Origin of the sequence: Leuconostoc sp. S50 (assembly GCF_016624925.1) — a bacterium.
GTDB lineage: Bacteria > Bacillota > Bacilli > Lactobacillales > Lactobacillaceae > Leuconostoc > Leuconostoc pseudomesenteroides.
Genome location: NZ_JACVUE010000002.1, coordinates 173,015 through 230,554, shown reverse-complemented (window position 1 = coordinate 230,554; position 57,540 = coordinate 173,015). Strand labels below are relative to the sequence as shown.

64 protein-coding genes, 2 tRNA genes and 1 other annotated feature (2 of these 67 only partly in view) are annotated in these 57,540 nt (G+C 39.5%); of the genes, 56 read left to right on the top strand and 10 right to left on the bottom strand.

What is annotated here, in order from left to right; translation table 11 throughout:
* The 3 genes from IAE53_RS03685 to IAE53_RS03675 all read left to right on the top strand — a co-directional run.
* On the top strand, positions 1-891 hold the 3' portion of the coding sequence (locus IAE53_RS03685) for a pyridoxal phosphate-dependent aminotransferase (RefSeq protein ID WP_200135988.1). Its footprint begins 300 nt before the window's first position; the window shows 891 of its 1,191 coding nt (coding positions 301-1,191); its start codon lies off the left edge, out of view; its stop codon occupies positions 889-891.
* Positions 892-898: 7 nt separating this feature from the next.
* Complete coding sequence (gene asnS / locus IAE53_RS03680; RefSeq protein WP_188352936.1) at positions 899-2,206, top strand: asparagine--tRNA ligase; 1,308 nt, start codon at positions 899-901, stop codon at positions 2,204-2,206.
* Between the two features lie 91 nt (positions 2,207-2,297).
* Positions 2,298-2,933 carry a DnaD domain protein gene (locus tag IAE53_RS03675; protein WP_139968182.1) on the top strand — a complete coding sequence of 212 codons (636 nt, stop codon included), beginning with the start codon at positions 2,298-2,300 and terminating at the stop codon, positions 2,931-2,933.
* Here the strand turns inward: IAE53_RS03675 and IAE53_RS03670 are convergent, their stop codons facing one another.
* A complete protein-coding gene (locus tag IAE53_RS03670) occupies positions 2,934-3,212 on the bottom strand; it encodes a hypothetical protein (RefSeq protein ID WP_233610655.1) in 279 nt (92 codons plus the stop codon).
* A gap of 22 nt (positions 3,213-3,234) precedes the next feature.
* On the opposite strand from IAE53_RS03670, the gene IAE53_RS03665 reads away from it, so the two are divergent.
* From IAE53_RS03665 to IAE53_RS03650, 4 genes are all read left to right on the top strand, one after another.
* Positions 3,235-4,368, top strand: coding sequence for a class I SAM-dependent RNA methyltransferase (locus IAE53_RS03665; protein WP_188352935.1), 1,134 nt, complete (start codon positions 3,235-3,237; stop codon positions 4,366-4,368).
* 116 nt (positions 4,369-4,484) lie between these two features.
* Positions 4,485-5,687, top strand: coding sequence for an aminotransferase class I/II-fold pyridoxal phosphate-dependent enzyme (locus IAE53_RS03660; RefSeq protein ID WP_200135987.1), 1,203 nt, complete (start codon positions 4,485-4,487; stop codon positions 5,685-5,687).
* A gap of 56 nt (positions 5,688-5,743) precedes the next feature.
* Positions 5,744-6,274, top strand: coding sequence for a GNAT family N-acetyltransferase (locus IAE53_RS03655; protein ID WP_200135986.1), 531 nt, complete (start codon positions 5,744-5,746; stop codon positions 6,272-6,274).
* Positions 6,275-6,407: 133 nt separating this feature from the next.
* Positions 6,408-7,013: a nitroreductase family protein gene (locus IAE53_RS03650; RefSeq protein ID WP_200135985.1), complete on the top strand. Its 606-nt coding sequence runs from the start codon at positions 6,408-6,410 to the stop codon at positions 7,011-7,013.
* 12 nt (positions 7,014-7,025) lie between these two features.
* Here IAE53_RS03650 and IAE53_RS03645 read toward each other — a convergent pair whose 3' ends face one another.
* Positions 7,026-7,409: a ribonuclease HI family protein gene (locus tag IAE53_RS03645; protein ID WP_200135984.1), complete on the bottom strand. Its 384-nt coding sequence runs from the start codon at positions 7,407-7,409 to the stop codon at positions 7,026-7,028.
* A gap of 165 nt (positions 7,410-7,574) precedes the next feature.
* Between IAE53_RS03645 and IAE53_RS03640 the strand changes: the two genes are divergently transcribed.
* From IAE53_RS03640 to IAE53_RS03615, 6 genes are read left to right on the top strand one after another with little or no spacing between them, the layout of a single operon-like run.
* Positions 7,575-7,964: an EbsA family protein gene (locus tag IAE53_RS03640; protein ID WP_010296184.1), complete on the top strand. Its 390-nt coding sequence runs from the start codon at positions 7,575-7,577 to the stop codon at positions 7,962-7,964.
* A complete protein-coding gene (locus IAE53_RS03635) occupies positions 7,954-8,892 on the top strand; it encodes an RluA family pseudouridine synthase (protein WP_200135983.1) in 939 nt (312 codons plus the stop codon). The genes IAE53_RS03640 and IAE53_RS03635 overlap by 11 nt, the downstream gene beginning before the upstream one ends.
* Complete coding sequence (gene pyrR / locus IAE53_RS03630; protein WP_004910867.1) at positions 8,882-9,409, top strand: bifunctional pyr operon transcriptional regulator/uracil phosphoribosyltransferase PyrR; 528 nt, start codon at positions 8,882-8,884, stop codon at positions 9,407-9,409. Before IAE53_RS03635 ends, pyrR begins: the two co-directional genes overlap by 11 nt.
* A 58-nt stretch (positions 9,410-9,467) precedes the next feature.
* Positions 9,468-10,547: a carbamoyl phosphate synthase small subunit gene (locus tag IAE53_RS03625; RefSeq protein WP_010296175.1), complete on the top strand. Its 1,080-nt coding sequence runs from the start codon at positions 9,468-9,470 to the stop codon at positions 10,545-10,547.
* The gene (locus IAE53_RS03620) at positions 10,528-13,029 is read left to right on the top strand and encodes an ATP-grasp domain-containing protein (RefSeq protein ID WP_200135982.1); all 2,502 of its coding nucleotides are present in this window, start codon (positions 10,528-10,530) and stop codon (positions 13,027-13,029) included. The genes IAE53_RS03625 and IAE53_RS03620 overlap by 20 nt, the downstream gene beginning before the upstream one ends.
* Positions 13,022-13,318 (top strand): hypothetical protein, encoded by a 297-nt coding sequence (locus tag IAE53_RS03615; RefSeq protein WP_139967922.1) that lies wholly within the window; start codon positions 13,022-13,024, stop codon positions 13,316-13,318. Before IAE53_RS03620 ends, IAE53_RS03615 begins: the two co-directional genes overlap by 8 nt.
* A gap of 16 nt (positions 13,319-13,334) precedes the next feature.
* On the opposite strand, the gene IAE53_RS03610 is transcribed toward IAE53_RS03615, so the two are convergent.
* Entirely contained in the window at positions 13,335-14,564 is a 1,230-nt protein-coding gene (locus IAE53_RS03610; protein WP_010296165.1) for an MFS transporter, read from the bottom strand.
* Between the two features lie 342 nt (positions 14,565-14,906).
* On the opposite strand from IAE53_RS03610, the gene IAE53_RS03605 reads away from it, so the two are divergent.
* The 3 genes from IAE53_RS03605 to dtd all read left to right on the top strand — a co-directional run bounded on the left by IAE53_RS03605 (position 14,907) and on the right by dtd (position 18,268).
* Positions 14,907-17,144, top strand: a complete 2,238-nt coding sequence (locus IAE53_RS03605) for a bifunctional (p)ppGpp synthetase/guanosine-3',5'-bis(diphosphate) 3'-pyrophosphohydrolase (RefSeq protein ID WP_010296163.1) — start codon at positions 14,907-14,909, stop codon at positions 17,142-17,144.
* 103 nt (positions 17,145-17,247) lie between these two features.
* Complete coding sequence (locus tag IAE53_RS03600; RefSeq protein ID WP_148423827.1) at positions 17,248-17,868, top strand: hypothetical protein; 621 nt, start codon at positions 17,248-17,250, stop codon at positions 17,866-17,868.
* The gene (gene dtd / locus IAE53_RS03595; protein WP_148423828.1) at positions 17,822-18,268 is read left to right on the top strand and encodes a D-aminoacyl-tRNA deacylase; all 447 of its coding nucleotides are present in this window, start codon (positions 17,822-17,824) and stop codon (positions 18,266-18,268) included. Before IAE53_RS03600 ends, dtd begins: the two co-directional genes overlap by 47 nt.
* A gap of 6 nt (positions 18,269-18,274) precedes the next feature.
* Here dtd and plsY read toward each other — a convergent pair whose 3' ends face one another.
* Positions 18,275-18,892 carry a glycerol-3-phosphate 1-O-acyltransferase PlsY gene (gene plsY, locus IAE53_RS03590; RefSeq protein ID WP_148423829.1) on the bottom strand — a complete coding sequence of 206 codons (618 nt, stop codon included), beginning with the start codon at positions 18,890-18,892 and terminating at the stop codon, positions 18,275-18,277.
* Positions 18,893-19,069: 177 nt separating this feature from the next.
* On the opposite strand from plsY, the gene parE reads away from it, so the two are divergent.
* The 22 genes from parE to IAE53_RS03480 all read left to right on the top strand — a co-directional run bounded on the left by parE (position 19,070) and on the right by IAE53_RS03480 (position 41,458).
* Positions 19,070-21,142, top strand: a complete 2,073-nt coding sequence (gene parE / locus IAE53_RS03585) for a DNA topoisomerase IV subunit B (RefSeq protein WP_200135981.1) — start codon at positions 19,070-19,072, stop codon at positions 21,140-21,142.
* A 51-nt stretch (positions 21,143-21,193) separates the two neighbouring features.
* Positions 21,194-23,632 (top strand): DNA topoisomerase IV subunit A, encoded by a 2,439-nt coding sequence (parC, locus tag IAE53_RS03580; RefSeq protein WP_200135980.1) that lies wholly within the window; start codon positions 21,194-21,196, stop codon positions 23,630-23,632.
* Positions 23,633-23,681: 49 nt separating this feature from the next.
* Positions 23,682-24,590, top strand: coding sequence for a manganese-dependent inorganic pyrophosphatase (locus IAE53_RS03575; RefSeq protein WP_200135979.1), 909 nt, complete (start codon positions 23,682-23,684; stop codon positions 24,588-24,590).
* A 161-nt stretch (positions 24,591-24,751) separates the two neighbouring features.
* Positions 24,752-24,901: a 50S ribosomal protein L33 gene (gene rpmG, locus IAE53_RS03570; protein ID WP_002815032.1), complete on the top strand. Its 150-nt coding sequence runs from the start codon at positions 24,752-24,754 to the stop codon at positions 24,899-24,901.
* Complete coding sequence (gene rpsN / locus IAE53_RS03565; protein ID WP_004910882.1) at positions 24,901-25,170, top strand: 30S ribosomal protein S14; 270 nt, start codon at positions 24,901-24,903, stop codon at positions 25,168-25,170. Before rpmG ends, rpsN begins: the two co-directional genes overlap by 1 nt.
* A gap of 258 nt (positions 25,171-25,428) precedes the next feature.
* Positions 25,429-25,905: a ribosome maturation factor RimP gene (gene rimP / locus IAE53_RS03560; RefSeq protein WP_148423833.1), complete on the top strand. Its 477-nt coding sequence runs from the start codon at positions 25,429-25,431 to the stop codon at positions 25,903-25,905.
* Positions 25,906-25,928: 23 nt separating this feature from the next.
* Complete coding sequence (gene nusA, locus IAE53_RS03555; protein ID WP_148423834.1) at positions 25,929-27,029, top strand: transcription termination factor NusA; 1,101 nt, start codon at positions 25,929-25,931, stop codon at positions 27,027-27,029.
* A 57-nt stretch (positions 27,030-27,086) separates the two neighbouring features.
* The gene (gene rnpM / locus IAE53_RS03550; protein ID WP_139967914.1) at positions 27,087-27,383 is read left to right on the top strand and encodes an RNase P modulator RnpM; all 297 of its coding nucleotides are present in this window, start codon (positions 27,087-27,089) and stop codon (positions 27,381-27,383) included.
* Positions 27,373-27,693, top strand: a complete 321-nt coding sequence (locus IAE53_RS03545) for a ribosomal L7Ae/L30e/S12e/Gadd45 family protein (protein ID WP_010295223.1) — start codon at positions 27,373-27,375, stop codon at positions 27,691-27,693. Before rnpM ends, IAE53_RS03545 begins: the two co-directional genes overlap by 11 nt.
* Entirely contained in the window at positions 27,694-30,204 is a 2,511-nt protein-coding gene (gene infB / locus IAE53_RS03540; protein ID WP_200135978.1) for a translation initiation factor IF-2, read from the top strand.
* Positions 30,205-30,248: 44 nt separating this feature from the next.
* Positions 30,249-30,602, top strand: coding sequence for a 30S ribosome-binding factor RbfA (gene rbfA / locus IAE53_RS03535; RefSeq protein WP_004910896.1), 354 nt, complete (start codon positions 30,249-30,251; stop codon positions 30,600-30,602).
* Between the two features lie 94 nt (positions 30,603-30,696).
* A complete protein-coding gene (locus tag IAE53_RS03530; protein WP_200135977.1) occupies positions 30,697-31,884 on the top strand; it encodes an aminotransferase class I/II-fold pyridoxal phosphate-dependent enzyme in 1,188 nt (395 codons plus the stop codon).
* Entirely contained in the window at positions 31,881-32,420 is a 540-nt protein-coding gene (locus tag IAE53_RS03525) for a PTS sugar transporter subunit IIA (protein WP_010295214.1), read from the top strand. Before IAE53_RS03530 ends, IAE53_RS03525 begins: the two co-directional genes overlap by 4 nt.
* Positions 32,398-33,306 (top strand): tRNA pseudouridine(55) synthase TruB, encoded by a 909-nt coding sequence (truB, locus tag IAE53_RS03520; RefSeq protein ID WP_200135976.1) that lies wholly within the window; start codon positions 32,398-32,400, stop codon positions 33,304-33,306. The genes IAE53_RS03525 and truB overlap by 23 nt, the downstream gene beginning before the upstream one ends.
* A gap of 2 nt (positions 33,307-33,308) precedes the next feature.
* Entirely contained in the window at positions 33,309-34,256 is a 948-nt protein-coding gene (gene ribF, locus IAE53_RS03515; RefSeq protein WP_148423838.1) for a riboflavin biosynthesis protein RibF, read from the top strand.
* Positions 34,257-34,377: 121 nt separating this feature from the next.
* Positions 34,378-35,403 (top strand): heat-inducible transcriptional repressor HrcA, encoded by a 1,026-nt coding sequence (hrcA, locus tag IAE53_RS03510; RefSeq protein ID WP_200136058.1) that lies wholly within the window; start codon positions 34,378-34,380, stop codon positions 35,401-35,403.
* Positions 35,404-35,420: 17 nt separating this feature from the next.
* Positions 35,421-35,981 carry a nucleotide exchange factor GrpE gene (gene grpE / locus IAE53_RS03505; protein WP_200135975.1) on the top strand — a complete coding sequence of 187 codons (561 nt, stop codon included), beginning with the start codon at positions 35,421-35,423 and terminating at the stop codon, positions 35,979-35,981.
* Positions 35,982-36,060: 79 nt separating this feature from the next.
* On the top strand, positions 36,061-37,908 hold the full coding sequence (gene dnaK, locus IAE53_RS03500; protein ID WP_200135974.1) for a molecular chaperone DnaK: 1,848 nt from the start codon (positions 36,061-36,063) through the stop codon (positions 37,906-37,908).
* Between the two features lie 66 nt (positions 37,909-37,974).
* A complete protein-coding gene (locus IAE53_RS03495; protein ID WP_010276303.1) occupies positions 37,975-38,880 on the top strand; it encodes a DnaJ C-terminal domain-containing protein in 906 nt (301 codons plus the stop codon).
* 111 nt (positions 38,881-38,991) lie between these two features.
* Positions 38,992-39,729, top strand: a complete 738-nt coding sequence (locus IAE53_RS03490; protein ID WP_200135973.1) for an ABC transporter ATP-binding protein — start codon at positions 38,992-38,994, stop codon at positions 39,727-39,729.
* Positions 39,707-40,807: an ABC transporter permease gene (locus tag IAE53_RS03485; RefSeq protein ID WP_200135972.1), complete on the top strand. Its 1,101-nt coding sequence runs from the start codon at positions 39,707-39,709 to the stop codon at positions 40,805-40,807. Before IAE53_RS03490 ends, IAE53_RS03485 begins: the two co-directional genes overlap by 23 nt.
* Positions 40,808-40,816: 9 nt before the next feature.
* Positions 40,817-41,458 carry a TetR/AcrR family transcriptional regulator gene (locus IAE53_RS03480; protein WP_148423843.1) on the top strand — a complete coding sequence of 214 codons (642 nt, stop codon included), beginning with the start codon at positions 40,817-40,819 and terminating at the stop codon, positions 41,456-41,458.
* Between the two features lie 63 nt (positions 41,459-41,521).
* Here the strand turns inward: IAE53_RS03480 and def are convergent, their stop codons facing one another.
* Positions 41,522-42,100, bottom strand: a complete 579-nt coding sequence (gene def, locus IAE53_RS03475; protein WP_200135971.1) for a peptide deformylase — start codon at positions 42,098-42,100, stop codon at positions 41,522-41,524.
* Between the two features lie 55 nt (positions 42,101-42,155).
* On the opposite strand from def, the gene IAE53_RS03470 reads away from it, so the two are divergent.
* From IAE53_RS03470 to IAE53_RS03450, 5 genes are all read left to right on the top strand, one after another.
* Positions 42,156-42,428: a UPF0223 family protein gene (locus IAE53_RS03470; RefSeq protein ID WP_148423844.1), complete on the top strand. Its 273-nt coding sequence runs from the start codon at positions 42,156-42,158 to the stop codon at positions 42,426-42,428.
* Entirely contained in the window at positions 42,425-43,210 is a 786-nt protein-coding gene (locus IAE53_RS03465) for an inositol monophosphatase family protein (protein WP_200135970.1), read from the top strand. The genes IAE53_RS03470 and IAE53_RS03465 overlap by 4 nt, the downstream gene beginning before the upstream one ends.
* 62 nt (positions 43,211-43,272) lie before the next feature.
* On the top strand, positions 43,273-45,111 hold the full coding sequence (gene typA / locus IAE53_RS03460) for a translational GTPase TypA (protein WP_010276285.1): 1,839 nt from the start codon (positions 43,273-43,275) through the stop codon (positions 45,109-45,111).
* Positions 45,112-45,161: 50 nt separating this feature from the next.
* Positions 45,162-45,250: transfer RNA gene (locus IAE53_RS03455), tRNA-Ser, on the top strand.
* Between the two features lie 263 nt (positions 45,251-45,513).
* A complete protein-coding gene (locus IAE53_RS03450) occupies positions 45,514-45,789 on the top strand; it encodes a hypothetical protein (protein WP_200135969.1) in 276 nt (91 codons plus the stop codon).
* 75 nt (positions 45,790-45,864) lie between these two features.
* On the opposite strand, the gene IAE53_RS03445 is transcribed toward IAE53_RS03450, so the two are convergent.
* Positions 45,865-46,119 (bottom strand): hypothetical protein, encoded by a 255-nt coding sequence (locus IAE53_RS03445; protein ID WP_200135968.1) that lies wholly within the window; start codon positions 46,117-46,119, stop codon positions 45,865-45,867.
* Positions 46,120-46,165: 46 nt separating this feature from the next.
* Positions 46,166-46,819 (bottom strand): DUF4767 domain-containing protein, encoded by a 654-nt coding sequence (locus IAE53_RS03440; RefSeq protein WP_200135967.1) that lies wholly within the window; start codon positions 46,817-46,819, stop codon positions 46,166-46,168.
* Between the two features lie 595 nt (positions 46,820-47,414).
* On the opposite strand from IAE53_RS03440, the gene IAE53_RS03435 reads away from it, so the two are divergent.
* From IAE53_RS03435 to IAE53_RS03420, 4 genes are read left to right on the top strand one after another with little or no spacing between them, the layout of a single operon-like run.
* Positions 47,415-47,798 (top strand): hypothetical protein, encoded by a 384-nt coding sequence (locus IAE53_RS03435; RefSeq protein ID WP_200135966.1) that lies wholly within the window; start codon positions 47,415-47,417, stop codon positions 47,796-47,798.
* Positions 47,795-48,997 (top strand): hypothetical protein, encoded by a 1,203-nt coding sequence (locus IAE53_RS03430; protein WP_200135965.1) that lies wholly within the window; start codon positions 47,795-47,797, stop codon positions 48,995-48,997. The genes IAE53_RS03435 and IAE53_RS03430 overlap by 4 nt, the downstream gene beginning before the upstream one ends.
* A 2-nt stretch (positions 48,998-48,999) precedes the next feature.
* Positions 49,000-49,362 (top strand): hypothetical protein, encoded by a 363-nt coding sequence (locus IAE53_RS03425; RefSeq protein WP_200135964.1) that lies wholly within the window; start codon positions 49,000-49,002, stop codon positions 49,360-49,362.
* A 53-nt stretch (positions 49,363-49,415) separates the two neighbouring features.
* The gene (locus IAE53_RS03420; RefSeq protein ID WP_200135963.1) at positions 49,416-49,658 is read left to right on the top strand and encodes a hypothetical protein; all 243 of its coding nucleotides are present in this window, start codon (positions 49,416-49,418) and stop codon (positions 49,656-49,658) included.
* 355 nt (positions 49,659-50,013) lie between these two features.
* Here IAE53_RS03420 and IAE53_RS03415 read toward each other — a convergent pair.
* A tRNA-Arg gene (locus IAE53_RS03415) sits at positions 50,014-50,087 on the bottom strand.
* 98 nt (positions 50,088-50,185) lie between these two features.
* Here IAE53_RS03415 and IAE53_RS03410 point away from each other — a divergent pair.
* The 9 genes from IAE53_RS03410 (at position 50,186) to IAE53_RS03370 (ending at position 56,825) form a co-directional block, all read left to right on the top strand.
* Entirely contained in the window at positions 50,186-50,704 is a 519-nt protein-coding gene (locus tag IAE53_RS03410; protein WP_200135962.1) for a molecular chaperone, read from the top strand.
* A gap of 601 nt (positions 50,705-51,305) precedes the next feature.
* Complete coding sequence (locus IAE53_RS03405) at positions 51,306-51,884, top strand: TetR/AcrR family transcriptional regulator (protein ID WP_010293306.1); 579 nt, start codon at positions 51,306-51,308, stop codon at positions 51,882-51,884.
* 52 nt (positions 51,885-51,936) lie between these two features.
* Positions 51,937-52,020 (top strand) — a sequence feature (ribosomal protein L21 leader region).
* Positions 52,021-52,031: 11 nt separating this feature from the next.
* Positions 52,032-52,331, top strand: a complete 300-nt coding sequence (rplU, locus tag IAE53_RS03400; protein ID WP_004911533.1) for a 50S ribosomal protein L21 — start codon at positions 52,032-52,034, stop codon at positions 52,329-52,331.
* 31 nt (positions 52,332-52,362) lie between these two features.
* Positions 52,363-52,680 (top strand): 50S ribosomal protein L27, encoded by a 318-nt coding sequence (gene rpmA, locus IAE53_RS03395; protein WP_002814840.1) that lies wholly within the window; start codon positions 52,363-52,365, stop codon positions 52,678-52,680.
* A gap of 73 nt (positions 52,681-52,753) precedes the next feature.
* The gene (locus tag IAE53_RS03390; RefSeq protein WP_200135961.1) at positions 52,754-53,848 is read left to right on the top strand and encodes a M24 family metallopeptidase; all 1,095 of its coding nucleotides are present in this window, start codon (positions 52,754-52,756) and stop codon (positions 53,846-53,848) included.
* Between the two features lies 1 nt (position 53,849).
* Complete coding sequence (locus tag IAE53_RS03385; RefSeq protein WP_148423853.1) at positions 53,850-54,296, top strand: hypothetical protein; 447 nt, start codon at positions 53,850-53,852, stop codon at positions 54,294-54,296.
* Between the two features lie 24 nt (positions 54,297-54,320).
* Entirely contained in the window at positions 54,321-54,938 is a 618-nt protein-coding gene (locus IAE53_RS03380; protein WP_148423854.1) for a metallophosphoesterase family protein, read from the top strand.
* A 10-nt stretch (positions 54,939-54,948) separates the two neighbouring features.
* Positions 54,949-56,295 (top strand): bifunctional UDP-sugar hydrolase/5'-nucleotidase, encoded by a 1,347-nt coding sequence (locus tag IAE53_RS03375; protein ID WP_200135960.1) that lies wholly within the window; start codon positions 54,949-54,951, stop codon positions 56,293-56,295.
* Positions 56,295-56,825, top strand: coding sequence for a YutD family protein (locus tag IAE53_RS03370; RefSeq protein ID WP_148423856.1), 531 nt, complete (start codon positions 56,295-56,297; stop codon positions 56,823-56,825). Before IAE53_RS03375 ends, IAE53_RS03370 begins: the two co-directional genes overlap by 1 nt.
* A gap of 28 nt (positions 56,826-56,853) precedes the next feature.
* On the opposite strand, the gene IAE53_RS03365 is transcribed toward IAE53_RS03370, so the two are convergent.
* Complete coding sequence (locus tag IAE53_RS03365) at positions 56,854-57,291, bottom strand: pyridoxamine 5'-phosphate oxidase family protein (protein WP_010294228.1); 438 nt, start codon at positions 57,289-57,291, stop codon at positions 56,854-56,856.
* A gap of 105 nt (positions 57,292-57,396) precedes the next feature.
* A protein-coding gene (locus tag IAE53_RS03360; protein WP_200135959.1) for a branched-chain amino acid aminotransferase crosses the window boundary here: on the bottom strand, positions 57,397-57,540 show its 3' portion. 900 nt of this gene lie beyond the right edge of the window; 144 of the gene's 1,044 nt are visible here — the last part of the coding sequence; its start codon lies off the right edge, out of view; it ends in the stop codon at positions 57,397-57,399.

Below are 57,540 nucleotides of genomic sequence, written 5' to 3'. Positions count from 1 at the left end.
AAGTTATCACTGTACGTATTGATGCAAACTTTGCTTAATCCTGGGGATGTTGTGGTAACAGCAGCACCAGAATGGGTGAGTTATGTTGAACAAGTCAAATTAGCTGGTGGCAAATTATTAGAAGTACATTCTAAAAATGATGCATTAAAGTTAACGGTATCAGATTTGATGAATGTTTCTGAACCAATCAAGGCAGTCATTATCAACTCACCAACTAATCCAACTGGACAAGTTTATTCTCGCGAAGAAATTCAACATATTCTTGATTGGGGTTCAAAAAATGATGTATTCATTATTCTAGATGAGATATATGGTCAATTAGTATATAACGGTGTAACATTTACCTCCGGGCTTCAATTAGCCGATATTAACAAAACCAATATGATTATTGTTGATGGTGTTTCAAAAGCATATGCAATGACGGGGTGGCGAATTGGTTGGACAATTGCGCAACCTAAAATTATTCAAGCGATGAATAAATTGCTTGGGCATTTGACATCAAACCCCACGGTGGCTGCACAATATGCTGCTATTGAAGCACTCAATGGCGATCAAACAACAGTTGAAACAATGCGACAGGCATTTGAAGGCAGATTAAATAAAACATTTGACGAGCTGAATCGTGTGCCAGGTCTGCATGTTGATGTGAAACCCCAAGGCGCGTTTTATCTGTTTCCAAAGGTTGACGCACAAGCCTTATTGGCTGTTGGTGTTGCTAATACGACCGAATTATCTACCAAAATTTTGCAAGAGGCACACGTTGCGGTGCCCGCTGGAGAAGGATTTGGTATGCCTGGATATTTCCGTTTAAGTTATGCTAAAGACCAAGCCACTTTGGATGAAGCAATAAAGAGATTAAGCGATTTCTTTAAAAAATATATGAAAGCATAAGAGACAGATGACTGAAAAAATTCCAACAATTCAAATTATTGATGCCAAAAACTATGTTGGCAAGACCGTTAAAATCGGGGCTTGGTTGCGCCAAAAAAGAGGTAGCGGCAAAATTGCATTTTTGCAACTGCGTGATGGAACCGCTTTTTTCCAAGGTGTTGTTGCAAAAGCAGATGTATCAGAAATTGTTTTTGAAACAGCAAAGAGCTTAAAGCAAGAAACAAGCCTGTACGTGATTGGAGAAATTCATGAAGATTCACGGTCGTCATTTGGCTATGAAATGGCTGTTTCTGATCTTGAAGTGATCGGTGAAAGTCATGATTATCCGATTACGCCAAAAGAGCATGGTACGGATTTTCTGTTTGATGAACGGCACCTGTACTTGCGTCATTTAAAGCCATTCGCAACGTTAAAAATACGCAATACTTTGATTGCGGCTTCTTATGAATTCATGAATCAAGAAGGGTTTACAAAATTAGATGCGCCATTTTTGACAGGTTCTGCTGCCGAAGGGACAACTGAATTATTTGAGACAGATTACTTTGGTGAATCAGCCTTTTTGGCACAAACTGGTCAATTGTATGCGGAAGCTGGCGCAATGGCATTTGGTAAGGTCTTTACTTTTGGTCCAGCTTTTCGAGCAGAAAAGTCAAAAACACGTCGTCATTTGACTGAGTTTTGGATGATTGAGCCAGAAATGGCGTTTATGCACCAAGAAGAAAGTTTGGTATTCCAAGAACGGTATATTGCTTTCTTGATTTCAAAAGTACTTGAGAGAAATGAGCAAGAATTGGATATTCTTGAACGTGATAAGGACGTTTTGCGTTCCTATACGCAACTACCTTATCCTCGTGTAAGTTACGATGACGCAATTAAGCTTTTGCAAGATAATGGCTTTGATGTTGAGTGGGGTGTTGATTTTGGTTCACCTGAAGAAACATTTTTGGCCAATCATTTTGCTAAACCAGTGTTCATCATTAATTATCCAAAAGCAATTAAAGCGTTTTATATGAAAAAGCACCCAACGCGTGATGATGTGGTGATTTCTGCTGATTTGTTAGCACCTGAAGGATATGGTGAAATTATTGGTGGCTCTGAACGTGAAGATGACTACGACACATTAAAAGCTCGCATTGAAGAACAAGGACTAGATATGTCTGAATATGAATGGTATTTGGATTTGCGTCGCTATGGTTCGGTTCCACATTCTGGTTTTGGACTTGGGCTGGAACGTATGGTCACATTTGTTACCGGTGAGGAACATATTCGTGAAGCAATTCCTTTCCCACGTATGACAAATCGTCTGAGACCATAAAAGATGATTTCGATAGTGTATAATTATGGTACACTATTGTTGAAAAAGAAACGTCCAAGAATATCTTGGACGTTTTTAAAACAGAGGGAATATGACGTTAGAGCAAAGACTACAACAGTATATTCAAGCTGGTAACAGCAGCATTAGCAATGAGTTATTGCTACATTATCAAGACATTGGGCTGGATAATGACGATCTCGTGCTGTACTTTCAAGTTCAGAGAATTCAAGATCGTGGCGATCAGGCAACACCCGCTGCTGTGGCGCAGATCATGCACACCACTGAAAAAGTAGTGATTCAACGTTTACAAAGTTTGATTAAGCGCGAATTGATGCAAGTAAAAGGTGGCGCTATTAAAACTGAAGTCTACGATTTTACGCCGCTATTTGATAAGTTATTGGGCGGCACAATTGTTGAACACAGTGAATTGCTATCAGATGGTAAAAGCACCCGCCGACAAATCATGCAGACACTGGAGTCGGAGTTTGGTAGGCCACTATCACCAATGGAAATGCAGACGATTAGTCATTGGTTTGACCAAGATCATTTCGAGCCAGTGATGATGATGCTTGCTATTCAAGAAGCCGTCGCAAACAATGCGCGGAGTTTGCGTTATATTGAGACCATATTGACTAATTGGCAACGTGACAATATCACGACGCCTCAGGCGGCTGAAGTCGCAAAACAAAGGCGTCGTGGTGTCACATACACTAATTTTATTGATTAGTTATTTAAAAATGATTTGATACTGGTCATCCAAGTGAAAACCAAATATCGGTTGTTTATTTGGTGCTAATAAAGTAGTACGAAATGACGAATCTTTTAAACGTGAAAATAGTTGTCCTAAAGTCATGGACTTACTACCCAAAATAAATAACACCTCATGATGCGTATCATCGGCGTAAGCTAATGTTGTGATGGGATAACGATTAGCATCGCTTTCCCATAATAAGCGCGTTTTTGGTGACATATAGCGTGTTAAATCTTCTAAGTCTGATAATTTCATAAATTCATTATAAAGGAAAATCATGGAAAAAACATATCATTTAATGGCGACTGCAGCCGCTGGTCTAGAATCACTGGTTGGTAAAGAATTAGAACGTTTGGGGTATGATCACCAAGTGGAGAATTATCGTGTCAGGTTTGATGGCACGCAGCGTGATATTTTAAATACCAATATCTGGTTACGTACCGCGGATCGGATTAAAATTATCGTGGGTGAATTTGATGCCAAGACATTTGACGATTTATTTGAAAATGTTAAAGCATTGCCTTGGGAAGACTATCTCAATTATGATTCTGAGTTTCCTGTGGCAGGTCGTTCAAAAAAATCAGAGTTATTTAGTGTACCAGATGTGCAGGCTATCACTAAAAAGGCGATTGTGAATCGTTTGCAGGATGCTTACCACATCAGAACACGTTTACCTGAAAATGGCTATTTTGCACAATTAGAAGTGATGATTGACAAAGATCATGTGATTGTGACGTTGGATACGACTGGTGAATCATTATTCAAGCGAGGATATCGTGTGAATAAGGGTGGCGCCCCACTAAAAGAAAACTTTGCTGCTGCATTAGTTTTGTTGACTAATTGGCACCCAGATCGACCATTTGTTGATCCAACTACTGGGTCAGGTACAATTGCAATTGAAGCTGCATTGATTGGACGCAATATTGCTCCGGGATTAATTCGTGATTTTGACGTCGAGCAAATGGATTGGTTTGATAAGTCTCTGTCAGATAGTGTACGTGATGATGCCGAAGCACAGGCAGATTACGACAGAACGCTAGATATTGAAGGTTTTGACATTGATGAAAACATGGTGGCAATTGCCACTGAAAACGCGAAGCATGCTGGACTTGGGCATGACATTACGTTCAAACAATTAGCCGCTAAGGATTGGACAACTGACAAAATTAATGGCGTTTTAGTTGCCAATCCGCCTTATGGCGAACGTTTGGGAGAATTAGATGCTGCTCGAGAACTATATCAACAAATGGGTGATGTTTATCGCCAATTACCAAGTTGGAGCAAGTATATTTTGACTAGTGATCTTGAATTTGAACAAAGTTACGGCGAGAAGGCAACCAAGCGTCGCAAGTTATATAATGGTGCTTTACGCGTTGACTATTTCCAATACTGGGGTAAACGTGTGAAGTAAAAAAGCCACGATTGTGCACAATGTATAATCGTTGTTTTTATTTTTGTTCATAGTTGTCATGACGTGCTATCATCTCATTGTTAAAATAAATTAATAATGAAATGAGGATAATGTTAATGATTGAAAAAAATATTGAAGCTAACAACCTATTTGCCAGCGTGCTTTCAGATGTCAAGCCAAGTCCAATTCATGCGTTTGATGAAAAAGTGAGCGATTTACCAAATATTCTGAAGCTGACGATTGGTGAACCAGATTTTTCAGTGCCAGAGCACATCAAGCAAGCCGCGGTGGCAGCTATTTTGGCAGATGATTCTCATTATTCTGTATCTGCTGGGACAAAACAGCTGCGTCAGGCGGCTAGTCATTTTTTAGCTGATCGATATGATCTTCATTATGACGCTGACATTGAAATTTTAACAACAATTGGTGCTACAGAAGGACTGTATGCCATTTTGTCTGCTATTTTAGATGAAAATGATGAAGTTATTATTCCGACGCCAGCTTATCCCGTCTATGCTGCTATGACAAGGCTCAACAAAGGTAATCCGCTTCTAGTTGATATATCGCAGGATAATTTTATATTAACACCTGATCATCTACGCGCTATTTTGGCGAATCATACGCATGTAAAGGCGCTTATTTTAACTAATCCTTCAAATCCCACAGGCGTGACTTATTCTGCAGAAGCATTGTCGGATCTTGCTGATGTTTTGCGTGGTACAGACGTATTGGTCATCTCAGATGAAATTTATAGTGAACTGCGCTATGATGATCAGCATGTTTCAATGGCAACATTTTTACCTGATCAAACGTTATTGATTAATGGCGTGTCAAAATCTCACGCAATGACGGGCTATCGGATTGGCATTATTGCTGGACCGGCTGCACTAATCACTCCAGTCAATATGGTCCATAGTTTTATTATCATGACACCATCCAATCCAGCTATGGCAGCTGCAACGGAAGCATTTGATAGTAATTTGAGTGCAAGTGATACCGAAAAAATGAAAAATGCTTACCGTGAACGGCGTGATTTGTTGGTCTCTAAAATGACGGCACTTGGTTTTGAAATGGCGACACCAAGCGGTGCTTTCTACATTTTCGCTAAAATTCCTGAAAATTTGAATCAAGACGATGTTGCTTTTGCCTATGATTTAGTCGATCAAGAAAAATTAGCAGTAGTACCTGGATCGGGTTTTGGTCCTGGTGGTGAAGGCTATATTCGCTTGAGTTATGCAGCCTCAATGGCAATGCTCACCGATGCCATGGCGCGGTTATCGTCATATTGTGCAAATAATAGTGCCACCAGAATAGGTTAGTTTTATCTGTGGAAGTTATGATAAAATGGAATAATTATAACTAAAAGGATATGACTATGACAACAGTTTACATGCGTCCGGCCATCAAAACGGATTTAAAAGAGATTACAACTATTATTGACGGTGCACGTCATTTTCTCAAAGCACAAGGTTTGCCACAATGGCAATCTGGCTATCCCAATGAAGAAACCGTTGCAACAGATATCGCATTAAATCGCGGCTATGTATTGGTTGTGGGTAGTAAAGTAGCTGGGTACACAGCATTAATTGCAGGGGCAGATCCAGTATATGAAGCAATCACAGAAGGTCAGTGGGTATCTGACACTGATGAGTATATCAGCGTTCATCGCTTTGCTATCTCAGATGGTTTTCGTGGGCAAAAGTTAGCGCAACGTTTTATGACAGCTATTTTGACGTTATGCTATGACAAAAAACAATTCGATGTGAGAATTGATACGCATCCAGAAAATCATCCGATGCAGTCAGTTATTACTGGCAATGGCTTTGAAAAAAGAGGTACTATTTTCATTAATGAGGGAAAAGAAATTAATGGCGAACGATGGGCTTATCAACTCATTTTGGCATGATGATTAACCATAAAAGTGCTACACGTTTTGATACGTGTAGCACTTTTAAAATTTAAAAAAACTGTTTTGCTATTTACTTACTTAAAATAAGCGGATATAATAAGAGTATACTAATTTGATAAGGGGTCAACACATGACATCATTTACAGAATTACAACAGCAACGCCGAACAATTTACGCACTGGGTCAAAATGTTCAGCAAACACCAGAAGCATTATTTGAACTGGTAAAATCAGCAGTTCGTTATGCACCGACTGCCTTCAATAACCAAACAGTACGTAGTATTGTGTTGACGGGTGATGCTCATGAAAAGCTATGGGATATTGTTGCTAAGCGTTTAAAACAAGAAGTACCCGATGAAACGGCCTATCAAGCAACTTTAGCCAAAATTAATGAAAGCTTTAAGGCTGGATTCGGAACCGTATTATTTTTCACAGATACTGCAATCGTTAAGTCTTTTGAAGAAAATGTACCATTATACGCAGAAAACTTTCAGGATTGGTCTGAACAAGGGCATGGTATTGCGGAATACGCTACTTGGTTAGCATTAACAGAAGCTGGTTTAGGTGCTTCTTTACAGCATTATAATCCGTTGATTGACGAAGAAGTTGCCGAAGCTTTTGACGTTCCAAGTACATGGCGTTTACGTGCACAATTAGTGTTGGGATCTATTGAAGCACCAGCCGCTAACAAAGATTTCGTTGGTGACGATGAACGATTTAAACATTATAGTAAGTAAAAAACGAACCGATTAGCGGTTCGTTTTTTTTAACGCCTGCATTGCGAGCTGATGTGCACCATGATTTTGTTTTTCGGGTATCCAACTAATTAAGACCAAAGGGAATTCAGATAATAGGCTTATAATTCGATCGACATAAGATTGGTAGTGTTTGGCATATTTTTTTTGAATAGCGTCAGCGACAATTTTTGAATCGGTATAAATCTGTAAATTATCAACCATTGGTAACTGTTTGATGCCCCAGATAAGTCCCATGAACTCGGCTTCATGGTTATCAGCACTTTGAGGTAAGTCGTTTTTGAGTTGTTGCTGGTGCTTGTTGACGATTAAAACCGCTCCAACTGCTGATTGCCCATTGTGGACGTTTCGCGCTGCGTCAACATAAAGTGTCATCATGTCTAAGATCCCCTGAAATGGTTTATAGCAATCATTATAACAGAAATCAGGTTTCTGAAATATCATACCTTGATATTGGAAAGCAACTTTTATTTGTCATCATTCTTTTAATATCAAAAATCTGGTAAAATAGGTTACGAATACGTTTATAGAAAAGAGTTTCACATGGTACCAAAACGCGGTTATTTTCAGCCAATTGATTCTGTTGGCCTCATGAGTTGGTTATGGTGGGGTGTATTTTTGATGTTGAGTTTCATTATTTGGAATGAAATTGGCTTCAAACTGGATGTTCTACCCATTGTTAGCATTTTAGTTGTCCTCGTAGTGGGACTGCTAATGATTATTCGAAGGCGCGTTTATTTGGCCGGCTCGCAAATTTTCTTGGGGCGTATCTTAATGGCTGAATACGAAAAAGTTAAGTTAGAAGACATTGATAATTGGCAAATAAAGGGACGTATTTTGTCTTTTGAACGTGCAGACCGTAAAAGAAAATACCTATTAAGTCGCAATGTCGCGGAGCAAATTAAAGGATATAAAGATACGAATGGCAGATAACATAACGATTAACATTGTTGATCAGGTTGGACGTATTGATGCCGTTTTGGCAAAAGAGACGTTACCGTATTCTAGAACAACATTGTCAGATTGGCTTTTAGAAGGCAATGTTTTAGTCAACGGCACACAGGTGAAGAGATCTTACAAAGTATCTTCAGGTGATGTTGTCACGATTACGCCGCCAGAAATTAAAGACACTGAAATTTTGGCTGAAAATATACCGCTTGATATTGTATATGAAGATGATGATTTGTTAGTCGTTAATAAACCACAGGGCATGGTCGTGCATCCGGCTGCTGGTCATACAAGCGGTACCTTGGTGAATGCTCTAATGTATCATTCGCCACTGTCTACTATTAATGGTGAATTTCGACCAGGTATTGTACATCGTATTGATCGTGACACTAGTGGATTATTGATGGCTGCTAAAAATGATAGCGCCCATCAAGCATTGTCCGCACAATTAAAGGCGCATAAAAATCAACGGATCTATATTGCCTTAGTTCGCGGCGAATTTCAGGAAGATACTGGCACCATTTCGGCACCGCTGGCACGTCATAAAGTTAATCGTAAAAAGCAGGCTGTTACTGAAGGCGGCAGGGAAGCAATTACACATTTCCAAGTTTTAAAACGGTTTGTCGGCTATACATTGCTAAAAGTTCGTTTAGAAACCGGACGTACACATCAAATTCGTGTTCACATGACTTATATTGGGCACCCTATTGTCGGTGATCCGGTCTATGGGAACGCACAAAAGTTACCAAATGTTTCACTGAATGGTCAGTTATTACATGCAAAGACTTTGTCATTAACGCAGCCAACGACAGGTGAACAGTTAACGTTTGATAGTGTACTCCCAGATTATTTTGATCAAGCGTTAGTAACACTAACACCTATTATTCGAAAGGATGAAAACAATGGCAAATAAAGAAGTTTTAGATAATGCCTCTTTGCAAAGAGCGCTAACTCGTATTACGTATGAAATTATTGAGCGTAACAAAGGTGGAGAAGACCTCGTTTTGGTTGGTATTAAAACGCGTGGTGAGTTTTTGGCACATCGTATCGCTGATCGACTAGAACAACTCGAAGGTGTGCGTATTCCGGTGATGGCGATTGATATTACTAATTTTCGTGATGATATTCCAGATCATCATGATGACTTGGGACTAAATCAAGCTGAACGATTAAACATTTCTGAAAAAAATATTGTGTTGATTGATGATGTACTGTTTACTGGTCGAACAATTCGTGCAGCATTGGACGCTTTAATTCATATTGGTCGTCCGAAAACAATTGCTTTAGCTGTTTTAGTGGATCGTGGTCACCGAGAATTGCCAATTCGAGCCGATTTTGTTGGGAAAAATATTCCAACAGCTCAGAACGAAAAAATCAAGGTATTTGTACAGGAAATTGATGGCAAAGACGCCGTGGAAATTGTTCACTAAATCAAAATTTGTTGGTTATCTTGATGTGTAGCCATGATAACTTTGGAGTGTGGTATTTATGAAAAGACATTTAATCTTAGAAGACGGGACTGTTTTTGAAGGTCTTGGTTTTGGTGCGCCTGCTACTACGTTTGGTGAAATCATCTTTCATACTGCCATGACCGGTTATCAAGAAATTATTACAGATCCAATATATGATGGGCAAATGATTGTATTTGCTATGCCTGTTATTGGTGCGGCAGGGATTCATGCTGAAGCTTATGAGTCTGTCAAGCCCGCCATCAGGGGAATGATTGTGCACGATTTGGCAGAAGTTTCAGTTAATCGACAACGGCGTATGAATTTAGACCGTTTTTTGAAGCAACATAACGTGCCCGGATTGTATCAAGTAGATACCCGCAAATTGATTCGTCATTTGCGAGAAACTGGCCCACAAAAGGCTACAATCGTTGATTTTGCGGACGATCATGCTGTTGATCAATTAGTTGCCACGGTCTTGACGAACAAGCAGGTGCAAAATACGGCAACACTAAAGCCTTATGCTAATCCGGGGCGCGGACGGCATATTGTTGTCATTGATTTTGGATTAAAACATGGTATATTGCGAATGTTAGGCGATTATGATGCCAATGTTTCCGTATTACCTTACACAACAAGTGTAGATGAGGTACTCACGTTGGATCCTGACGGGATCATTCTGTCGACAGGACCTGGTGACCCACGTTCATTACCAGATAGTGTCTTAACATTAATTCGTGTTTTGCAAACGAAGGCGCCATTATTAGGTATTGGATTAGGGCATGAGTTATTTGCACTAGCCAATGACGCTACTTTAGCACCGCTATCGTCGGAACATCATGGTATGAATCATCCAATACAAGAAATTATTTCGAGACAGATTTTCTTTGCCATGCAAGGGCAAGGTTATGCTGTTGACAATGACTCAATTGATCGCAAAAAGTTATTTGTCACTTATCGGGATTTGGTAGATGGTGCTGTGCAAGGCCTGCGGCATCGTGAATATCCGGCTTTTAGTGTACAGTTTTTCCCTGATGCTGCGCCAGGACCACTAGAAGCTACAGCAGTTTTTGCAGATTTTTTTGAAACGGTAGAGGACTATGTCGAACATCACAGCTAACAATGTATTATTTATCGGCGCAGGTGCTAACGATTTTGGTCGTGAAGCAGAATACGATGCAGCCATTTATCAAGTGATGCCTGAACTTCGTGGTCATGGTGTTAATGTCTACTTGATTGACGAGAACCCTTACTCATTATCGTTGGAAAGTTTAGCAGCAACGGCTATTTGGCAACCACTAACGGTTGAAAATATTAAGGCTGTTATTAAACAGTATCAAATCGATACTGTTTTACCACTATTTGGTGGTGAACGTGCGTTACGTTTGTGGTCGCAAACGGTTCAGGCATGGTCACACGGCGATGGTCCGGTACCGCAAACGCTAGGATTAACCATTGACATGCTATTGCGTGTTAACAACGTGGCTGTTTTGACAAGTATGATGGCTGATGCTGGATTACCGGTTATTACGAACCATGTTGCTAAGGCGCAAGAAGATGCTAATGAACTATTACGTGAAATTAAGTTACCTTTAATGGTGCGGGCTTTGCACCCAAATCAGGCAAATACGCGTCAAATTGTTGAACGATTAGACGAATTTGAAACAGCTGTAAATAGTGCTAAAAGTCAGTCGATGACACAAGAAATCGTGATTTCCAGAGCTATTAACGGTATGAAAGAAGTCAGTCTTGAAGTATTGCGAGATTTTCGAGGCAATAAAATGCAAATCGGTGCTAGCGAGGACATGGATCCAATAGGAATCCATACTGCTGACTCCTTGAGTGTATCGCCGACACTAACACTTTCAGATCAAATTTTAGAAAAAATGAGATTTTATGCCTTTCAGGTTGCTGATTTATTAGACCTAAGAGGTGTATTGCATGTTCAATTTGCAGTTGATGATTTGACGAATACCATCTATATTATCAAGATATCACCATATATTGATCAAATGGCTAGTCGTATGGCGCTGGTTACAGGTTATCCTGTCATGTTGGTTGCAATCAATTTGGCGATGGGTGTTGCCCTTGAAGAAATTGTTTTATCCCATGATTTTGGCAAAAAAATGGCAATGATGGAACCGATGATGGATCACGTCACTGTCAAATTACCAATTTTTCCCTTCGGTGAATTAGAGCAAGCAGGCGTTTCAGTTAATCGTCAACTCAATAGTATTCAAAAATCTGTTGGATCGACAATTGGTTTTGGGCGTACATTTATCGAAGCACTTGAAAAAGCCATTCGTTCAGCCCACTTTAATAACGCGAGTTTTTCACCAACCAATATGAGCCATAGTTCGGATGATGCGTTGATTCAACAATTAATTCATCCAGAAGACAATCGCGTGTTGCTCCTAGTTGAAGCGATTAAGCGTGGTTATGAAATTGATGAATTAGCTGAATTAACTAATATTGACGAATTCTTTTTCTACCAACTGGGTCATTTATTAAAGTTAGAATTAGAGGTGGAACAACAAGCTGACAGTGTTGAAGCGTTGCGCCGTGCAAAAAAATATGGTTTGTCAGACGGCTTGTTAGCTCGATTCTGGCAGACTAATTTCAAAAATATCGCAACATTGGCACACGAAAATCATATTGAACCAACTTTTAAAGCATTAGAACCATCTGCTGGTGAATTTCCAGAAAACGCTAGACAATATTATGCAACTTACGAAGAGGAAAATGAATCATTGCCGGTGAGTGACGATACTGTCTTAGTTATTGGTAGTGGTGCATTCCGAATGGGTGATGCAGCCGCTGGTGGCTATGCAACCACGATTGTTTTGTCGGAATTAAGACGTTTACAATATCACACCGTAATTATGAATAATAACGCAAGTGATGCTACCTTGCTACAAAATTTGGCTGACAAGCAGTATCTGGAACCCTTAGAGATATCAGATGTCATGAAAGTAGTGTCGCTTGAAAAACCAATTGCTATCATTGTACCTGGTAATCGACGTAAACTGATTGATGCTTTAACTGATTTAAAGCAAAATGTCTTAATTTTGCCAAAAGAAAAACATGTGCCGAATGGTCCAGATGATACTGAAACGGAATTTGCTCTCAATGTCTTTTCTGATGGGCACAACATTTATCCAATCAATATTACACAACACATGACTGGTGAGCTCCGTATTGTACCAGAAATTGCACAACTGCCAATTCAGCTAGCACAAACACACTTAGAAAATCCTGGTGTTTATCAAGTGATTTGGTATCAAGATACGTCAGAATGGGTCAAGCATGTTGATGTGCCCGATATATCACATGATACGTGGTTGCGACCAATGCCATTTGGCCAAGTTGCGTTTATGAGTAAAGTGATGCAGGTGCAGTGGTTGCGTATGACAGTGAGAGCTTTGTTGTCAAGAATGACGTTACAGGACAATGAACTATTAGTAAATGTGAATAAATTAATTTTGCAGGCAGATGTTGCTATGATTGCTTCAGATATTAATTATGCTTTACACTTACAGCCGACACAAACAATTGATGGTACGCGATTTGAAATTGGGGTAGGCATTAAATACGATGAGTAAATCAAAATATGAAACATATCTGTACACAGGTATTATAGTTGAACAAAATGCTTCTGGACGATACGTGCCAAAAAAGGACGCCAAGCCAAATATTTGGCGAACAGGGAAACATACAAAAGGTAAGTACGTTAGTTTTGGACAAGTTTTTTTGACTGAAAATAACCAAACTATCGCTGTGATAAACGTGGAAAACTTGCCTTTTAATCAACGCCATGCCTACACACCAATGCAACGATGGACATCCGAAACTGTTGATAATGATTTGTTATTACCCTATAAAAAAGCCTAAACATGAGATGACATGTTTAGGCTTTTGTTGCACTTTCATCTTTTTTGAGCGATTTGACGTTAAAGTTAAATAAAATGGCATTGAGAACAATTAGTAGCGCACTGAAGATAAAAATGCCTCGGTAATCAAACATACTAGCAATCAAGGCGCCAAACATAGGTCCCATCACACTACCAACAGCTTGAAAACTTTGATTATAACTAAAAATTCGGCTAGTCATGGCCATTGGCGAATTTTTAGTTAACATGGTTTGCACGGCAGGTAACATGGTTGCATCGCTTATACCGACAATAAATCTAAAGACCATTAGCATGAAAATACTAGTGACGAATGCCGTTGGTACAAACGCAACAACGGCAATCATGAACCCGATTTTAATCATGCGGTCAGTACCAACACGATCTCCAATTTTTCCAAATTGTGGGGCGGCTATAACCGTTGCAATACCAGGCATGGCAGCGACTACACCAGCGATGAACGTCGTATTAGAAGCGTTATGCGTTAATTCACGGACAAACAAACTCACGATGGGATTAATTGACGTATTCACAGTTTGTACTAACATGGTCGTGATGAACAAGCCTAGAATAAGTTGTTTATTTGGAACAGCTTGCCAGAGTTGTGCTGTGGAAGCACGAGCGGTTCGAGGTGATATTTTAACAGGTTCTTCCTTAACTAAAAATAGCGTCAACAGGAAAACCAGAAATAAAATCACACCCGTGATGTGAAATGACATTCGATAGGAGACAAGTGAAGCTAGTGTACCACCGAACAATGGCCCGAGTAGATTGCCGGCTGTCATACCAGTGACCAAAATACCTAAAGCGTGACCAGCATGCTCTTTGGGCGTTTGGGTGGCAATTAAAGCATTTGAGTTAGATACAAAACCGCCCATGGCCCCTTGTAATGCTCTTAAAGCGAATAGTTCCCAAACATTGCTGACATATCCCATCAGGAATAGTACAATTGCCATTCCTAACGCAGCTCGTAGCATCATTAGTTTTCGACCTTTACGATCTGCTAATTTTCCCCAAAACGGTGACACGATTGCAGTGACCAAAAACGTTATAGCAAAGACAGCACCTGAATAAAACGTGAGTTCATTTTTGCTAAAATCACCTAAAGTGTCAATATATAATGCTAAAAACGGCATTACTTCACTTAATGCGATTCCGGTCATGAAGACGCCAAACCAGAGAACAAAAACATTACGCTTCCAAAGATTACTTTCAGAATTTTCAGACATAAATATTACGCGAACTAATAGTAAATTTAAGCGATTAATACTATTAAAAACGATGTGTTGTTAAGGGTGAACCTTAGACGTAACATCATCGATACGCGACCTCCTTAACTTAGTGTGTTATAAAATGATATAAACTATTATTCCATTCTATCCCTAAATGTTAAAATGTGCACATTTTAAACCTTGACTTGTGAATAGATTAAATTTTGATTATAATTGATGTACGTTTAAAAAGCGTTATTAAGGTATTTTGCGGTTTTAAAAATAGTGAAGTATCTTCCTGATTATATGAAGGGAAGTGAGCGCCAAAAGTGATATTATGTGCGCTTACAGAGTAATGATATGGCAAGAACAAAAGATTATACTGGACAAGAAGTGCTTGATATGGTGAATGAATACATGTCAAGCGAGGATGCTGAAAAAGTGAAAGCAGCCTATGAGTGGGCAACAGATTTGCATAAGACACAAAAGCGCAAATCAGGGCAACCGTACATCATTCATCCAATTCAAGTTGCGGGTATCCTAGCTGAATTAAAAATGGATACCGCCACAGTTATTTCAGGTTATTTACATGATGTTGTAGAGGACACGCCTGCCACGTTGGCGGATGTCCAAGCACGCTTTGGTGACACAATTGCTCAAATTATTGATGGCGTAACCAAAATTAGTAAAATTCAATATCAAAGTTCACAAGAACAACTGGCTGAAAATCATCGTAAATTACTTTTGGCAATGTCAAAAGATATTCGAGTGATTATTGTTAAGTTAGCTGACCGTCTGCATAACATGCGGACACTTGGTGCGCTGCGTGATGACAAGCAAAAGAGAATTGCCAATGAAACGCTTGATATCTATGCGCCATTGGCTGATCGTTTAGGAATTAGTGCCATCAAGTGGGAATTAGAAGATTTATCATTAAGCTTTATCAATCCTGAACAATATCATCGCATTGCTTCCTTGATGAATATGAAACGTGATGAGCGGATTAGCTATGTCAACGAAGCTGTTCAAGAAATCGAGAATGCGATTCAAGAGTTGGAATTACAAGATGTCGAGGTCTATGGTAGACCAAAACATATTTATTCAATCTATCGTAAAATGACTGACAAACACAAGGCGTTTGAAGAAATTTACGATTTGTCAGCTGTCCGAATTTTAACCGATTCTATTCCAGATACCTATGCTGTGTTAGGTGCTATTCATTCTAAATGGACCCCAATTCCTGGTCGATTCAAGGACTATATCGCGCTACCGAAAGCTAACGGCTATCAAAGTTTACATACTACTGTTATTGGACCTGGTGGGCGCCCCTTAGAGGTCCAAATTAGAACCCACCATATGCATGAAGTTGCCGAGTTTGGTGTGGCAGCGCATTGGGCCTATAAACAAAATAAGGGTTCTAATAAAGAGGCAAATGTCAAAGATAAAAGTGAACAGACGCTGAATGTGATACAAGGTATCCTAGAGCTTCAAGAGAATGCTAAAAATGCTGAAGACTTTATGGACAGCGTGCAAGGCGATCTATTTTCGGATCGTGTTTATGCTTTCACACCGCGAGGAGACGTGTTTGAACTCGCAAAAGGTGCTGGCCCATTAGATATGGCTTTTTCAATTCATACAAATGTGGGCATTAAAACCACAGGTGCAAAAGTTAATGGTCGTATTGTGCCGCTGGATTATAAAATTAAAACCGGTGACATTATTGAAATCACTACCTCAGCTAACGCCAAACCAAGTCGTGATTGGCTTGAACTTGTGTCAACGCGTCGTGCTCGTAATAAAATTAAGCAGTATTTTAAGCAACTTGATCGTGATGATAATATTGAAGCAGCTCGAGAATTATTGAGTAACAGCATTAAAGATGGTGGCTATAATGTCAATGATATATTAACGGCAGACAATATTCAGGAAGTCTCCGAAAAAATGCACTATCATTCATCTGATGATATGCTAGCTGCGATTGGTTTTGGCGATGTTGCCTTACCTGGTGTTGTCAATAAACTCACTGAAAAGATACGAGAAGCACAACAAGAAGCAGCGGCACAAGAGTTGCAACGTGAAATGCTTGAAGAAGGTCATGGCATTAAACGTGATGAAACGGCATTTACTAAACGTCAAAAAGCCTCTGCTGATGATATTGTGATTGCAGGCGTTGATAATTTGTTGGTCAGATTAGGACGTTGTTGTACACCTGTGCCAGGAGATGCTGTAAAAGGTTATATCACAAAGGGACGTGGTATATCTGTCCACCGCCTTGGCTGTCCCAACATTCGTGCTGCTGAAGCACAAGGACAACGGCTAGTTGATGTCGCATGGGAAGATGATTCTGGCTTGAAACCTAATTATGATGCTGATCTAACTGTTCGTGGAGAAAATCGCAATGGTTTGTTGAACGATGTTTTGCGGAGCGTCAATGGGCGTACCAAATATGTCAACTCAGTTAATGGTCATGTGACAAAAAATGGCATGGCACAAGTGGCATTATCAATTGGCGTGCGTAATGTTGAGCAGTTAACCGTTATTATGGATGCGCTCAATAATTTGCCTTCAGTATATGATGTTGAACGCGCATTTCATTAATGAGTTCCTTTTGTAGTAAGATTAAAAGATTTATCAGGCGATAAGTCTTTTTTTTGTGCTATATTGTTTTTTGAAAATATAGCGCATACTAGGAGAGCATACTATGCATTTAATTACAATGGCGTCAATCAGACAAGAGGGAAAAGTGGGGACGCTATTAGTTGATAAGCGGCATCACGAGGTTTATTTCACACCTCAAGTTTTGCCAGAAGCTAAGGCAGATAAATGGTTACTTTGGTTACTGATTGTGAGTGGTATTTTAGTGACACCCTATTGGCTGTTTGATCGCTTTATCACTTTGCCTCATTTTGTGATACATCAGCCAATTTTATGGTGGCTGTGCTTATTTTTAACTGCTGGATTGCCATTTTTAGCTTGGTACTTTGGTCGGCAAAAAGGGAATTATAACTTAACGCAATTAAAACCCTTGACAGTTAAAAAAGATGAACTACTTGTTGATTTGAAACATTGGTGGTTTGAACGATTATGGATTGCTTTTGTTCTTTTTTTGTTGCCGCCAACTTCTATTATGTTCTTTGTTTTTTATGTGATTAAAAGTGACCCTCTGGATGCTTTGCTGATAACGGTTCATGCGGCGTTGTTTTTACGGCGCTTGAAACCAAATGCTATTTCACGTATCATGATAACAACAAAAGATATACTTAAATGGAGACAATATGAGAGTAGTAGTGCAACGCGTCAAACAAGCAGTTGTAGCAATTGAGGGTCAACCAACCGGTCAAGTAGGACAAGGTTTTGTGCTCTTGGTAGGTATTAGCGATCATGATACAGAGGATGAAATTGATTACCTTGTTCGTAAAATTACCAATTTACGCGTTTTCAGTGATGAAAACGACCAGATGAATTTGAGTCTTAAAGATATCAATGGTGGCATATTGTCAATTTCACAATTTACGTTGTATGCTAATACCAAAAAGGGTAATCGACCAAGTTTTACTGACGCCGGTGCACCCGATTTTGCAGAAAAGATGTATGACTTATTTAATGATCGCTTATTGACAACCGGTGTACCAGTTGAAACTGGTACATTTGGCGCTGATATGCAAGTAACATTGACAAATGATGGTCCGGTAACAATTATTTTTGACACTGATCACAAATAAAAACGCTCATTTCTGAGCGTTTTTTTTGTGGTGATAGTACCAACCAATCGAGACAAGACTTTCAGTGCCGTTTTTAATACGTGATAAATTACTACGATGACGATAAAAAACAAAAATAGTTAATGCAATAGCAACTAGCGTTAATATCCAATCATGAAAGTAAAAGGAAACCACCGTTGCAAATCCAAATCCAATCATAGAACTCAGAGAAACCATCGAACTAATCAATAAAGTGATGATGAATACTGCAGAGACCATTAAAAAGAAAGGCGGATTATAAGCTAGCAACACACCGGCTGAAGTGGCAACTGCTTTGCCACCTTTGAAACCAATCCAAAATGAATAGGTGTGCCCTAGAATTGCCCCTAATCCAATTATCATTGGATTAATGTTACTGTGAAACAATAAGGGAAGTAGTCCAGCCGCCGTTCCCTTCAGTAGATCGAGAACCAAAACGGTGATACCAGCTCGAACGCCTAAAACACGGAATGAATTTGTTGTGCCAATATTTCCGGACCCTTCGTCACGAATGTCTTTATGATAAAAAATTTTGCCGACCCAATAGCCTGGCACTAAAGAACCTAATAAATAGGCCAAAATAAACATGGTAATGGTGGTTAACATAACTTAACTCCTTTAACTAAAAACCATTTATTAGTTTACCATAAAAGCACTTAGTATATGGCATGACTAATCAATTTTAAAATATTACCACTTGTCAGAATACATTTTTTAATCTATTATAAAATAGATTGACATTAACGCACGAACACTGGTTCGTGTTTTTAAGGATAAATAAACATGCCAGAAAAAAATCATTATGATTCAGATTCAATAAAAATTTTAGAAGGGTTAGAAGCCGTTCGAAAAAGGCCGGGGATGTATATTGGCTCAACTGACGGTCGCGGGTTGCATCATTTAGTGTACGAAATTGTCGACAATGCTGTTGATGAAGCTCTAGGTGGCTTTGGCAATGATATTCGTGTGACCATTCACCCTAATAACGCCATAACTGTGCAAGATTTTGGGCGTGGTATGCCGGTAGGTATGCATGAATCAGGTAAACCAACCCCTGAGGTTATTTTGACCGTCCTACATGCCGGTGGTAAATTTGGGCAAGGTGGCTATGCGACATCAGGTGGTTTACATGGTGTTGGATCATCAGTTGTGAACGCCTTATCGGAAAGTTTACAAGTAACGATTGTTCGTGATGGACACAAATGGGAAGAAGACTTTGTGAATGGTGGAAATCCCGTTGGTACACTGCGTGATTTAGGTAAAACAAAAGCGCATTCTGGTACGACGGTAACGTTTAAGCCTGATCCATCGATATTTAGTGCAACAGTTTATAAATACGAAACGTTGTCAGAGCGGTTACGTGAATCAGCTTTCTTAATGAGTGGTGTTAAATTTACGTTGACGGATGAACGCGTTGATCCAGTTCGCGTTGAAGAATATCATTATGAAAAAGGCTTGGAAGCGTTCGTTGGCTTTTTAAATGAGGACAAAGAAACGATCGGACCAGTCATGACTTTTGAGGGCGATCAAGAAGGCATTGTGGTTGACGTTGCTGCCCAATATAACGACGGCTATTCGGAAACATTGTTATCATTTGTCAACAATGTGCGAACTCAAGATGGTGGTACACATGAGGTTGGCTTTCGAACTGCATGGACCAAAGCATTTAACGAATATGCCCGAAAAGTCAATTTGTTGAAAGATAAAGATAAGAATTTGGAAGGGACAGATGTACGTGAAGGTCTAGCCGCCGTTATTTCATTGCGTGTGCCAGAACAATTCTTACAGTTTGAAGGTCAAACTAAAGACAAGCTAGGTACACCAGAGGCCCGTGGAATCGTTGATGCGGTTGTCAACGAAACTTTAGGTCGTTTCTTGATGGAGAATGGTGACTTTGGGCAGAGCTTGATTCGCAAAGCAATCAGAGCCCGTGAAGCCCGTGAAGCAGCACGTAAGGCACGCGACGAAAGTCGTACTGGCAAATCAAAGGGTGCTAAAGATCGTTTGTTGTCAGGTAAACTGGCACCAGCACAATCAAAAAATGCCGACAAGAACGAGTTATTTTTAGTCGAGGGTGATTCGGCCGGTGGTTCAGCTAAACAAGGTCGCGACCGTAAGTTCCAAGCGATTCTACCCTTACGTGGTAAAGTCTTGAACACTGAGAAGGCCAAATTAGCTGATATTTTGAAGAATGAAGAAATATCAACGTTAATTTATGCAATTGGTGGTGGCGTTGGAGCTGATTTCAAAGTAGATGATGCCGCATTCAGTAAAATTATTATCATGACTGATGCCGATGATGATGGGGCTCATATTCAAACTTTGTTACTCACTTTCTTCTACAAATATATGCGCCCGTTGATTGAAGCAGGTCGCGTATATATTGCATTGCCACCACTTTATCGCGTTAAATATTCATCTAAAAAAATTCCTGATCAATTTGCTTGGACCAACGATGAATTAGAGCAAATTACCAGCAAACGTGAGGCACGTTATGAACTGACACGTTTTAAGGGATTAGGTGAAATGAACGCATCATTGCTCTGGGAAACAACAATGGATCCTGAGTCAAGAACTCTAATTCGTGTCAAAATTGATGACGCTGTACTTGCTGAAAAGCGGGTAACAACTTTGATGGGTGATAAAGTTGAGCCAAGACGCGACTGGATTGAAGCTAATGTCCAATTTACAATGGATGAAGCTGGTTCCATTCTGGATACGGTTGAAGGCGATACTAAGTCAAGTGATGTCTTTGAAAAAGCTCGTCATCACGAGTCGTCAAGTTCAAGTAGTGACTCAACTGATGCGCCCACTGAACAAGGGCCAGTGATTACATCATGGCAAAATGACAATTAATTCAGGCAGTCACTATTTTGACAGTTATAAATCAAGGAGAACCAAAGTTAAATGGCAGATCGTATAACTGATCTCTCGCTGGAAACAGTGATGGGAGAACGCTTTGGGCGTTACTCCAAATATATTATTCAAGAACGTGCATTACCAGATATTCGTGATGGTTTAAAGCCAGTTCAACGACGCATTTTATTTGCGATGGATCAAGATGGTAACACATATGATCATCCATATCGTAAATCCGCTAAATCAGTCGGCAATGTGATGGGTAACTTTCATCCTCACGGTGATTCATCAATCTATGAGGCAATGGTTCGCTTATCCCAAAGTTGGAAAGTGCGTGAACCATTAATTGATATGAACGGTAACAATGGTTCAGTTGATAATGATCCAGCTGCTGCCATGCGTTACACGGAAGCACGTTTATCCAAAATTGCCGGTGAGATGATGGCTGATTTGGGACAAGAGACAGTTGACATGGTGTTGAATTTCGATGATACCACTTATGAGCCAACAGTTTTGCCATCACGTATTCCAAGTCTATTTATCAACGGTGCGACCGGTATTTCTGCTGGTTATGCGACTGAGATTCCGCCACATAATCTGAAAGAAATCAATGCTGCGTTGACTTACTTGCTGGATCATCCAGAAGCAGCGTTATCACAATTAATGCGTTACGTTAAAGGTCCTGATTTTCCAACAGGTGGTATTATTCAAGGCTTGGATGGTATCAAAAAAGCCTATAAGACCGGTCGTGGTAAAATTGTCGTTCGCGCTAAAACAGCTATTTCTACGCTGAAGGGTGGCAAACAAAAAATCGAAATTACTGAATTGCCATACGAAGTTGTCAAATCAACATTAGTTTCTAAAATAGATGCTATTCGACTCAATAAAGAAGTTGCTGGTATTGCTGAAGTGCGCGATGAGTCCGATCGTGAAGGAATGTCCATCGTCATTGAACTTTCAAAAGATGCAAATGCTGAAGGTATTTTGACATATTTGTTCAAAAAGACTGATTTACAAATATCGTATAACTTTAACATGGTCGCTATCCACGATCAGCGACCTGTTCACGTTGGCCTAAAGGACGGTTTATCTGCTTTCTTGGATTTCCGAAAAGAAGTTGTTCTAAAACGGTCTGCATACGAGTTAGCAAAAGCTCAGGCACGACAACATATTGTTGAAGGTCTAATTCGCATGCTATCAATTCTGGACGAGGTTGTGGCAACCATTCGTGCCTCAAAAAATCGTAAAGATGCGACGCAAAACCTGATCGACAAGTTTCAATTTACGCAACCACAGGCGGAAGCAATTGTTACTTTACAGTTATATCGCTTGACAAACACTGATGTCACGCAACTAGAGGAAGAATTTGCGCAATTAAATGAAAAAATTGCACGACTGAACTTGATTTTAACAGATGAGAGCGCACTAAAAGATGTGATTCGTGCTGAAATAGCGGCAATCACGAAAGGGTATGCTTCTCCACGTCGCAGTGAAATCGAGGCAGAAGTTGAAACACTAGTGATTGATACAGCGGTTACGATTGCTGAAGAAGATGTCCGTGTATTGGTTTCAAGAAATGGCTATTACAAGCGTTCATCGATTCGTTCATATAAAGCTTCAGATAACGAAAATGGCTTGGCGGATGATGATTTGACAATATTTGAGGGAACCCTCAATACCACGGCGCATTTGCTGATGTTCACTAATAAAGGGAATGTCATTTATCGACCAGTTCATGAGTTGCCTGATACCAAATGGAAAGATACTGGTGAGCATTTTTCTCAGCAGCTTTCTAATTGGGTGAATGACGAGTATGTCATCAAAGCAATAGCACTCACGGATATTGACCAAGGTGGCGATTTCTTATTAGTAGCCAATGATGGTTATATTAAGCAAACGTCAGTTTCAGATATTGTGCCAAAATCATATAAGAAAAAGTCAGCCATGGCGATTAAGCTAAAACAGGAAACAAGTTATTTAGTGAACGTTGTTCATGTTGATAAGGTTGCTAAACAGGACGTGCTGTTACTATCTCATAATGGCGTCGGATTACGTTTCGCATTGGCTGACGTACCAGAAATTGGTGCGCGTACGGCAGGTGTCAAGGCAATGGATTTGCGTGATGGGGACACCATCAAAGCAGCACTATTAATTACTGATAGCCAGCAAAAAGTTGCAATAGCTGCAACAAATGGGGCATTTAAGTATATGCCTGTTTCTGAAATTAGTCGTTCAAAGCGTGCTAACAAGGGACTGTTGATTTTTACTCAAAAGAAGACAGTTGCTTATCATGTGGCAACAGCAACAATTTTTGACGAGACAGTCACTGCACTGTCAATTTTGACAACACGCTATCAGGTTCAAGAAATTCAATTAAGTGATTATCGACCATCTCAACGGATAGGAAATGGTCAGTATGTTGTAGATGTTGATAAAAATGGGACACCATGGATAATGACACCGCTAACATTGCTAACGACAAATTGATAATTTTTTGTTAAAATTAAACTATATTAATCTAGGAGATATAAAATTCATGGCTAAAACTTTAGTTTTTGGGCACAAAAACCCTGATACAGACACAATTGCTTCGGCAATTGCCACATCTCATTTGTTGCGTCACCTATACAACTGGGATACAGAAGCAGTTGCACTAGGGACACCAAATGAGGAAACAAAGTTCGCTTTGAGTTATTTTAAGGTAGAAGCACCCCGCGTTATTGCAAGTGCCGATACCGATGATGTTGTCTTAGTCGATCACAACGAGGCAGCACAATCAATTGATAATTTAGCTGATGTGACAGTAGCAGCCATTTATGATCATCATAAATTCAATTTTTCCAATAGCACACCACTTTATATTGTGGCTAAGCCTTGGGGTTCAGTAGCTACTATTTTATACTTTGAATTTAAAAATAATGACGTTACAATTCCAGCTAACATAGCTGGTTTGATGGCATCGGCTGTCATTTCAGATACTTTGTTGCTTAAAAGCCCAACGACCACTGAAGCTGATAAAGTGGCTTTGTCAGAATTGTCAGAAATAGCTGGTCTCGAAGACTATGAAAAGTATGGTTTAGATTTGTTAAAGGCAGGGACTAACCTTTCTTCACGTACTGATAAAGAGTTGATTGATGGCGATGCAAAGTCATTTGACATGGCTGGTCACCAATTCCGTATTGGACAAGTGAACACTGTTGATATTGATGACGTTTTGGCACGTCAAGCGGGAATTGAAGATGCCATCAAGTCTGAAGGCTACGAAGACTTCTTGTTTGTCATTACAGATATTTTGAATTCTAATTCAAAAGCAATTTATCTAGGGGATGCAAACGATGCCATTGAAAGTGCCTTCAATGCGAAACTAGCAGGCAATGTCATTGATTTACCCGGTGTAGTATCTCGTAAAAAGCAAGTTGTGCCACCACTTGAACAACAATTTTAAGATTTTTTAAAACTCTTAACCTGAGATATAAACTTTTACGAACAAAATTTCGTCAAGTTAGAAAAAAGGGCTTTACAGTGCCCAATAGTTCATGTATAATAGTTATTTGTATTGACAAGCAAATAAAAATTTTTAAGAAAACACACTAAGGAGCAAGGATTATGCGTATCCACGTCGTTTTAGGAAATGATGAAACTGGTGAGCGTATTTACTTGACGTCTAAAAACCGTCGTAATACGCCTGACCGCCTCGAGTTAAAGAAGTACTCACCAAAACTTCGTAAAGTAGTGACATTTAAGGAGATTAAGTAATGGCAAAAAAGTCAAAAATTGCTAAGGCACAAAAGCGTGAAGCTTTAGTTGCAAAGTATGCTGAAAAGCGTGCTGCATTGAAAGCATCTGGTGATTTCATCGGTTTGGCTGCTTTGCCAAAAGATTCATCTCCAGTACGTGTTCACAATCGTGATTTGATTGATGGTCGCCCTCATGCTTACATGCGCGAATTTGGTATGTCACGTTTGAACTTCCGTCAATTGGCACACAAGGGTCAAATTCCTGGTGTGCGTAAGGCTTCTTGGTAAGCACTTATATATTAATAAAAAAAGCCGGCTTGCGGCTTTTTTTATTTATGAAAACAAGTAGTCAATTTGCATTTTTTTCATAAATAAGCTATAATGAAAATAGTTAATTTACATAGCAATTGTAAATGAGCGGGTCACTTTGTAGAAAGAGGCCGGCTCATTTTTTATGAGATTAGCGCTTGCTGTCAATACACACGAACAGGTATTCAAACGGGTACCTTAAATAGTAGTCTGAATTTAGTCGAAAGGAGAAAGCAAATGACCAGTAAAACGGAGCAAGTTGTTATAGACTTGATCACACCAACTTTGAAGGCTCATGACGATTTGCTGTGGGATTTGACGATCACTAAAGAAGGTGGTCAGAAGATTTTACGCATACTGATTGATAAACCTAAACATGAATTTATCACAATGGATGAATTAACAACTTTTACACAAGATGTTAATGAATTACTAGACACGGTTGACCCTGATCCAATACCTGAAGCATACATGTTAGACATTTCTTCACCCGGAGCTGACCGTCCATTGAAAGAAAATTGGCATTTTGAATGGGCAAAAGAAGCAAACGAGAGCATATTAGTATCACTATTTACCAATAAAAATGGTCAAAAGAGGTGGCAAGGTAAAATTCAGTCGCTTGATCAGGATGGTTTAGTCTTAAAAACTGAAAATGGTGATTTGCCTTTGACTTTCGATGAGATAGCAAAAGCGATATTAGATGTTCAGTTTTAATCGGTAAAAAATGGAGAAATCGAATGAGTAAAGAATTAGTAGATGCACTTGATGCTCTTGAGGCAGAACGTGGTATTGATCGTTCGGTTGTTGTGGATGCTTTAGAAGACGCACTAAAAGCAGCTTACAAGAAGCAATACAACACCGCCGATAATGTTGAAGCAACGTTTGACGATAAAAAGGGTAACATTAGTATTAAGCAGGTGAAAAACGTTGTCTTAGATGATGACCTTGAAGATGATGAAACGGAAATTGCATTGTCTGAGGCTTTGGCTTTGAATAGAGCTTACGAAGCTGGTGATGAAATTCGGTTCGATGTCACGCCTAAGGACTTTGGTCGTATGGCTGCACAAGCAGCCAAACAAGTGATTGTTCAAAAAATGCGTGAAGCCAGTCGTCAAGCGGTTTATAATAAGTTTGCTGAATATGAAAACGAAATTATCACTGGTGAAGTCGATCGACAAGATTCGCGTTTCTTATATGTCAATTTACCAGGCAATCAAGAAGCTGTCATGGCCCCCAATGATCAAATGCCAAATGAACGTTACCGTATGGGTGATCGTATAAAGGTTTTGGTCAATAAAGTGGAAAACAATGCCAAGGGGCCACAAATTTTCGTTTCACGTACAGCGCCTGATTTGGTTAAGCGTTTGTTTGAACAAGAAGTGCCAGAAGTTTACGATGGTACGGTTGAAATTATGTCAATTGCACGTGAAGCAGGTGATCGTTCAAAAATCGCTGTTTACACGCATGATGGTGATTTAGATCCTGTGGGCGCTATGGTTGGTCAACGCGGTGCACGTGTTCAAAGCGTTGTCAACGAGTTAGCTGGCGAAAACATGGACATTGTAGAGTGGGTTGAGGACGAAGCGCAATACATTGCGAACGCTTTGAATCCTTCTGAAGTAACGGATGTTATTTTTGATTCCGAAAATGACCGCGCGGTGACTGTCATTGTGCCTGATAACCAATTATCATTAGCAATTGGAAAAAAAGGTCAAAATGCACGTTTAGCGGCTCGTTTGACAGGATTTAAGATTGATATCAAGTCAGAAAGCGAAGCAGCAGAAACATTAGCGCAAAAGCCTGCAGACGACAAACAAATTGACGAAGACGAAGAATAATTTGAAAGGATACATGGTGTGTGACAACCTAAACTCCACACCTAATGTTTTAAAACTATGAAACCTCGTAAAATACCAATGCGAAAAGACATTGTAACAGGTGAAATGTTTCCTAAAAAAGATCTCGTTCGTGTTGTTCGCGACAAAGAAGGTAATGTCACTTTAGATCCTACAAGTAAGGCAAATGGTCGTGGTGCATACATTAGTTTAGATGTGGCCGTAGCGGAAAAAGCTAAACAAAAGCGCATCTTTGATAAAGCGTTTGAAGTGAAAGTGCCTGATCAGTTTTATGATGAACTGATAGCATACGTTGATCATCAACAAGCACGTCGGGAGTTGTTCGGTGATCAGTAAAGACGAACAAATATTAAATTTGCTAGGTTTGGCAATGCGCGCTGGCAAGTTAGTGCTGGGAACGGCACCGACTCTTGCAGCCATTCGTGGGCAAAAAGTGTCATTAGCATTTTTTCCAAGCGATGGTGGCGCTAGCCAAGCTAAAAAATTAGCCGACAAATCATCATTTTACAATGTCAGATTAGTACAAGACTATACTAAGCAGCAATTGACAGACGCCATCGGTGTTAATCGAGGTGTGTTTGCTGTTGCAGATCATGGTTTTAGTCGCAAAATTAAACAATTAATATCAGAAAAGGAGCGGAACTAAATGGCAGAAGAAAAGAAATTCTCAGGCTCAAACCGTCCTGCAAGAAAACAGGCAGTGCCAGAACGTAAGGAATTGCCCGCATCGCAACGACGCCATGCGGCTAAGTTAGCGGATGGTGCAACACCAGCTCAAAACAGTTCGCGTCCAGCACGTCAAGGACGTCCAAATAACAATAATAATGGTCAAGGTCACCAAAATAACGGTAGCCAAGGTCAAAAGCGTAATACATCTCAAAATCGACCAAACAACAGTAGTCAGAGTCGCTCAAATACAAACAATACCAACCGTAATAACGGTCGTCCAGGTTCACGAGTGGCACCATCTGAAGGTCGTCCAATGATTCGTGAAAAGAAAAATTGGTCAACAAAGCCACGCGCCGGACAAGTAGATTATTCAGCTAAGCCTGACAATAGTCTCAAGCAGTACGTGAATGAAAACGAAAAAAAGCGACAAGCTTCTGAAGCAGTTAAACACCCTAAAAAGGCTGCTGCTAAACCAGCAACGCAACCTAAAGCACAGCCTGCAGCCACAGCACAACCAGCAACTCCTGCTGCTGGAACCGGGAAGTTTGGTGGTGCATTGGCTTCTGGTAATAACTCTGCGCGTAATAATTCACGCAAGCGCAATACTAATGGAACAGGACAACAAACGCCACGCCGTAATGATCGTCCACGCGGATCTAAAAAGTCACGTCGTATTGCAGCAAAGCATCAGCCAGCTGCACCAGTGACTGTTCGAAAAGAGCAGCCATTGCCAGAGGTTTTGGAATATCGTATTGGTATGAACGTCCAAGATTTATCAAAACTTTTGCACCGTGATACAGCAGAAATTATTAAAAAGTTGTTCTTGCTAGGTATTGTGACGAACCAAAACCAAAGTTTGGATGAAGATACGATTGAAATTTTGGCTGCAGATTATGGCATTGATGCTAAAGTTAAAGCAGAAGAAGACGTTGCCAATATTGATCGCTTCTTCGACGATGAAACGATTGATGAAAGTAAATTAGTACCGCGACCACCTGTTGTTACAATCATGGGTCACGTCGATCATGGTAAAACTACGTTGTTAGATTACTTGCGTAATTCGCATGTGACTGAGGGCGAAGCTGGTGGTATTACACAACACATCGGTGCTTATCAAACTCGTTTGAATGACAAGCTAATCACTTTCTTGGATACACCAGGGCACGCCGCCTTTACAGAGATGCGTGCACGTGGTGCTAACGTGACGGATTTGACAATTTTGGTGGTTGCTGCTGATGACGGGGTTATGCCACAAACAATTGAAGCGATTAACCATGCCAAAGCTGCCGGAACACCTATCATCGTGGCAGTTAACAAGATTGATAAGCCTGGTGCCAATCCAGATGATGTGATGAACCAATTGATGGCATATGATTTAGTGCCTGAAGAATACGGCGGTGATACAATCTTTGTTAAGATTTCTGCTAAGTTTGGACAAAATGTTGATGAGTTATTGGAAATGATTTTGCTACAAGCTGAAGTGCTTGAGCTGAAGGCTGATCCTGATATGCCTGCTCGTGGTTCAGTGATTGAAGCGCGTTTGGATCGTGGACGTGGACCTGTTGCGACTGTGTTGGTGCAACAAGGTAGTATGCATGTTGGTGACCCAATTGTTGTAGGTAATACTTATGGTCGCGTTCGAACAATGACTAATGAACGCGGTGTAGAATTAGAAGCGGCTCTACCAGCAACACCAGTTCAAATTACTGGTTTGAATGATGTACCACAAGCTGGTGATCGTTTCATTGTTATGGCTGATGAAAAAACAGCTCGTGCAGCTGGTGAAGAACGTGCAAAGCGTGCGCAAGAAGCAATTCGTAACTCTGGTTCAGTCGTTACACTTGATACTTTGTTTAATACAATGGCAGAAAAAGCCATGAAGACTGTTCCGGTCATCGTTAAAGCTGATGTACAAGGTTCGGTTGAGGCACTTTCTGGCTCACTGAAGAAAATTGAAGTTGATGGTGTTCGTGTTGATATTATCCACACGGCTGTTGGTGCTATCAATGAATCTGATGTGACATTGGCCGAAGCATCTGGGGCTGTTATCATTGGATTCAATGTGCGTCCTACGCCATTGGCTAAATCCCAAGCTGAAACGGAAAAAGTTGATATTCGTTTCTACAATGTGATTTATAACGCTATCGATGATGTCGAAGCAGCTATGAAGGGTCAACTTGAACCTGTATTTGAAGAAAAGATTATCGGCCAAGTTGTTGTTAAAGAACTCTTCAAGTTCTCTAAAGTTGGTACCATTGCCGGTGCTATGGTTGAAGAAGGTAAAATTACCAAAGAATCAAAAGTTCGTGTCATTCGTGATGGGGTTGTTGTATTTGATGGTGAGGTTGGCTCACTTCAACGTGGTAAAGATGCTGTGAACGAAGTCAAGATGGGATTTGAATTTGGATTCACTGTGGCTAAGTACAACGATGTTCATGTGGGTGATGTGGTTGAAGCCTACGTGATGCAAGAAGTTAAGCCTAAGTAACCTAGAAACAAATATAATCAATTAAAGAAAAGAGGCATGCAGTTATGGCTAATCCACAACGCGCAGGTCGTCTTGCTCAAGAAGTTCAACGTGATGTAACAGATCTATTGCTCAAGCGAATCAATGATCCTCGTGTACAAGATGTTACTGTCACAAGTGTTGAATTGACAGGTGATTTGCAAATTGCAACGATTTATTATTCAATCTTGTCTGATTTAGCAAGTGATGCTAAAAAAGCACAAGCAGGATTAGAAGCCGCTAGTGGCTTAATTCGGAAAGAATTAGGTTCGCGTTTGACGGTGTATAAGATTCCTGAATTAAAATTTGTGCGTGATAATTCCGTTCAATATGGTAATCATATTGAGGACTTAATCCGTCAGTTGCACAAAGAAAATTAATAAGTTGTGAAGAAAAGACTCTCCCCCATTTGGGGAAGAGCCTTTTGTGTTAAAATAGGATTATCAAAATTATTTTAAGAAAATGAGCTAATACATGACTAAATTGACACAACCAATCAACAGTGCTGTTGCAGAGATGGCGGCAGATAAATTGCTGAACTTTCAATTGATGATTCGCGATATTCCTGGCATTCTTCGTCTTACTTTTGGAGAACCTGGTTTTGATGTTGACGATAAAATTAAGCAGGCGACAATTGATGCAGTAAATGGTAATCGATCGCATTATGCTGAGAGTCAGGGTGAAACGGATTTGCGACAAGAAGTTGTTGCTTATTTCAATGAAAAATATCATTTGAATTTTAAAAATGAAGATAACGTTATTGTGACACAGGGGGTTAGTGAGGCCGTCAATGCCGTTTTTCAAACGCTATTAAATGTTAATGACGGATTACTGATTCCTGAACCAGCTTATGGTCCTTATTTTGCGTCACTTGATCTGGCGCGCGGAACCAGAATTAGTATTGATACGACACCAAATGACTTCAAATTGACACCGGAAATGGTGGACAAAGCAATTGCTGAAGCAAAAGTTCCAGTAAAAGCTATTTTGATGAATTATCCAACTAATCCTACTGGGGTAACATACTCACGTGAAGAATTAGAAGCGCTGGCAGTAACTTTTAAAAAGCATCAGCTCTGGGTTATTTCTGATGAAATTTATTCGGTTTTGACCTATAACAAAGAACATGTTTCCTTGGCTGAAATCATTCCTGAACAAACAATCTATATTAACGGTTTGTCGAAATCACATGCCATGACAGGCTATCGGGTTGGCTTTATTTTAGCGCAAAAAGAAATTATTGATGAAATGCAAAAAGTACATGGTGCGCTAGTATTTGCATTACCAACATTTGTTCAAGATGCAGCATTAGTTGCTTTGCGTGACGTGATGGATGCACCGGTGTTGATGCGTGATACCTATCAACATCGTCGTGATAATCTGTTGGCGCAATTGCAAGATTTGGGGTTTGAGGTTGTTGAACCTGAAGGTGCTTTCTATCTATTTGCAAAGCTACCTGAAGATTTAGGCAATGATGGGGATGACTTTGCATTGGCACTGGCACAGCAGGGAAAAGTCGCTGTGATTCCCGGCTCAGCATTTAGCCATGGTGATGAACCTAATCCATACATCAGAATTTCGTACGCCGCATCTGATGCAGATTTGGCTGAGGGCATGAAACGTATTACAAAGTATATTGAAAAGGTACGCAGTTCAAAATGAATTTTTGGCAACGAATTTTTCGCTTGAAGAAAAAACAAACACAAGTAAATGCGACTGGGCGGCTCAATGCTATTAAAATGGCAAAAAAATCAGGGACGCTTGTTTTAGTGGCACCAGCCACTGGACAATTAAGACCTATTAAAGAAAGCCATGATGAGCATTATCAAGCTGCCAATGGTATTATGTTAATTCCAAATGGCGGAAATTTGATGCTACCAGTATCCGGAATTGTGAGTGAATCGACCACCGAAAAGTTAATCATTACGGATGGTCATGGTCAAGGTGTTACCATGACCTTAGTTGGTCAAGGTGAAGCTGCTCGATTGGCATGTTATGGTACCGGACAACAATTACATGCCGGTGATGTCGTGGGAACAGCTAACCAAAAAATCTTAGCGCAAAACAGTGAGGCTGTGCGTGTTTATGTTGTTTGGGCAGAACGCCAAATTCCAACAGTCCGTTTTGGTTCAGTCTATGCTGGCCAAAATATTTGGCAATCCGAGGATGACTTTAATGACAAACAAACAGATGATTGATGGCGTTCTGGTTGTCAACAAGCCAAGAGGTGTTACCTCTTTTGATGTTGTTAGGCAGGTGCGTCGGCTGTTTGGGCAAAAAAAGGTTGGGCATGCTGGTACATTAGACCCATCTGTGGCGGGTGTGTTAGTCGTTGCACTTGGAAAGGCGACTAAACTAATCGATGAACTCCAAACTAGGCCTAAGCGCTATGTTGGTGAAATCACTCTTGGCTTTGCGACGGAAACAGAGGATTTAGATGGTGCTGTAATTGCAACAAGGGCAATCGATATACCGATTACGGCGGCAAAAATTGATATTGCAATAAAATCTTTAAATGGTTCAATTAAACAAATGCCACCGATGTATTCAGCTGTGAAAGTAAACGGTCGTCGACTTTATGATTATGCCAGAGCAGGTGAGACAGTGGCGCGTCCAGAACGCGATGCAATGATTTATGATTTTCATCGAACGTCAGATATCGATTTTGAAAATAGTGTCCAAAAATTTAATTTTGAGGCAACTGTGTCAAAAGGTACTTATATTAGGACGTTGGCTTCGGATACTGGTAAGAGGCTTGATCTACCAGCAACAATGACAAGTTTGACACGGACGATGGGTAGTGGATTCACATTGAGTGAAGCTCATGACTTATCAGAGGTGGAAAAGCTTGCACCAGATGATTTACGTCAGACGATTGTGCCGATCAAAGATATTTTGACTTGGCCTACTCACGTTCTCTCAGATGATGAATGGTTTGCCGTTAGAAATGGTCAAAAAATTGCCGATTGGGAACCAAGTTCATTTTTGAAACAACTTTATTATAACGATAAATTAAAAGCAGTCTATCAGTATGATGACAGTGAGCAAGTTTGGCGTTCGCGTTATGTATTTGATAATCAATAAATATGACAGATATAATTAAACTTCACTATCCAATTCAAAATGATGTCGAGCCAATTCAACAAGTTGTTGCGATGGGCTTTTTTGACGGCGTTCATCAAGGCCACCAATCGGTAATCAGACATGCTAAGCGCGAAGCTGAGAAACGTCACGTTCCACTCGCTGTATTAACATATGATCCTCATCCGATTGTCGCTTTCAAAATGTTAACCCAACCATTACGATACCTAACCCCGTTGGATCAAAAAATTGAACTGATGTCTGTACTAGGTGTTGATCGCGTGTATGTCATGCGTTTTACATCTGCACTTGCGCATTTATCAGCACAACAATTTGTGGATGAGATATTAATGCATTTAAACCCCGTGGCAGTTGTTGCTGGATTTGATCACTTGTATGGTCCGGCACATACCAATAGTGACATGACGCATTTACAAGGTTATGCTGGCAAACGATTTGAAGCAATTACTGTGCCAAAATTCAGCTTAGACGATCAAAAAATTGGTTCTTCACGAATCAGGAAATTACTTGACGATGGAAATGTTGATGAGGCGGCCAAACAATTGGCGCGAATCCACACGACAACGGGGATGATTGTTCATGGCGAGGCGAGAGGGCGCGAACTAGGTTTTCCAACTGCTAATATTCAAACGCCAGAACAAGAATGGCTACCAGGAATTGGCATCTATGCCGTCAAAATTGAAATTGCGGGTCAGTGGTTTATTGGCATGGCAAGCATTGGCAGAAACGTCACTTTTGGTGACAACAGACCAGTGACGGTGGAAATCAACATTTTAAATTTTCATAATGAAGTTTATGGTGAAGCAGTTAAGGTAGCCTGGTATCATCGTTTGCGCGGTGAGGTTAAATTCAATAATGCCGAGGAACTAATTGAACAACTTATTAAAGACCAAACGGCGACGCAACAATATTTTGAGACACTTGAAGAATAATCAAGTGTCTTTTTTGGCACTCTTATAAAAAGAGTGCCAAAAAGGGTTGCTTTTTTGAAAAATAGGTGTATCATAAAAGATGTTAGCAGTTAAAAAAAAGAGTGCTAAAAGGAGTGATGAGATGGCACTGACCGACAGACAAAAGTTAATTTTGAGTGCTATCATTTATGAATATACTCAGACTGCTCATGCGGTTGGTTCAAAAAGCCTGCAAGAGCAACTTAATATTAAAGTGAGTTCTGCAACTATTCGTAATGAGATGGCGACACTAGAAGCTGATGCTTTTATCAAAAAATTACACACTTCTGCGGGTCGAGTGCCATCTTACGAGGGTTATCGGTATTATCTTGACCATTTGATGGTCACCCGCAAGGCTTCTCCGCAAGATGTTCGTGCTGTTATTCAATCTTTCCGAGGCAATTTCCATGAAATTGATGACTTGTTGGATGAAACAGCGAGAACACTTTCAGCACTGACTGGCTATACGGCTTTAATTCTTAAACCTAAGCGTGTGGATATTAAAGTTTCTGGCTTCCGTCTCGTACCATTAGAGGGGCACCAATTAATTGCGGTTCTTGTGACTAATGACGGTAAGGTAACAAGCCAAACTTTCAAACTACCAAACGAAATGGCAATTGAATCTTTGGAGGGCATGGTTAAATACATTAACGAGCAGATGGTTGGTCGACCAGTTAATGATGTTCTAAAAATGATGCAATCTGATGAGTTGCCGACTCAAATGAGTCGCATGATTCAAACGCCGGCAGCGTTCTTGCAATTGTTTGGTGATGTATTGGCTCGTTCCGTTGGCGATAATGTTCATATTGGTGGCAGGCTCAACGTCCTTGATTTCAGTGGTGAAACTGGTGTTAACAATATTAAGCAACTGCTTGAGTTTCTCACTAATGCAAGAGCGGTTAGGCAAATTGCGACACCCTCCGCGCAAGTCCAAATTAAAATTGGTCGAGAAATTGGCGAAAAACTGCTCTCCAATTTCAGCTTGGTTACGCGAGATTTCTTGGTACCTAATCAAGGTAGTGGTGTTATTGCTTTACTTGGTCCAATACCGATGGCGTATAGTAAGAATGCGTTACTAATGGACGCTTTCGGAGAAGCACTAAGTCAAAAGATGATTGAATATACATAATTTAGGAGGTCACACCTGTGACAGATAAAAACGAAGAAGTGGTTGAAGAACAAGTTGTTGACGATGAGGCGACAACGCAAGAAGTTGAAGCTGATGTTGATGACTTACAGACTGATGTCGATCCAAGACAGTCACAAATTGATGAGCTGACTGCCAAGGTTACTGAATTAGAAGATAAATTACTTCGATCTCAAGCAGATATTCAAAATATTCAGCAACGTAATGCACGTGAACTACAAAGCATTCGTAAATATGACGGACAACGTTTAGCAACGTCAGTGTTGCCAGCAGTTGATAACTTAGAGCGTGCTTTGGCAGTTGAAGCGGATGACGCAGTTGCTAAGCAAATTAAGACAGGTGTTGAAATGACACTTAAAACGTTGACTCAGGCTCTAACGGATAATGGTATTGCTGCAACAGGTAAAGTTGGCGACACTTTTGATCCAACGAAACATCAGGCCATTCAATCTGTTGACAGTGATGAAGTTGAAGTAGATCAAATCGCACAAGTTTTGCAAAAGGGTTATATGTTACAAGATAGAGTGTTGCGACCAGCGATGGTTGCGGTTGCAAAATAGTTACTATGGTGATTCAGCGCTGGCACCACACCTTAAAAAGACTAACTAATTAATTAAAAAGTAAAGGAAGAATATATTCATGTCAAAGATTATTGGTATTGATTTAGGAACTACGAACTCAGCGGTTGCCGTCCTTGAAGGTGGCGAACCAAAAATTATTACAAACCCAGATGGTGGTCGTACCACACCTTCAGTTGTGTCATTTAAAAATGGTGAAAGCCAAGTTGGTGACGTGGCTAAACGCCAAGCTATTACAAACCCAGACACAATCATTTCAATTAAGTCACACATGGGTGAAGCTGGTTACAAAGTTAAAGCAAACGGTAAGGATTATACACCACAAGAAATTTCAGCAATGGTTTTGCAATACATCAAAGGATATGCTGAAGACTACTTGGGTGAAAAAGTTGATAAAGCAGTAATTACAGTGCCTGCTTACTTTAATGATGCACAACGTCAAGCAACTAAAGACGCTGGTAAGATTGCCGGTTTGGAAGTTGAACGTATCATTAACGAACCAACTGCAGCTGCTTTGGCGTATGGCTTAGATAAATTAGACAAAGATGAAAAGATTTTAGTTTATGATTTGGGTGGTGGAACATTTGATGTTTCTATTCTTGAATTAGGCGATGGCGTCTTCGAAGTATTGTCAACAAATGGTGATACTCACCTTGGTGGGGATGATTTCGATAACAAAATCATTGACTACTTAGCAGCGCAATTTAAAGCTGAAAATGGCATTGATTTGAAAGATGACAAGTTGGCTTTGCAACGTTTGAAGGATGCCGCTGAATCTGCAAAGAAGACATTGTCTTCAGCTAATGAAGCACAAATCGATTTGCCATTTATTGCTTCAGGTGATCAAGGTCCATTGCACTTGCAAACATCTTTGACACGTGCTAAGTTTAATGAATTGACAGCTGATTTGGTTAAGAAAGCGGAACAACCAGTTTTGAATGCTTTGAAGGATGCGGGCTTGTCATTCTCAGACATTGATGAAGTGATTTTGAATGGTGGCTCAACACGTATTCCAGCCGTTCAAGAATCAGTTAAAAAATTGACTGGCAAAGAACCAAACCATTCAATCAACCCTGATGAAGCTGTTGCTTTAGGTGCTGCTGTTCAAGGTGGTGTGATTACTGGTGATGTTAAAGATGTTGTGTTGCTTGATGTGACGCCTCTATCATTAGGTATTGAAACTATGGGTGGTGTCTTCACAAAGTTGATTGATCGCAACACTACGATACCAACATCAAAGTCTCAGGTCTTCTCAACTGCGGCTGATAATCAACCTGCAGTTGATATTCATGTGTTGCAAGGTGAACGTTCAATGGCTGCTGATAATAAAACATTAGGACGATTCCAATTGTCAGATATTCCAGCTGCAAAGCGTGGTGTACCACAAATTGAAGTGACATTTGATATTGATCGTAATGGTATTGTAAATGTCTCAGCCAAGGATTTGGGTACTCAAAAAGAGCAAAAGATTACTATCCAAGCCGCCGGTGGTTTGTCTGATGAAGAAATTGAACAAATGATGAATGATGCTAAGGCCAACGAAGAAGCCGATGCTAAGAAGAAAGAAGCGGTTGACACGCGCAATGAAGCCGATCAACTTATTTTCCAAACTGAAAAGACTTTGGAAGAAGTTGGCGACAAGTTAGGTGATGACGATAAAAAGCCAACCCAAGATGCTTTGGAAGCTTTGAAAAAGGCCAAAGAAGATGCTACTGCTGAGGACGCTGACTTAACTGATTTGAAAGCTAAGTCAGAAGAATTGACAAAGGTTGCCGGTGAATTGGCAATGAAGCTTTATCAACAAGCGGCACCAAAAGATGGGGCTGAGGGTGAAGCAAAATCAGCTGATGACAATACAGTTGATGGTGATTTTGAAGAAGTTGATCCTAAAAAAGACGACAAGAAGTAATTATTGATCATGCAAACCGCATTCGTTGAGTGCGGTTTGTGTACATAAATTAGAAGGAGCGGGCACGTGAATAACACAGAATATTATGACCGTCTCGGCGTAGATAAGAACGCTAGTCAAGATGAAATAAAAAAAGCATATCGAAAGTTATCAAAAAAATATCATCCTGATCTGAACCATGAGCCAGGAGCTGAAGATAAGTATAAAGAAGTTCAGGAAGCCTTTGAAACTTTGGGTGATGAGCAAAAGCGGGCGCAATATGATCAATTTGGACCAGCTGGCGCGCAAGGCGGTTTTGGTGGACAAGGTGGTTTTGGCGGTTACCAGCAGCAAGGTGGCTTTGGTGACTTTTCTGATCTAGGAGATATTTTCAGTCAGATGTTTGGTGGTGGCTATGATCCAAATCGACCAAGAAAAGGTCAGGATTTACAGTACCGTATGCGTTTGACATTTGAAGAAGCCATCTTTGGTAAAGAAACGACGATTAAGTTCAAACGTGGTGATGGCTCTCAACATGAAATTAAAGTGACCGTGCCTGCTGGTGTTGAAACTGGTCAACAAATGCGTTTGGCTGGTCAAGGTGAAGAAGGCTTTAACGGTGGACCACATGGTGATTTGTTCGTTGTCTTCCAAGTATCCGCTTCGCGTGACGGATTTGAACGCGACGGAGCTGATGTTTATCTTGAACAAAAAATTAGTTTCGTGACGGCTGCTTTGGGTGATGATATCCAAGTGAAAACTGTGCACGGAGAGGTTAAGTTACGTATTCCCGCCGGCACACAGACTGGTAAGCGATTTCGCCTAAGTGGAAAGGGTGCGCCTCGACTGCGTGGTAACGGGAATGGTGATCAATTTGTGGTTGTCACTGTTGATGTGCCAACAAAATTGAACAAAGAACAAAAGAAGGCGTTAGAGGCCTTTCAAGAAGCAACAACTGGCACAAAGCGCAAAGGGTTCTTTGATAAATTGTAGAATTTGGTATGACAGAATAATTTTGTTCTGTCATTTTTTTGTGTTTTGTGTTATATTTTATACAAAAGTGAGTGAACGCTCACTCACATAATAAAAATAATGAGGTGTGACATGGAAAAAGTGATTGAACTTAAAAATGTTGATAAACACTTTGGAACTAACCATGTGTTGAATAAAATTAGTTTAACAATCAATTCTGGGCAATTAGTTGGTTTAATTGGTCCGTCTGGTGCTGGAAAGTCCACGCTTATTGCCGCAATGCTTGGCATGTTAAGATTGGACGGCGGACAAGTCAGGTTATTGAACAGCGACATGCCTAATCGATCAGCTCTGCAAAATATTGGTTATATGGCCCAAAATGACGCGTTATATGGCAATTTAACTGGTTTGGAAAATCTGTCATTTTTTGGAAAACTAATGGGGCTATCTTGTTCGGTATTAACTGACAAAATTCATTTGGTTAGCCAAACTGTTGATTTACAGGATCACTTAGATTTACGGGTCAGCCAATACTCAGGTGGTATGAAAAGACGATTATCTCTCGCAATTGCATTGTTATCAGATGCACCATTGTTAATTTTGGATGAACCAACAGTCGGGATTGATCCTGAACTTAGAATCAAAATTTGGCAAGAATTAGATAAATTGCATCAACAAGGTAAGACAGTTCTGATTACAACACACGTCATGTCTGAAATTGAGACGGTTGATCGACTGTTAATGTTGCGAGACGGACATATCATTGCTGACAATACGCCGACTTTCTTGGAAAAACAATATCAGGTCACAAATATCGAATCAGTATTTATCAAGGCGGGAGAACGTTATGAGAATAATAGCCATATTTAAACGAATTATGACAGAGTTACGACGGGATAAACGTACATTAGCTATTGTCTTTGTTGCTCCACTGTTAATTTTGACACTGTTGTTTGCCATCCTACAAAATTCATCCTCAGTAACTGCAAGACTAGGTGTGTATCAAGTTGACCAAACAATAGTCAATCAATTGAAGAAAAATGATAATCTTCATCTTGTGTCCCTGAAAGAGCGGAAGCCCGCCAAAGAATCATTGAAGCAATATAATTTATCTGCTGTTGTAACACAAAAAGAAAACCAATTGACAGTGACATATCAAAATGCAGACACGAGTCTCACTGGTATTGTGAAAGCAGCTCTTACAAAGACAGTTTCAGGTGAACAAATGTCAAAACTTCAGTCGGCTTTGGCAAAGGTGACCACACTAACAAAATCAGGTCGACCAATATCTGAGATTAACAGTGGTATGACAATTAATGAAAATTATATTTATGGAAAATCTAACAGTTCACTCTTTATTAGTATTGCACCTGTAATGGTTGGCTTCTTTGTATTTTTCTTTGTTTTTCTAATTTCTGGTATTTCGCTGTTGCATGAACGTACAACCGGAACATTGAACCGGTTGCTAATATCGCCCATTAAACGTTATGAAATTGTCAGTGCATATACACTAGCTTATGGCACACTGGCAGTACTTCAAACTGTGATTATTGTTAGTTATGTTTTTTTCGTATTAGGTGTGCAAAATCAGGGTTCATTTGTACTTGTTTTGATCATCAACATTATTTTAGCTTTGGTTGCTTTGAGTTTAGGATTACTAGTATCCACTTTTGCCGCATCCGAATTTCAAATGATTCAATTTATTCCACTTTTAGTTGTGCCTCAGATATTCTTTTCAGGTATTTTTAATATTTCTGGTATGAATCAAATATGGCAAGGTGTTGCTAAAATAATGCCACTATACTATGGCGGTGATGCGTTAACTAATGTGATTAAAAAAGGCGCCTCAATTAGCGATGTAAAGCTGGATTTAGTTGTGCTAATTGGATTTGTTATAATATTATTAGTGTTAAATATAGTTGGCTTGAAAAGATATCGGCGTGTTTAAGGAGGCTTAATGACAGAAACAAATTTAATTGCACTATTTAAGCAATTATCAGCAAAAGATGATGCACTGAGTTCAAAACAGCAAGCGGTGTTGAATGCCAGTTTGCTGTTATTCTCAGAAAAAGGATTCGAGCAAACGTCGACGAAAGATATTGCCAGCGCCGCTGGTGTATCGGAAGGCACGGTTTACAAACATTTTAAAACCAAAAATCAGTTGTTGGTTAAGGGCATTGCGCCCGTACTTGACAATGTTTTCCAAAGTGCAGTTCATGAATTTTTGTCTCAAATCACTTTAAGTGAGAAAATACCGACGCTGCACGAGATTTTGACTTTAGTCATCTCAAATCGCGTCCATTTCATCCAAAATAATTTGCCAGCTATCAAAGTTGCATTGGTTCAAGTGTTAGTGGATAAAAAATTTGCAGAACAGATGATTCAGCATTTTCGTACAGCAATTGTTGAGGAGGTGAAACCATTATTGAGCATATTACGAGAGCGTGGTGAAATATGTAATATCAGCGATTTTCAGGTGATAAAGTTGATTAGTAGCACAATAATCAGTATTGTTGTTGGGTATCAAATCAATAGTCATGTTTCCTTGGAAGACGCCATTTCTGAGGGAATAGTCGTTGTGGAAAAAGCTCTGAAATAGAAAAAGCCGTCAAGGTCAAAATTAATCAACTTTGGCGGCATAGTCAACAAAAAACTTTAATAACTATTCAATATATTTAGTATCGTCATCAATTTGCCATGGGGCTTTGATATCAATATGATCATAATAAAGATGACCATGTAGGTGATCAATTTCATGTTGGAAAACAATGGCGGGATAGTCGCGCAGCTTAATTGTCTGTGTTTCACCATTTTCATCTTGATAACGAACAGTGATTCGGTCGGCGCGCGGGACAAATCCGGGTACGTCTTCGTCAACAGATAAGCAGCCTTCACCAACGTCCAGTGCGGCACGCTTGACTGACTCAGAAATAATCACTGGATTGAATATCGTACCTTTAAAGTAGGGCTCTTCTGGGCGGTCGTGTGGATCGAGTGATGGGACCAAAATTGAAGCCATTCTCAAAGAATAACCAACTTGTGGTGCCGCTAAACCAACGCCGGGACGAAGACCATATTTTTCATTTTCAGTTTCATCTTGAGAAACAACCAAATAGGTCATCATATCTTTAGCCAGTTGAGCTGTCTCATCGCTCAGCGGGAATGGCACATCTTTAGCTGTCTGACGTAAGACAGGATCGCCATCTCGCGTTATTTTATCCATTGTAAATCTGATTGTCATGTTTTTTACCTCATATTCTAGTATATCAAACGTTTGAACATGTTAAAATAAGATTATGAGCGAAAATTATACTTTACCAATTGATGGTAACTGGACAACTGAAGATATTGTGATAGTTTCAAACTTCGTTGATGCCATTCTGAGAGTTTACGAAAACGGTGTTTCACGAGACGAGCTGCTACAACACTATAACAAATATCGCGTTGTTATGCCTGCAAAAAGCGAACAAAAGCGTTTCGACAAAGATTTTGAACGTCAAACAGGGCATAGCATTTATCGCGTGACTAAACTATTACAAACGAGCACAGAAAAAAGGGTGCGACTATGACAATGAGTCAGTTGGAAATTCAAAATATTGACCAAACAGTACTTCTGTGGCTTGATGATCTACAAAAGGATACAATCAGTGCAATGAGACACCATTTACAGGTCGGAACAAAGCATGACGAACGTGATTTGGTTACCAATGTTGATAAGGTGAATGAACAAAAAATTAACGCGCTTATTAGGTCTTTCGATGTCAATGCACAGATTGTGAGTGAAGAAGGGTTCGGCGATAAACCAACAGCTATGAACGGGCATGTTTGGTTTGTAGATCCTATTGATGGCACAATGAATTTTGTCAAAGAACATACTGATTTTGCCATTATGATAGCCCTATATGTGGATAATCAACCAGTGCTAGGTTGGATTCTGGATGTGGTTGATAATGTTGTGTATCATGGCGGACCAAAAATTGGCGTGTTTGCTAATCAGTTGCGCATTCAACAACCTGGAGATGATAGCTTGGCGGAAGGCGTAGTTTTGCTTAGTGGTGCCAGATTGCTGTATGGTATGTTTGGCTATGATCAAATTGCTAAAGCTGCTCTAGGATATCGTGTTATTGGTGCCGCTGGTCCTTCATTTATACGGGTTATTACGGGACAAGCTGTTGGCTATTCATCAAAAATGATGCCTTGGGATTTTGCTGCAGGCCAAGTTTTAGCGAAAACTTTGGGTTTAATCGTCTCAGATATTGACGGGCAAGCACTGGATATGTTATCATCAAACATAGTATTAGTTGCTACGAAACGAGCGCATCGCGACATTGTCGAGTTGCATAAAAGCTAGGGAATACGGATTCCCTAGCTTTTGTATGTGAGTAGCATTTAAATTAAAGGAGCACTGGAAAATTGGCAAATCGCGAAGACATTCGTAACATCGCTATCATTGCCCACGTCGATCACGGAAAGACGACGCTGGTTAACGAACTTTTGAAACAATCAGACACTTTGGACTCACGCAAGGAATTGGGTGATCGCGCCATGGATACCAACGATATCGAAAAAGAGCGTGGTATCACTATCTTGTCAAAGAACACAGCCGTTAAGGTTGGTGACAAGCAAATTAACATTTTGGATACACCAGGCCACGCGGATTTTGGTGGTGAAGTTGAACGTATCATGGGTATGGTTGACGGTGTTTTGTTGGTTGTTGATGCCTTTGAAGGCACAATGCCACAAACTCGTTTCGTTTTGAAAAAAGCTTTCGAACAACACTTGACACCTATCGTGATTGTCAATAAAGTTGACCGTCCTGGCGCCCGTCCTGAAGAAGTTGTTGACGAAGTTTTGGATTTGTTCATTGAATTGGGTGCTGACGAAGAAGATTTGGATTTCCCAGTTATCTTTGCTTCAGCCATGAATGGTACGTCATCATTATCACCAGTTGTTGAAGATCAAGAACACACAATGAAGCCTATCTTTGATGCTGTTTTTGCAACAATTCCTGCGCCAGTCGATAATTCGGACGAACCACTTCAATTCCAAGTGGCTATGTTGGATTATAACGACTTCGTTGGCCGTATTGGAATTGGTCGTGTTAAGCGCGGCACAATCAAGATTGGTGATAACGTTGAAGTTTTGAAGTTGGATGGTTCAACGCAGAGCTTCCGCGTAACAAAACTGTCTGGTTTCATTGGCTTAGATCAAGTTGACATCGAAGAAGCCAAGGCCGGTGATTTGATTGCCGTGTCAGGTATGGAAGATATTTCTGTGGGTGAAACAGTTGCAGATCCTGCTCATCCAGATCCATTGCCAATTCTTCGTATCGATGAGCCAACTTTGCAAATGACTTTCCGTCAAAATGATAGCCCATTTGCTGGTAAAGAAGGAAAGTTTGTCACTGCACGCCAAATTGAAGATCGTTTGCGTCGCGAATTGCACACTGATGTTTCTTTGCGCGTGGAAGACACTGATCAAGCTGGCGCTTGGTTAGTATCTGGTCGTGGTGAATTACATTTGGCCATCTTAATTGAAACAATGCGTCGTGAAGGTTTCGAATTGCAAGCATCACGTCCACAAGTTATTTACCGTGATATTGATGGTGTTCAATCAGAACCTTATGAATCTGTACAAATTGACACGCCTGATGAATACTCATCAACTGTTATTGACTCGTTGAACCAACGTAAGGGTGAAATGGTCAATATGGAGTCTGTCGGAAACGGTCAAACACGTTTGACCTATATGGCACCTTCACGTGGTTTGATTGGTTACTCAACAGAGTTTATGTCAGCAACAAGAGGCTATGGTATCTTTAACCATACTTATGCTGAATATCGTCCAGTAGTGCGCAACTGGGAGCCAGGGCGCCGAAATGGTGCCTTAGTCTCGATCAACCAAGGGGCAACTTCTAACTACGCCATTATGGGTGTTGAAGACCGTGGTCAAATGTTCGTTGGTGCCGGTGTTGAAGTTTATGAAGGTATGATTGTGGGTATGAATGCCCGTGACAACGACATTTCAGTCAATGTTACGAAATTGAAGCCTCAATCAAACGTGCGTTCTTCAAACAAGGATCAAACTGCTTCAATCAAGACACCTCGTACAATGAATTTGGAAGCATCACTTGAATTCTTGAATGATGATGAATATGTTGAAGTAACACCTGAAAACGTTCGTATTCGTAAAGCTATCTTGAACACAGCTGAGCGTGAAAAGGCCGCAAAACGTCGTAAGGCATCAAAGTAATTTTAAATTTTCGAAGTAGGTTAGATAATATGTTCTAACTTCTTCATGATGGAGCTATGGCACAATCTGGTACTGCAACGGACTCGAAATCCGTCGAGCCGCTCTTGGCGGTGTGCGGGTTCAAATCCCGCTAGCTCCTTTCGAACGTGTGTATATGTGGTCAGTAAAACAGCAGAACTGCTGTTTTTTTTATTGTTTGTTAGGGGAGATACCTTGATTCAGTTAGATTAAAATTTAAGTTCAGTCATTCTATTATTAAATATCAATAATCAATAGTTCCTGCAAATTAAAAAGACAATCATATTAAATAAACATTCCTAGACTGATCAATTGCCATATATTGGTCTTGATTTGAAAAAATATAAGTATTATTGTAAGATTAATAATTAAAGGAGTATTAAATTGAAAAAAGAGAAAAATAATTTTGCTGAATTGTTACAACATCTTTCCTTGAATGATGAAGAACAAGTTTTTGTCAACATCGCAATCCATCAATTGATAGACGAAAAAGAGCGAGAAGATTTCGTAATCCATAACTTAATTGGTAATTTTCGACCGCTCGCTTTGCAACAAAAATTGTCGCCACAAGGTTTGCAATTTTTTACAGAACTAGTGAAACCAAATTTCAAAGATGATATCTCGTTATGGTTACCATTTTGGTTAGGAACAATTCACTGATAGGGGGTTAGTCAGCTTGACATATTTTTGATACAAAAAAGTCAGCGGTAGCGCTGACTGAAATATTGCCATTATCTAATTAGCTAGTCTATATGTTTTGTCAAATTGTTGCTGGGTGATTAAAGATATTTGATTACCATATTTAATCAAATAATCACCAATTTTACCGATACTGACAGACCAAGGCGCATTGACCAACAGGTCGTCTGGATAAATTTGGTGCCAACTTAATAATTTTTTGTCAAAACTCTGACGGACCCAACTCTCAGAGATAGGCTGATGTGAAATCTGCCAAACCTCGACCATCTTGTTACCTATTTTTGCTCTCATGATGTTCTCCTGTTTGTGTTAATGACATATAGTTAGGTGATTAGCTTTAGTTGCCTGTGTATATTTGACTAAAGCCGTTTTCCAGCGCTGTATTTTTTGTCTCTGTAAAATATAGATCCTCACCATTTGTTGTTTGTGAAACGTATACTTTTGGTTGGCTTTCTTGAGAGATAAACAAGTAAAGAATTTTGTTGTAACCATCTGATGATGTTTGACCGACAGCAACAGCTAAGACTTGATTTTTGGAAGTGCTGCTGCCATTTGGTGACCATTCAATGGTTGTATCTTGATTGTCAAACTTGATATGACCACTAAGTCTACCATTTTCTAAAGCTGTTGGAAATGAAATACCATAATAATCAGGTTTTTGATTATCATAGGTACCAGTATACGTTTGATTCATTTCCGTTTGCCATTGTCTCATGAAAGCACTTAATTGCTTGTTTTTAGTGGCATTCCAGGTACTTTTTGCTGCGACATCGCTGCTACTCGTAGATTGATTTGAGCTATTGCTACTGGACGATTTGATGGATGATGACCGTGTTGAAGAAAGGTTAGATTGATGGCTAACAGTTTTTTGATTTTTGATGGCTTGATTGCGTGAACTTGCGCCATATATAATCATGGCTAAAATCACTGCAATAATGATGAGTACGAAGGCCGGCCACTTGGTCGATCTAGGCATGTGTTTTCCTCTCATAAAAGTCTCCCTTGGCATGACTTATTTTCACCTAATATTATAACAAAAGTCAGTATTTTTCGGTTGGCAATTTAATGGAGATTTAATTCTCCTTCCGTCATTTTTGTGTCTGAATTTTGGATAATCATCATGGTCCAAATATTGATCAAGTAAAAAAACCAACCCATGAACAAACGTGATGAATTGGTCAAAATGCGTTTATGAATGAGTTGAATCAAAAGTATCTACAAATGACGGCTAAACAAGCAAAAGTTAACGCCTTGCAAAATGTAATATAAATATGCCTAATCATTTTGAAGTGAACCCAATAACTTGGACAGAATAAAAAAACTGTTCAGAAAGTTATTGGGTTTTTCTATGTCAAAATATTCAAATGAATTTAAATTAATGGTCGTTAAGGAATGGTTGTCTGGTCAAAATAGTTTGACTGAATTAGTCAAAAAATATGCCATCAATAATGATCACGCGATTGAATTATTTCTGGTTTGTTTTTTATATTTAAGCATATTTTCAATATTTAATTAATTGATGAAAAATACCAAAAAAATTATGCAAAATCGTGTGTTAAATTAAAAAGAAAATGGAGAGAGCTATTGTGAGAAAAAAAGGTTGGATAATACTAACTAGTTTAGTCGTAATTGCAGTTATAGCTGTAATTGGAGGAAAGATGTATATGGATACTCAAGAAAACAAAAAAATAGAACAAGAACGTAAGATTGCTATTCAAGCTAAGAGAATGTTTAAAGATATTAAAGAAATTAAAATTTTGGACAAAGGAGAAGCAAGTCCGGGTAGTATTTTCTTTATTTTAGAAATAACTAGTGGCAATGATAGGAAGTATAAAGTTGATTTAGATTTGAATGATACTAGTGGTTATAGTTCTGTAAATGGTAATGATTTTCCAGATACTCAGTTAGGGAAAACCGATGAACCTATTCAAGTTATATATTTGTCTGACAAAAAGGAGATTATTAAATGACTACACCTAAAGTATATTCAGAATTAGATGATTTTGTTTATAAAGTTGATAGTGTTAAAGAAAAGAATCCAAAACGAACAGGTGATTATAGACTTATTGATGGTCAAAAATTCCAAGTAATAAAGACCGTTGATACAAACGATAAAACAAATAGTAAGGGCTACGCTGATAATGGTTTTCAAGCAATGGCTGTGGCACCAGTTGTGAATGGGCATGTGGATAGGTCGCAAACGATTATCGCCTATGCTGGAACAAATGCTCAAGATCCAAGTACACACGACCTTCGGGCTGATTTTTATAATGTAGTGGTTGGCGAAAAAGGAAAAGACACCCAATTTGCAAGTGCGACACAATTTTATCAAGCAGTTTCAAAGATGAAAGATGTTAAAGTGGTCAGTGCCACGGGACATTCTTTAGGTGGTGCCTTAGCGCAAAAGATTGCGGCAAAATATCATATTCCCGCCGTGACTTTTTCAACGGCAGGAGTAGGAAAGCAACTAACGGGTGAAGAAAAACAGTGGTTACGAGGACCGGGTAAAAATTTAGTTCTAAACTATATGCATCTTGGAGACCAAATCCCAAGTTCGACAAATGCAAAAGAGTTTGGGACGGCGCTTTATGCCATAGATTTCAGTGATGGGTCACTGTTCTCAGGGCATCAATTGGGATCATATCAGTTTTATAACAGTGGTAATTTATTTGTGGAGCCAAGTGTCGCGAGTGAATATTCAAATATAATTACGACTCAAGGTTTAGATAACTTAAAAAAGGTTATGAAAAAGTTTGAAAAGAGTGGTGGAGCGTTAACTACCGGACAGAAGCAATTTCTTGATGAGTATGAGGCGTTAACTTTAGTAACCGGTATGCAGGTATTGGTTGCAAGTGAATTAAAGTCATTAGAAATGGCGTATGAGAAGAGTATAAATGAAGCTCAGGAACTATGGTCAAATGCGGATGCAGCGGCACGATTGATTGGAATAGATTTAGCAGAGTACGAGCGACTAAGCATATTAGATTCGGGCGGTGTATCGAGAACAACGATAGAAACAAAACCAACGACTAAATATCACAAAAAAATTGCCAAAGTAAAAGCAGTCATCAAAGACTATACTGACTTAACAAGTAAAATAACAGCAGCGATTAGACATCAAGCTGAAACAGACCAAGCATTAGCAGCGCAAATAAAAGGGTGGTTATAGCATTGGATTATCGTAATCAACTCAATGAATTGGAAGAAAACTATTTGCTCACTGAGCAACGATTAGAATTAGAAAGACGTGAGATTGACGTCTTAAAGAATCAAGCGCAATCTAAATTTGAAAATATTGCGGAAACGTTGAGATCCGGGCCATTGAGTCAATATCAAATAGAAGAGGGCTCAAATCAACTATCGGAAGAAATATTGGCTGAAGCTGCGTTTGAAAGTAATCGAATAGCTATACGTGCGGAAGAAGAATTAGCGGAACGGCTTGCGGATAATAGACGTGAATTTAATGACACAGTGAATGAGTATGAAGCAGCGACAAGAGCGGCACAAATTGAGGAAATGAATCAAACATGGTGAGATTTGAGAACACATATACATCGTTATTGAGACACAATAAGAACGAACAACAGATGTTGGAACTACATAAAAACGCAGAAATATCATTGATTAAGGCACACGTTATTAGTAGGACTATTAGTGAAGCAAAAAGTCAAAATAGTAAAATTAAATCGAAGCAAGAAAAGACGGTAAAAGGGTTAATCACTAAAAGTAATAATTTTAAAAATGAATTTAAAACTACAGCGAAGGGGAAATGGGTTGATAATGCAGTCAAATTGTTTGATGAAAATAAAGCCAAATTAAATGATATTTAGTTTTAAGAACTATTTCTGCTACAGCGTAAATTTCACTGGAATATACTAAACATATTGTTAGCCTGACAACAAAGTACGTGAGATACATTAGATCGATCTGTGATGGGTCAACTATTTATTTGCTCGCAACCCGCACAAGTGATACCAAACTTAATCAAAAACACCGATCCGAAATTAATTCGGTCGGCGTTTTTTTATTCGGGAAAATTTGTAGCACTATTGTAGCACTCACACGACAAAATAGTGAAAACTGATGAAAACCTAAAACAACTAAAAACAACTAGGAAGCCTTACATATCAACGTTTTAGCAACTAAAAAACCGCTATATCAGTAATCCTGATGCAACGGTCAAAATGCGTTGAGGGGGAGTCGAACCCTCGACCTGCCGGGTAGAAACCGGCTGCTCTATCCAGCTGAGCTACCAACGCGTACTTTACTATGATACCATTTTAGAACGATTCATGAAAGAGTTTTTTTAATTCGTTATTTGATTTATACTAGAGTTAGATAAACTTGGAGAATATTTATGAGAAAAGCCTTTATTGCACTAGCAGCAATTGTTGTTGCATTACTTGTTGCCTTTATTACGTTCAGTCAACAGCCAAAATATGCTGGTGTTTCAATGCCAAAAGATGACTATCAGCATTTGAAAACGTCACGTTCCGACATAAAAGCGCTAATTAGTGATTTGAACAAATTTAATTATAAAAAGCAAGCAACGATGTCGGCCATTGAAAAAGATGCTGACAAAATCATAAAAAACAATCGTAGTAATTTAAGTGAGGCTGATGCTCAATCATTGCGAGATGCCGTGTATGGGAAAAATGGTATCGTTACAATTGCGAAAGCAGCTCAAACAGGCAAGTATAACATTGATGGTAGCGTGGCCTCACGCTTTCACAGCGCATTTGATACTATTATTTTAATGTCAGTTAACGCAATCAACAAGAGTTCGGCGCAAAGGGCTGATATTGTTGCGCAAATGAAAAGTGATTTGAATATTGAGCAGGCTATTTATCAAATTGGTGCTAAGCACGAAGAATAGTTAAGAGATAAGAAATGCTGTGATCTACTTTTTGAGGGTCATAGCATTTTTTATTTGCTACATGTATGGCACAATAAAATAACATAAGTAAATTAGCATTGCAACTTGAACACAAACACCAATTATACCGGCGATAATCATGTGACTATTATGAATAACGATGCCAATGATTAAAATCGTAATTAAGATTAAGGTGTAGACAAATAATAAAGTGAAGGCTGACATGATTTTCCTCATACAACTTATATGAAGATATTCTAACACAATTAACGTTATTTAGTTGTCTTCAGATACTCGATAAGGTATTAATTATAAATTAATGCATCAAAATAGTTGGTTAATATGACCTAAAACATGTTCGAAATTTGTTTGTTATGCACATAGCTAAATGTGACTGACATGATATGATATCATTTAAGGTGACTCCGCAACACAAAACATTCTAATTCAACTATTCCTTTTCATAATTCTGAGTTTGAAAAACGTTTACCCCAACAATGGGAGCCACCGTACATAGCTTCAAATCATCACAAGTTTATTACTTTTGGTTAGCGATAGAGATGGTATAATAAAAACAAATGCTGCAAAGGAGGATAAAACTGTGTCCAAGAAAATTGACGCTCGTATTGTGCGCACGCGGCAAATCATTCAATCAGCAACTATTGCTTTATTGACAACGCAACCTGGATTTTCGATTACAACATTACTAGCACGCGCCGATATTACGCGGGGAACTTTTTATAAGTATTATGCCAATAAAGAACATTTGATTTCTGAAGTCAATGATGTCATATTGAATGATTTATTGTTACATACAAAAGAAACTTTTATTGTTGCTGAAATGATTGCCAGTGTCAGCCGCCAAGCCGCTTTTTATAATGCGGTGTTGAATCATCATGCCGATCCTTCTTTCCAGCATGCGCTGTTTGATCGTCTCAGGACGCAAATGCAAACCAAAGTGAATGCATCAGCTCAGGATGTTAATCGACGATTGCAATATCAGTGGGAGACAATTAATGCAGGCTTCTGGGCTATGATTGCGCGGTGGTTGAGTGATGATATGAATATGACACAAGATGATTTGCTGCAAGAATTCGCAGTTTTATGGCGTGGCAATCCGACTGTTATCAAAGATACGGGATTAGGCTTGTTTGATTTTACGCCTAAAGCCGCAAAATAGCACATTTGATTTGACTAATGCATTTTCAACTGGTAAAATATAAGGGTTGTTAGCAAAGCTACAACCACTCAAATCAGGTTAAAGCATGTTTGGGACTAGGGCCTAACCGCCTGTGATGGTGAGTCTAAGTATAAGGAGAATTCAATAATGGCATATGCAATTATTGTAACTGGCGGCAAACAATACAAAGTCGCTGAAGGTGACACAATTTTCGTTGAAAAGTTGGACGCAGCTGAAGGTGAAAAGGTAACTTTTGACCAAGTTGTTCTGACTGATTCAAAAATTGGTACACCATTTGTTGATGGTGCAAAGGTAGAAGGCACAGTTGAAAAGCAAGGCAAGCAAAAGAAGGTTGTTACTTTCAAGTACCGTGCCAAGAAGCATTCACATACTAAGCAAGGCCACCGCCAACCATATACACGCGTGAAGATTGATTCAATCGCGTAATCATTACTACTTGTAAAGGAGAAATAGACTTATGTTGATGAATCAAGAAAACTTGCAAATGTTCGCTCACCACAAAGGTGGCGGATCTTCAGCCAACGGTCGTGACTCAGCAGGTCGTCGTTTAGGCACTAAAGTTGCTGACGGACAAGATTTGACTGCTGGCTCAATCATTTACCGCCAACGTGGTACGCATATTTATCCAGGCGTAAACGTTAAAAAGGGTGGCGATGACACATTGTTTGCTTTGACAGACGGTGTTGTTAAGTTTGAGCGTAAAGGTCGCGAAAAGCGTCAAGTATCTGTTTATACACGTGAACAATACAATGAAATCGTTGCTGCTGCCAAGTAAGTAGCTATTCTAAAGACTGACTTAGGTCAGTCTTTTTTGCTATAATGAAAGCAGAACGAGAAAAGAGATTATTATGACAAAATATTACGAAGCACGGCTTAAAAAATTACAAGCACTTTTAAAAAAGCTTGATTTAGACGGTATGATTGTATACCAAGGGTTTAACACAAAATATCTAACAGGTTTTGATGGCGGAACTGGTGATGGGGTTGTCCTTGTTAGTTTAAATCAAGCACGACTGATTACAGATGCTCGATATGAAGAAGACTATAAAAATCGTTTGCCTGAAGGGGTTGATTTAAAAATAACTAGGGCATATTACGAAGATGCAGTTGCAACTGCCCAAGAATTTGGCATTAAACACTTGGCTTTTGAAGCAGACTTGCCATATAACATATATGATTATTTAGATGAACTATTACCTGCCAATATTGAATTTGATGCACTGCCGAGTGCTATTGAAACTTTGCGAGAAGTAAAAGATGAAAGTGAATTGGCTGCGCTAAGACGTGCAGCCACAGCATCTGTCAAAGCTTTTCAAGATCTAATACCATTTATTCAACCGGGTAAAACAGAGCGTGAAGTGGCCAACGAATTAGATCGTTTACAAAAAAAATATGGTGCTGAAAAAGCTTCATTTGACACAATTGTGGCTTCAGGATATCGTTCAGCGTTACCCCATGGGGAAGCAACAGATAAGGTAATAGCTGATGGTGAATTGGTAACAATTGACTTTGGCTATTATGTCGATGGTTATACATCAGACGTTACGCGGACCATCGCTGTCGGCCAAGTGAGTGACGAATTAAAAGAAATTTATGATATTGTTAAACAAGCAAATGAAAATGCCATTGCCATTGTCAAACCCGGCATTTCAGGTAGCGAAATTGATAAAGTTGCTCGTGATTACATTTCGGAGCATGGTTATGCTGAACAGTACAATCATGGTGGCGGTCACGGTGTGGGGCTTGATATTCATGAAGGACCTGCGATAAGTCCACGTTCTAGTGACGAAATGCAGGCTGGTCATTTATTGACAATTGAACCTGGCATTTACCTTGGTGGCAAGGGCGGTGTTCGTATTGAAGATGATGTCATTGTGACTGCAGACGGATACGAAAATTTGACAGCCAATTTGTCAAAAGAATTGTTGGTGATTGGAGTTTAATATGGCACAAACACGATTAGATTTTTTGGTGTTTTATCGGGGAAATTTAGTCAATGGGTTTGATTACGTTTATATAAAACGTCATGAGGGACATGCTTTTTGGCAAAGTGACAGCAAATCACAAGAAGCTAAAGATATTTTGGATCCTGAATTCGATTTTTATAATCCTCACTATAACGACCAAGGGGAGCCATTTAATTGGCGCTATCGGGAAGATTGGGTTGATATGACCAATGTATGGGATCATTTTTCTCAAGAAGCCATGGCTTATATTAAAACATGGTTAACTGAATATCGTGGACCATCGTATGATGATCCGAGCCGAAATGACGAATGGGGTGTCCGTTACCAGATTCCTGGTAAGCCGGAACGCCTCATTTGGGGCTTAAATGCTTTTCCAGCAAATTTGGATGATTTTTCAGAGTTTGTGTATCGTTTTGGCAAGTAGTTGGTGGAGAGGGTTTTGTAAACAATGAATTTTTATACAGCAGATACCCATTTTTATCACGATAGTTTACTAACTAGTCAAGTTTTTTCGCCACGCCCACAATTTTTGACGGTAGCAGATATGAATGAGACAATCATTAGTCATTGGAATGCTAAGGTGAAGCCTAATGATACTGTCTATCATCTTGGCGACATTGCAATGAAATATACTAAACCGGCTAGCTTGATCATGGCTCAGACATTTGACATTTTATCGCATTTAAATGGTCATATTGTGTTGATTAAAGGCAATCATGATAGCAGTGCTTTGTTCAAATATTTGGTCCAACAACAGCTAAATAGCCAAAATGGCCAACCAAAATTTGACTTTCATGAGGTTGGGGTCAGGTTGAAATTTGATCATCACGAAGTGTTTTTAACGCATTATCCGATGATGTTAGGTTTGACCAAAAATCAAATTAATCTGCATGGTCACATTCACAATTATAGTGTTCATGCTAAGGAAAATATTAATGTCGGTGTAGATTCACCTGATATTGATTATTTGCCCAGCAATAGTGTGCCATTTGGTGCGCCTTTGAGTGAAAATGAAGTAATAGCCATTATTGCTGGGAAAAAGAGAGACTATTTGCAGCGCGTATAGGAAGGGTGTTATGGAAACAATTCACATATTACATACAAATGATATCCATTCGCACCTTGAAAATTGGCCAAGCGTATCACGATTTTTACATGAAAAACAAAGATCATATAGTGAAGTATTTACATTTGATATTGGTGACGCGATTGACAGGTTACATCCCCTCACGGATGCAAGTATGGGCTGGGCAAATATTGAATTGATGAACAATTGTCATTATGATGGGGTAACAATTGGTAATAACGAAGGGCTCGTGTTGTCTCATGATGCCCTTAATCACTTATATGATAAAGCAAATTTTGATGTCTTATTAGCAAACCTGAAAGAATTACCCAATGATAGTCAACCAAAGTGGGCGCAGGAATATAAAATTTTAACAACGGGGATAGGGACAAAAATTGGTGTTTTGGGTCTAACGGCACCGTATGAACTAACATATCCACCGCTAGGTTGGCAGCCGCATGATGTTGACGACACGTTAGACCGTTTGCTGCCAATAATTAGAGAAAAATCAGATGTTGTTGTTCTGCTATCTCACTTGGGATTGCCAACAGACGAGCGACTCGCTAAAAAGTATGATATTGACGTTATCCTTGGGGCTCATACACATCATTTGTTACCCCACGGCAAAATGATTAATCAGACAATTTTGGCAGGGGCCGGTCGCTATGGTGAAAATATTGGCGATGTTACTTTAACGCTGGAAGATCATAAAATTATTGATCAAGCGGCAAGGACAACACCGGTTTATGAGTTGCCAGAGTCTGTTGACGACTTTAATTTGATTAAAGGGTGGCTTAATGCGGGGCGTCATGAACTAGAATCACAGCATGTCGCAGTTTTGCCAAGAACAATTGGTACTGATGAGCAAGCCTATGACGCCTTGAGGGCTTTAAAAGTTTTCTATCAAGTGCCTGCTGCACTTGTGTCAACGGGCATGTTTGTGGAAGATCTGCCTAAGGGTGAACTCAGTCGTTATGAGTTATTAGAAAGTATGCCGCACGCCATCAACCCAATGCTGATTACACTAACTGGGGCACAAATTAAAAACTTGATGATCAGCATTGAAAAACAGACAGCTGAATTGGCCAACTTTCCCATGAAAGGTAGTGGTTTTAGGGGAAAAGTATTTGGTTACATGCGTTTTGATGGTATTGATCGGCAGCAAGATGGTCAAATTTTATATCATGGCGAGAATCTAATAATGGATCAATCCTATCAGATTGCGACATTGGATCATTATAAATGGATTCCATTTTTTCCAATTATTGCTGACGCACCAAGTGAAATTGCGTTAAACATTATTTTACGTGAATTAATGGCAGACTACTATACTGACAAATATAATAAGGATAACTAATGGATCACGATACACTTAAAGAAAAAACGATAGCGCAGCAAGCAGAGCGAAAATCCGTTTACCGTGTGACGCGGCGCGGTGATGAAATTGAAATAGATCGTTTAACATTAGAATTGGTTGATAATTTTAAAGACGCTTTTGATGTCGATAAATTAGCCATTCGGTATACACCATTGTTAGCCCAATATGATTATATAGTGGGTGATATTTCAGCTGAACAACTGCGGCTAAAAGGTTTCTACCACAACGATAAGTCGGTGGCTAACCAAGATAAAATACAAACCTTACAAGATTATTTATATGAGTACGTTAATTTTGGTGCACCTTATTTTGTGCTAGAAAATATCAATCCTCGCGTCAGAGAGGCACGTGAAAATACTTCACATAAACCAAATACTAAGTCGAAACGTGAGCCAAGGGATAACAAACCGCGTCCAAAATCAAGAACAAAATCGAAATTAAAGAATGGAAAACCATCGACAAAAAAAGCACCAACGAAAAAACGTGCATTTACAATTAAACAAAAATAAGCTTAACCTGTTTGGTTAAGCTTATTTTTTAATCATCTTCGGTTTCAGGAAAATAACTCACACCATCTTGCGACACGATCATTGCAGAGTTAAAAGTGATTTTGATGACTACCCAATCATTGTTATCCAGATCACCAACTGTATCATACCAACCATCAATTTGATCTTTAAATAACGGTACAACTGTCTGAATCGGTGTTTCTAAAATTTCAGCAATAGCATCGTTTGAGCCGACCCAAGCATTTTTTTCATTGCTTGGCGCAGTAGTAAATGACACATGAGGATTGTTCTCAATTTCTTTTACTTTTGTCGATTGTCGGAAAGTTGTAATATAGAAAAAGTTTGTCAGTGTTTCAGGTAAAGCATAATAAGTAAATCGATTTGATGGGTGTGTGCCGTCAAGACTTATGGTAGCAATATTAACAACATGCACACCGAGACGTAGTGCTTCTTCAACTGGGGACATAAGATACCTCACTATTCGTATTTTAATACTATTATAGCTGTTGAATGTGAACAAATTGTGAATTTAGGAAAAATAAAAAAGCGCGGACAGCGCTTTTTTTTAATATTAGTCAAGTGGTACATCAACTGCCCAACCTTCAGGACCTTCTTGATCGCCATATTGGATCGCCGTCAAACGATCATATAGTTTTTGAGTCCACGGTCCGACTTCAGTTTCAGAATAGAAGACATGCTTATTACCTTGATGTGT

Bases quoted from the DNA above. Each gene is read 5' to 3' on its own strand.
- asnS (WP_188352936.1), top strand. From the start codon at position 899: ATGACTGAAAAAATTCCAACAATTCAAATTATTGATGCCAAAAACTAT.
- IAE53_RS03675 (WP_139968182.1), top strand. From the start codon at position 2,298: ATGACGTTAGAGCAAAGACTACAACAGTATATTCAAGCTGGTAACAGC.
- IAE53_RS03670 (WP_233610655.1), bottom strand. From the start codon at position 3,212: ATGAAATTATCAGACTTAGAAGATTTAACACGCTATATGTCACCAAAA.
- IAE53_RS03665 (WP_188352935.1), top strand. From the start codon at position 3,235: ATGGAAAAAACATATCATTTAATGGCGACTGCAGCCGCTGGTCTAGAA.
- IAE53_RS03660 (WP_200135987.1), top strand. From the start codon at position 4,485: ATGATTGAAAAAAATATTGAAGCTAACAACCTATTTGCCAGCGTGCTT.
- IAE53_RS03655 (WP_200135986.1), top strand. From the start codon at position 5,744: ATGACAACAGTTTACATGCGTCCGGCCATCAAAACGGATTTAAAAGAG.
- IAE53_RS03650 (WP_200135985.1), top strand. From the start codon at position 6,408: ATGACATCATTTACAGAATTACAACAGCAACGCCGAACAATTTACGCA.
- IAE53_RS03645 (WP_200135984.1), bottom strand. From the start codon at position 7,409: ATGATGACACTTTATGTTGACGCAGCGCGAAACGTCCACAATGGGCAA.
- IAE53_RS03640 (WP_010296184.1), top strand. From the start codon at position 7,575: ATGGTACCAAAACGCGGTTATTTTCAGCCAATTGATTCTGTTGGCCTC.
- IAE53_RS03635 (WP_200135983.1), top strand. From the start codon at position 7,954: ATGGCAGATAACATAACGATTAACATTGTTGATCAGGTTGGACGTATT.
- pyrR (WP_004910867.1), top strand. From the start codon at position 8,882: ATGGCAAATAAAGAAGTTTTAGATAATGCCTCTTTGCAAAGAGCGCTA.
- IAE53_RS03625 (WP_010296175.1), top strand. From the start codon at position 9,468: ATGAAAAGACATTTAATCTTAGAAGACGGGACTGTTTTTGAAGGTCTT.
- IAE53_RS03620 (WP_200135982.1), top strand. From the start codon at position 10,528: ATGTCGAACATCACAGCTAACAATGTATTATTTATCGGCGCAGGTGCT.
- IAE53_RS03615 (WP_139967922.1), top strand. From the start codon at position 13,022: ATGAGTAAATCAAAATATGAAACATATCTGTACACAGGTATTATAGTT.
- IAE53_RS03610 (WP_010296165.1), bottom strand. From the start codon at position 14,564: ATGTCTGAAAATTCTGAAAGTAATCTTTGGAAGCGTAATGTTTTTGTT.
- IAE53_RS03605 (WP_010296163.1), top strand. From the start codon at position 14,907: ATGGCAAGAACAAAAGATTATACTGGACAAGAAGTGCTTGATATGGTG.
- IAE53_RS03600 (WP_148423827.1), top strand. From the start codon at position 17,248: ATGCATTTAATTACAATGGCGTCAATCAGACAAGAGGGAAAAGTGGGG.
- dtd (WP_148423828.1), top strand. From the start codon at position 17,822: ATGAGAGTAGTAGTGCAACGCGTCAAACAAGCAGTTGTAGCAATTGAG.
- plsY (WP_148423829.1), bottom strand. From the start codon at position 18,892: ATGTTAACCACCATTACCATGTTTATTTTGGCCTATTTATTAGGTTCT.
- parE (WP_200135981.1), top strand. From the start codon at position 19,070: ATGCCAGAAAAAAATCATTATGATTCAGATTCAATAAAAATTTTAGAA.
- parC (WP_200135980.1), top strand. From the start codon at position 21,194: ATGGCAGATCGTATAACTGATCTCTCGCTGGAAACAGTGATGGGAGAA.
- IAE53_RS03575 (WP_200135979.1), top strand. From the start codon at position 23,682: ATGGCTAAAACTTTAGTTTTTGGGCACAAAAACCCTGATACAGACACA.
- rpmG (WP_002815032.1), top strand. From the start codon at position 24,752: ATGCGTATCCACGTCGTTTTAGGAAATGATGAAACTGGTGAGCGTATT.
- rpsN (WP_004910882.1), top strand. From the start codon at position 24,901: ATGGCAAAAAAGTCAAAAATTGCTAAGGCACAAAAGCGTGAAGCTTTA.
- rimP (WP_148423833.1), top strand. From the start codon at position 25,429: ATGACCAGTAAAACGGAGCAAGTTGTTATAGACTTGATCACACCAACT.
- nusA (WP_148423834.1), top strand. From the start codon at position 25,929: ATGAGTAAAGAATTAGTAGATGCACTTGATGCTCTTGAGGCAGAACGT.
- rnpM (WP_139967914.1), top strand. From the start codon at position 27,087: ATGAAACCTCGTAAAATACCAATGCGAAAAGACATTGTAACAGGTGAA.
- infB (WP_200135978.1), top strand. From the start codon at position 27,694: ATGGCAGAAGAAAAGAAATTCTCAGGCTCAAACCGTCCTGCAAGAAAA.
- rbfA (WP_004910896.1), top strand. From the start codon at position 30,249: ATGGCTAATCCACAACGCGCAGGTCGTCTTGCTCAAGAAGTTCAACGT.
- IAE53_RS03530 (WP_200135977.1), top strand. From the start codon at position 30,697: ATGACTAAATTGACACAACCAATCAACAGTGCTGTTGCAGAGATGGCG.
- IAE53_RS03525 (WP_010295214.1), top strand. From the start codon at position 31,881: ATGAATTTTTGGCAACGAATTTTTCGCTTGAAGAAAAAACAAACACAA.
- truB (WP_200135976.1), top strand. From the start codon at position 32,398: ATGACAAACAAACAGATGATTGATGGCGTTCTGGTTGTCAACAAGCCA.
- ribF (WP_148423838.1), top strand. From the start codon at position 33,309: ATGACAGATATAATTAAACTTCACTATCCAATTCAAAATGATGTCGAG.
- hrcA (WP_200136058.1), top strand. From the start codon at position 34,378: ATGGCACTGACCGACAGACAAAAGTTAATTTTGAGTGCTATCATTTAT.
- dnaK (WP_200135974.1), top strand. From the start codon at position 36,061: ATGTCAAAGATTATTGGTATTGATTTAGGAACTACGAACTCAGCGGTT.
- IAE53_RS03490 (WP_200135973.1), top strand. From the start codon at position 38,992: ATGGAAAAAGTGATTGAACTTAAAAATGTTGATAAACACTTTGGAACT.
- IAE53_RS03485 (WP_200135972.1), top strand. From the start codon at position 39,707: ATGAGAATAATAGCCATATTTAAACGAATTATGACAGAGTTACGACGG.
- IAE53_RS03480 (WP_148423843.1), top strand. From the start codon at position 40,817: ATGACAGAAACAAATTTAATTGCACTATTTAAGCAATTATCAGCAAAA.
- def (WP_200135971.1), bottom strand. From the start codon at position 42,100: ATGACAATCAGATTTACAATGGATAAAATAACGCGAGATGGCGATCCT.
- IAE53_RS03470 (WP_148423844.1), top strand. From the start codon at position 42,156: ATGAGCGAAAATTATACTTTACCAATTGATGGTAACTGGACAACTGAA.
- IAE53_RS03465 (WP_200135970.1), top strand. From the start codon at position 42,425: ATGACAATGAGTCAGTTGGAAATTCAAAATATTGACCAAACAGTACTT.
- IAE53_RS03445 (WP_200135968.1), bottom strand. From the start codon at position 46,119: ATGAGAGCAAAAATAGGTAACAAGATGGTCGAGGTTTGGCAGATTTCA.
- IAE53_RS03440 (WP_200135967.1), bottom strand. From the start codon at position 46,819: ATGAGAGGAAAACACATGCCTAGATCGACCAAGTGGCCGGCCTTCGTA.
- IAE53_RS03430 (WP_200135965.1), top strand. From the start codon at position 47,795: ATGACTACACCTAAAGTATATTCAGAATTAGATGATTTTGTTTATAAA.
- IAE53_RS03420 (WP_200135963.1), top strand. From the start codon at position 49,416: ATGTTGGAACTACATAAAAACGCAGAAATATCATTGATTAAGGCACAC.
- IAE53_RS03410 (WP_200135962.1), top strand. From the start codon at position 50,186: ATGAGAAAAGCCTTTATTGCACTAGCAGCAATTGTTGTTGCATTACTT.
- rplU (WP_004911533.1), top strand. From the start codon at position 52,032: ATGGCATATGCAATTATTGTAACTGGCGGCAAACAATACAAAGTCGCT.
- rpmA (WP_002814840.1), top strand. From the start codon at position 52,363: ATGTTGATGAATCAAGAAAACTTGCAAATGTTCGCTCACCACAAAGGT.
- IAE53_RS03390 (WP_200135961.1), top strand. From the start codon at position 52,754: ATGACAAAATATTACGAAGCACGGCTTAAAAAATTACAAGCACTTTTA.
- IAE53_RS03385 (WP_148423853.1), top strand. From the start codon at position 53,850: ATGGCACAAACACGATTAGATTTTTTGGTGTTTTATCGGGGAAATTTA.
- IAE53_RS03380 (WP_148423854.1), top strand. From the start codon at position 54,321: ATGAATTTTTATACAGCAGATACCCATTTTTATCACGATAGTTTACTA.
- IAE53_RS03375 (WP_200135960.1), top strand. From the start codon at position 54,949: ATGGAAACAATTCACATATTACATACAAATGATATCCATTCGCACCTT.
- IAE53_RS03370 (WP_148423856.1), top strand. From the start codon at position 56,295: ATGGATCACGATACACTTAAAGAAAAAACGATAGCGCAGCAAGCAGAG.
- IAE53_RS03365 (WP_010294228.1), bottom strand. From the start codon at position 57,291: ATGTCCCCAGTTGAAGAAGCACTACGTCTCGGTGTGCATGTTGTTAAT.